At 72.1% G+C, this 57,671-nt stretch carries 42 protein-coding genes and 2 pseudogenes (1 of these 44 only partly in view); 30 read left to right on the top strand and 14 right to left on the bottom strand.

Annotation, left to right across the window (positions count from 1 at the left end; genetic code table 11):
• Positions 1 to 819, bottom strand: partial view of a class I SAM-dependent methyltransferase gene (locus ACZ4QV_RS28865; protein WP_361142637.1) — the 5' portion only. 48 nt of this gene lie to the left of the window's left edge; the window shows 819 of its 867 coding nt (coding positions 1-819); the start codon lies at positions 817 to 819; its stop codon lies beyond the left edge, outside the window.
• Positions 820 to 1,192: 373 nt separating this feature from the next.
• Here ACZ4QV_RS28865 and rpsA point away from each other — a divergent pair, with 373 nt between their 5' ends.
• Positions 1,193 to 2,710 carry a 30S ribosomal protein S1 gene (rpsA, locus tag ACZ4QV_RS28860; RefSeq protein WP_467763581.1) on the top strand — a complete coding sequence of 506 codons (1,518 nt, stop codon included), beginning with the start codon at positions 1,193 to 1,195 and terminating at the stop codon, positions 2,708 to 2,710.
• 258 nt (positions 2,711 to 2,968) lie between these two features.
• Here the strand turns inward: rpsA and ACZ4QV_RS28855 are convergent, their stop codons facing one another.
• Positions 2,969 to 3,973, bottom strand: coding sequence for a right-handed parallel beta-helix repeat-containing protein (locus ACZ4QV_RS28855; protein WP_361636770.1), 1,005 nt, complete (start codon positions 3,971 to 3,973; stop codon positions 2,969 to 2,971).
• 360 nt (positions 3,974 to 4,333) lie between these two features.
• Between ACZ4QV_RS28855 and ACZ4QV_RS28850 the strand changes: the two genes are divergently transcribed.
• From ACZ4QV_RS28850 to ACZ4QV_RS28840, 3 genes are all read left to right on the top strand, one after another.
• On the top strand, positions 4,334 to 5,281 hold the full coding sequence (locus ACZ4QV_RS28850; protein ID WP_467763580.1) for a proteasome assembly chaperone family protein: 948 nt from the start codon (positions 4,334 to 4,336) through the stop codon (positions 5,279 to 5,281).
• A 99-nt stretch (positions 5,282 to 5,380) separates the two neighbouring features.
• Positions 5,381 to 5,977 (top strand): dephospho-CoA kinase, encoded by a 597-nt coding sequence (gene coaE, locus ACZ4QV_RS28845; RefSeq protein ID WP_361636767.1) that lies wholly within the window; start codon positions 5,381 to 5,383, stop codon positions 5,975 to 5,977.
• Between the two features lie 263 nt (positions 5,978 to 6,240).
• Positions 6,241 to 6,624: a tetratricopeptide repeat protein gene (locus tag ACZ4QV_RS28840; protein ID WP_361636764.1), complete on the top strand. Its 384-nt coding sequence runs from the start codon at positions 6,241 to 6,243 to the stop codon at positions 6,622 to 6,624.
• 229 nt (positions 6,625 to 6,853) lie between these two features.
• Here ACZ4QV_RS28840 and ACZ4QV_RS28835 read toward each other — a convergent pair whose 3' ends face one another.
• On the bottom strand, positions 6,854 to 7,237 hold the full coding sequence (locus ACZ4QV_RS28835) for a DUF6343 family protein (protein ID WP_361636817.1): 384 nt from the start codon (positions 7,235 to 7,237) through the stop codon (positions 6,854 to 6,856).
• A gap of 231 nt (positions 7,238 to 7,468) precedes the next feature.
• Positions 7,469 to 9,007: a UvrD-helicase domain-containing protein gene (locus ACZ4QV_RS28830; protein ID WP_361636761.1), complete on the bottom strand. Its 1,539-nt coding sequence runs from the start codon at positions 9,005 to 9,007 to the stop codon at positions 7,469 to 7,471.
• An 827-nt stretch (positions 9,008 to 9,834) separates the two neighbouring features.
• Between ACZ4QV_RS28830 and ACZ4QV_RS28825 the strand changes: the two genes are divergently transcribed.
• The 5 genes from ACZ4QV_RS28825 (at position 9,835) to ACZ4QV_RS28805 (ending at position 19,310) form a co-directional block, all read left to right on the top strand.
• On the top strand, positions 9,835 to 12,498 hold the full coding sequence (locus tag ACZ4QV_RS28825) for a DEAD/DEAH box helicase (RefSeq protein ID WP_467763579.1): 2,664 nt from the start codon (positions 9,835 to 9,837) through the stop codon (positions 12,496 to 12,498).
• Positions 12,495 to 14,222, top strand: coding sequence for an SWIM zinc finger family protein (locus tag ACZ4QV_RS28820; protein WP_467763578.1), 1,728 nt, complete (start codon positions 12,495 to 12,497; stop codon positions 14,220 to 14,222). Before ACZ4QV_RS28825 ends, ACZ4QV_RS28820 begins: the two co-directional genes overlap by 4 nt.
• Positions 14,223 to 14,236: 14 nt before the next feature.
• The gene (locus tag ACZ4QV_RS28815) at positions 14,237 to 16,162 is read left to right on the top strand and encodes a helicase-associated domain-containing protein (protein ID WP_467763577.1); all 1,926 of its coding nucleotides are present in this window, start codon (positions 14,237 to 14,239) and stop codon (positions 16,160 to 16,162) included.
• Between the two features lie 192 nt (positions 16,163 to 16,354).
• Entirely contained in the window at positions 16,355 to 16,813 is a 459-nt protein-coding gene (locus tag ACZ4QV_RS28810) for a hypothetical protein (protein WP_361142612.1), read from the top strand.
• A gap of 148 nt (positions 16,814 to 16,961) precedes the next feature.
• On the top strand, positions 16,962 to 19,310 hold the full coding sequence (locus tag ACZ4QV_RS28805) for a tetratricopeptide repeat protein (RefSeq protein ID WP_467763576.1): 2,349 nt from the start codon (positions 16,962 to 16,964) through the stop codon (positions 19,308 to 19,310).
• Here the strand turns inward: ACZ4QV_RS28805 and ACZ4QV_RS28800 are convergent.
• The gene (locus ACZ4QV_RS28800) at positions 19,294 to 21,282 is read right to left on the bottom strand and encodes a hypothetical protein (RefSeq protein ID WP_467763575.1); all 1,989 of its coding nucleotides are present in this window, start codon (positions 21,280 to 21,282) and stop codon (positions 19,294 to 19,296) included. The genes ACZ4QV_RS28805 and ACZ4QV_RS28800 overlap by 17 nt on opposite strands.
• 82 nt (positions 21,283 to 21,364) lie before the next feature.
• Here ACZ4QV_RS28800 and ACZ4QV_RS28795 point away from each other — a divergent pair, with 82 nt between their 5' ends.
• Both ACZ4QV_RS28795 and ACZ4QV_RS28790 read left to right on the top strand, forming a co-directional pair.
• A complete protein-coding gene (locus tag ACZ4QV_RS28795) occupies positions 21,365 to 22,003 on the top strand; it encodes a nucleoside/nucleotide kinase family protein (RefSeq protein ID WP_467763574.1) in 639 nt (212 codons plus the stop codon).
• A gap of 206 nt (positions 22,004 to 22,209) precedes the next feature.
• Positions 22,210 to 22,809, top strand: a complete 600-nt coding sequence (locus ACZ4QV_RS28790) for a DUF1349 domain-containing protein (RefSeq protein WP_467763573.1) — start codon at positions 22,210 to 22,212, stop codon at positions 22,807 to 22,809.
• Between the two features lie 27 nt (positions 22,810 to 22,836).
• Here ACZ4QV_RS28790 and ACZ4QV_RS28785 read toward each other — a convergent pair whose 3' ends face one another.
• The 3 genes and pseudogenes from ACZ4QV_RS28785 to ACZ4QV_RS28775 form a co-directional block, all read right to left on the bottom strand.
• Positions 22,837 to 23,379, bottom strand: coding sequence for a DUF1697 domain-containing protein (locus tag ACZ4QV_RS28785; protein ID WP_361142597.1), 543 nt, complete (start codon positions 23,377 to 23,379; stop codon positions 22,837 to 22,839).
• A 149-nt stretch (positions 23,380 to 23,528) separates the two neighbouring features.
• A complete protein-coding gene (locus ACZ4QV_RS28780; RefSeq protein WP_467763572.1) occupies positions 23,529 to 24,089 on the bottom strand; it encodes a methylated-DNA--[protein]-cysteine S-methyltransferase in 561 nt (186 codons plus the stop codon).
• A gap of 144 nt (positions 24,090 to 24,233) precedes the next feature.
• Positions 24,234 to 25,114: pseudogene (locus ACZ4QV_RS28775) on the bottom strand (glycerophosphodiester phosphodiesterase).
• A gap of 489 nt (positions 25,115 to 25,603) precedes the next feature.
• On the opposite strand from ACZ4QV_RS28775, the gene uvrB reads away from it, so the two are divergent.
• From uvrB to ACZ4QV_RS28750, 5 genes are all read left to right on the top strand, one after another.
• Positions 25,604 to 27,733: an excinuclease ABC subunit UvrB gene (gene uvrB, locus ACZ4QV_RS28770; RefSeq protein ID WP_361589284.1), complete on the top strand. Its 2,130-nt coding sequence runs from the start codon at positions 25,604 to 25,606 to the stop codon at positions 27,731 to 27,733.
• Positions 27,734 to 28,263: 530 nt separating this feature from the next.
• Positions 28,264 to 28,842: a TerD family protein gene (locus ACZ4QV_RS28765; protein WP_361142586.1), complete on the top strand. Its 579-nt coding sequence runs from the start codon at positions 28,264 to 28,266 to the stop codon at positions 28,840 to 28,842.
• 57 nt (positions 28,843 to 28,899) lie between these two features.
• Complete coding sequence (locus ACZ4QV_RS28760; protein ID WP_361636740.1) at positions 28,900 to 30,999, top strand: TerD family protein; 2,100 nt, start codon at positions 28,900 to 28,902, stop codon at positions 30,997 to 30,999.
• Positions 31,000 to 31,358: 359 nt separating this feature from the next.
• Positions 31,359 to 32,363: a TerC family protein gene (locus ACZ4QV_RS28755; protein ID WP_361636737.1), complete on the top strand. Its 1,005-nt coding sequence runs from the start codon at positions 31,359 to 31,361 to the stop codon at positions 32,361 to 32,363.
• 236 nt (positions 32,364 to 32,599) lie between these two features.
• Complete coding sequence (locus ACZ4QV_RS28750; RefSeq protein ID WP_361142580.1) at positions 32,600 to 33,058, top strand: lamin tail domain-containing protein; 459 nt, start codon at positions 32,600 to 32,602, stop codon at positions 33,056 to 33,058.
• 105 nt (positions 33,059 to 33,163) lie between these two features.
• Here the strand turns inward: ACZ4QV_RS28750 and ACZ4QV_RS28745 are convergent, their stop codons facing one another.
• From ACZ4QV_RS28745 to ACZ4QV_RS28735, 3 genes are all read right to left on the bottom strand, one after another.
• On the bottom strand, positions 33,164 to 33,820 hold the full coding sequence (locus ACZ4QV_RS28745; RefSeq protein ID WP_361636734.1) for an MBL fold metallo-hydrolase: 657 nt from the start codon (positions 33,818 to 33,820) through the stop codon (positions 33,164 to 33,166).
• 9 nt (positions 33,821 to 33,829) lie between these two features.
• A complete protein-coding gene (locus ACZ4QV_RS28740; protein ID WP_361142574.1) occupies positions 33,830 to 34,600 on the bottom strand; it encodes a maleylpyruvate isomerase family mycothiol-dependent enzyme in 771 nt (256 codons plus the stop codon).
• A gap of 157 nt (positions 34,601 to 34,757) precedes the next feature.
• Entirely contained in the window at positions 34,758 to 36,614 is a 1,857-nt protein-coding gene (locus ACZ4QV_RS28735; RefSeq protein WP_361636731.1) for an FAD-dependent monooxygenase, read from the bottom strand.
• 48 nt (positions 36,615 to 36,662) lie between these two features.
• Here ACZ4QV_RS28735 and ACZ4QV_RS28730 point away from each other — a divergent pair, with 48 nt between their 5' ends.
• Both ACZ4QV_RS28730 and uvrA read left to right on the top strand, forming a co-directional pair.
• A complete protein-coding gene (locus ACZ4QV_RS28730) occupies positions 36,663 to 37,364 on the top strand; it encodes a TetR/AcrR family transcriptional regulator (RefSeq protein WP_361589297.1) in 702 nt (233 codons plus the stop codon).
• A gap of 678 nt (positions 37,365 to 38,042) precedes the next feature.
• Positions 38,043 to 41,099 carry an excinuclease ABC subunit UvrA gene (gene uvrA, locus ACZ4QV_RS28725; protein ID WP_361589300.1) on the top strand — a complete coding sequence of 1,019 codons (3,057 nt, stop codon included), beginning with the start codon at positions 38,043 to 38,045 and terminating at the stop codon, positions 41,097 to 41,099.
• Positions 41,100 to 41,319: 220 nt separating this feature from the next.
• Here uvrA and ACZ4QV_RS28720 read toward each other — a convergent pair whose 3' ends face one another.
• On the bottom strand, positions 41,320 to 42,267 hold the full coding sequence (locus ACZ4QV_RS28720; protein WP_361636727.1) for a carbohydrate kinase family protein: 948 nt from the start codon (positions 42,265 to 42,267) through the stop codon (positions 41,320 to 41,322).
• Entirely contained in the window at positions 42,264 to 43,316 is a 1,053-nt protein-coding gene (locus ACZ4QV_RS28715) for a LacI family DNA-binding transcriptional regulator (protein WP_361636724.1), read from the bottom strand. The genes ACZ4QV_RS28720 and ACZ4QV_RS28715 overlap by 4 nt, the downstream gene beginning before the upstream one ends.
• Before the next feature lie 179 nt (positions 43,317 to 43,495).
• Here ACZ4QV_RS28715 and ACZ4QV_RS28710 point away from each other — a divergent pair.
• From ACZ4QV_RS28710 to ACZ4QV_RS28685, 6 genes and pseudogenes are all read left to right on the top strand, one after another.
• A pseudogene (locus tag ACZ4QV_RS28710) lies at positions 43,496 to 44,529 on the top strand (zinc-dependent alcohol dehydrogenase family protein).
• Between the two features lie 6 nt (positions 44,530 to 44,535).
• Positions 44,536 to 45,984: a sugar porter family MFS transporter gene (locus ACZ4QV_RS28705; RefSeq protein ID WP_361636721.1), complete on the top strand. Its 1,449-nt coding sequence runs from the start codon at positions 44,536 to 44,538 to the stop codon at positions 45,982 to 45,984.
• A gap of 34 nt (positions 45,985 to 46,018) precedes the next feature.
• Positions 46,019 to 46,429 (top strand): Rieske (2Fe-2S) protein, encoded by a 411-nt coding sequence (locus ACZ4QV_RS28700; RefSeq protein ID WP_361589312.1) that lies wholly within the window; start codon positions 46,019 to 46,021, stop codon positions 46,427 to 46,429.
• A gap of 274 nt (positions 46,430 to 46,703) precedes the next feature.
• Positions 46,704 to 47,255, top strand: coding sequence for a hypothetical protein (locus ACZ4QV_RS28695; RefSeq protein ID WP_361142547.1), 552 nt, complete (start codon positions 46,704 to 46,706; stop codon positions 47,253 to 47,255).
• Positions 47,240 to 48,397 carry an MAB_1171c family putative transporter gene (locus ACZ4QV_RS28690; protein ID WP_361589315.1) on the top strand — a complete coding sequence of 386 codons (1,158 nt, stop codon included), beginning with the start codon at positions 47,240 to 47,242 and terminating at the stop codon, positions 48,395 to 48,397. Before ACZ4QV_RS28695 ends, ACZ4QV_RS28690 begins: the two co-directional genes overlap by 16 nt.
• Before the next feature lie 61 nt (positions 48,398 to 48,458).
• Positions 48,459 to 48,845, top strand: coding sequence for an MTH1187 family thiamine-binding protein (locus ACZ4QV_RS28685; protein WP_361142541.1), 387 nt, complete (start codon positions 48,459 to 48,461; stop codon positions 48,843 to 48,845).
• A gap of 48 nt (positions 48,846 to 48,893) precedes the next feature.
• On the opposite strand, the gene ACZ4QV_RS28680 is transcribed toward ACZ4QV_RS28685, so the two are convergent.
• Positions 48,894 to 49,814 (bottom strand): hypothetical protein, encoded by a 921-nt coding sequence (locus ACZ4QV_RS28680; protein WP_361142538.1) that lies wholly within the window; start codon positions 49,812 to 49,814, stop codon positions 48,894 to 48,896.
• Between the two features lie 408 nt (positions 49,815 to 50,222).
• On the opposite strand from ACZ4QV_RS28680, the gene ACZ4QV_RS28675 reads away from it, so the two are divergent.
• From ACZ4QV_RS28675 to whiA, 6 genes are all read left to right on the top strand, one after another.
• Positions 50,223 to 50,873: a papain-like cysteine protease family protein gene (locus ACZ4QV_RS28675; RefSeq protein WP_361636717.1), complete on the top strand. Its 651-nt coding sequence runs from the start codon at positions 50,223 to 50,225 to the stop codon at positions 50,871 to 50,873.
• Between the two features lie 4 nt (positions 50,874 to 50,877).
• Positions 50,878 to 51,774: a hypothetical protein gene (locus ACZ4QV_RS28670; RefSeq protein WP_361589322.1), complete on the top strand. Its 897-nt coding sequence runs from the start codon at positions 50,878 to 50,880 to the stop codon at positions 51,772 to 51,774.
• Between the two features lie 238 nt (positions 51,775 to 52,012).
• The gene (uvrC, locus tag ACZ4QV_RS28665) at positions 52,013 to 54,100 is read left to right on the top strand and encodes an excinuclease ABC subunit UvrC (protein WP_361589325.1); all 2,088 of its coding nucleotides are present in this window, start codon (positions 52,013 to 52,015) and stop codon (positions 54,098 to 54,100) included.
• Positions 54,097 to 55,092: an RNase adapter RapZ gene (gene rapZ, locus ACZ4QV_RS28660; protein WP_361142526.1), complete on the top strand. Its 996-nt coding sequence runs from the start codon at positions 54,097 to 54,099 to the stop codon at positions 55,090 to 55,092. The genes uvrC and rapZ overlap by 4 nt, the downstream gene beginning before the upstream one ends.
• Entirely contained in the window at positions 55,089 to 56,153 is a 1,065-nt protein-coding gene (locus tag ACZ4QV_RS28655; protein ID WP_361142523.1) for a gluconeogenesis factor YvcK family protein, read from the top strand. Before rapZ ends, ACZ4QV_RS28655 begins: the two co-directional genes overlap by 4 nt.
• A complete protein-coding gene (gene whiA, locus ACZ4QV_RS28650) occupies positions 56,144 to 57,133 on the top strand; it encodes a DNA-binding protein WhiA (RefSeq protein WP_003987139.1) in 990 nt (329 codons plus the stop codon). The genes ACZ4QV_RS28655 and whiA overlap by 10 nt, the downstream gene beginning before the upstream one ends.
• The last annotated feature ends 538 nt before the right edge of the window (positions 57,134 to 57,671 follow it).

Here is a 57,671-nt window from a genome sequence, read left to right as displayed (position 1 = left end):
GCGCAGCGGCGACCAGCCGCCCCACTCCTGCGTGTTCCACTCCGGCCACTCCGGCTCGACCAGGTCCACCAGCCGGAAGCCCGCGACGGCCACGTCCCGCACCCGGTCGCCCAGCGTCCGGTGGTGCTCCACGTACACCGCGCGGCCCGTCTCGTCCTGCTCGACGTAGGGCGTGCGGTCGAAGTAGGACGCGCCGACGCTCAGGCCCTCCGGGCCCGGCTCGTCGGGGAAGGCCCAGCGGATCGGGTGGGTCACCGAGAACACCCAGCGGCCACCGGGCCGCAGCACCCGCCGTACCTCGCGCAGCACGCGTACCGGGTCGGCCACGAAGGGGATCGCCCCGTACGCGGAGCACGCGAGGTCGAAGGAGGCGTCACGGAAGGGGAGCGCGCCCGCGTCCGCCTCGACGAGTTCGACCTGGGCCGACACGCCCGGAGCCGGGGCCCGGCCGGTGGACCCGTCCGGCCCGGTGGGCTCCGCCCCCGTACCGATGCGCAGGGCGTGCTGGAGCTGCCGGTGCGAGAGGTCGAGCGCGACCGGGTGGGCGCCCTGCGCCGCCAGCCAGCGGGAACACTGGGCCGCGCCCGCCCCGATCTCCAGGACGCGCTGCCCCTTCAGCCCGGTCGCGGGCCCCAGGAGCCCGGCTTCCGCCTCGTCCAGCCCTTCGGGGCCCCAGACGAACCGGTCGTCCCCCAGGAACGCTCCGTGATCGTTCTGGTACTCGTCCGCGTTGCGGTCCCACCAGCCGCGGCTGGCCCGGCTGCTCTCCGCGTCCGAGGCGGCACGTCGTGTTGCCTCCGGCTCGCACTCTTGGTTCATTGCGCCCCGTCGTCGTACTCTTCGTGAGCTTGTGGCTGCCGGTGGCCCAGAGGCCCTGACGGCCTCGCGGAACATGGCGGGTGCCGGTTATGGGGCGTTCCGCCCCGGGTGTGCGTCTTCGCGCATTGACCGTGTCCGGCTGCCCCCGTATGCTACAAGTTGCGCTGCGGGCCTGCGCACCTCAGACGGAGCAGGTCGCGCTCGCATCTGTATGTATGTCCCCTCGGTTTTCGGGACGCTGCCGGTGCTTCGGTTGGTTAGGAGTGCCGTGTTCAGCCGTCCCTGACGCTGTCCGGTCTTATGCAGAGGCGATACAGGCTCTCGGCGTAGCAGTACCTACGACTTCAATGTCCGTACCGGAGCCCTTTCCCACATGACGAGCAGCACCGAGACCACCGCCACCACCCCGCAGGTTGCGGTCAACGACATCGGTAACGAGGAAGCCTTCCTCGCCGCGATCGACGAGACGATCAAGTACTTCAACGACGGCGACATCGTCGACGGCGTCATCGTGAAGGTCGACCGGGACGAGGTCCTGCTCGACATCGGTTACAAGACCGAAGGCGTTATCCCGAGCCGCGAGCTCTCGATCAAGCACGACGTCGACCCCAACGAGGTCGTCGCCGTCGGTGACGAGATCGAAGCCCTTGTTCTCCAGAAGGAGGACAAGGAAGGCCGCCTGATCCTCTCGAAGAAGCGCGCCCAGTACGAGCGTGCCTGGGGCACCATCGAGAAGATCAAGGAAGAGGACGGGATCGTCACCGGTACCGTCATCGAGGTCGTCAAGGGTGGTCTCATCCTCGACATCGGCCTCCGTGGCTTCCTGCCGGCCTCCCTGGTCGAGATGCGCCGCGTGCGCGACCTGCAGCCCTACGTGGGCAAGGAGCTCGAAGCCAAGATCATCGAGCTGGACAAGAACCGCAACAACGTGGTCCTGTCCCGCCGTGCCTGGCTGGAGCAGACCCAGAGCGAGGTCCGTCAGACCTTCCTCACCACCCTCCAGAAGGGTCAGGTGCGCTCCGGCGTCGTCTCCTCCATCGTCAACTTCGGTGCCTTCGTGGACCTGGGTGGCGTGGACGGCCTGGTGCACGTCTCCGAGCTGTCCTGGAAGCACATCGACCACCCCTCCGAGGTCGTCGAGGTCGGCCAGGAGGTCACGGTCGAGGTGCTGGACGTCGACATGGACCGCGAGCGCGTGTCCCTGTCGCTCAAGGCGACCCAGGAAGACCCGTGGCAGCAGTTCGCCCGGACCCACCAGATCGGTCAGGTCGTCCCGGGTAAGGTCACCAAGCTCGTTCCGTTCGGTGCGTTCGTCCGCGTCGACGAGGGCATCGAGGGTCTGGTCCACATCTCCGAGCTGGCCGAGCGCCACGTGGAGATCCCGGAGCAGGTCGTCCAGGTCAACGACGAGATCTTCGTCAAGGTCATCGACATCGACCTGGAGCGTCGCCGGATCTCGCTGTCGCTGAAGCAGGCCAACGAGTCCTTCGGCGCCGACCCGACGGAGGTCGAGTTCGACCCGACCCTGTACGGCATGGCCGCGTCCTACGACGACCAGGGCAACTACATCTACCCCGAGGGCTTCGACCCGGAGACCAACGACTGGCTGGAGGGCTACGAGGCCCAGCGCGAGGCGTGGGAGACCCAGTACGCCGAGGCGCAGCAGCGCTTCGAGCAGCACCAGGCCCAGGTCATCAAGTCGCGCGAGGCCGACGAGCAGGCTGCGGCCGAGGGTGCGGCGGCTCCGGCCGCGGGCGGCTCGGGCAACGCCGGCGGCGGCAACGTCTCGGGTGGCTCGTACTCCTCCGAGTCGAGCGACAACTCCGGCGCCCTGGCGTCGGACGAGGCCCTGGCCGCGCTGCGCGAGAAGCTGGCCGGTGGCCAGAGCTGAACGCGTCCCGGCCGGTGAGTGCCGTCGGTGAAGACCGGTGAGCGCTGACAGGTAGGACATGGAAGGCCCGCTCCCCTTGTGGGGGCGGGCCTTCGTCGTGGTTCGGGGGTCGGGGGGGGCTGAAGGTGTTTGCCGGGCGCCGTGATGTCTTATTGGGGCTGCTGGGGGTGAGGTTCGGGTTGGGGCTGGGACTGGGGCCGGGGTCGGGGTTGAGGTCGGGGTTGAGGTCGGGGTTGAGGTTTGGGCCGGGGTCGGGAGCTAGCCGACCGGAACGCCCGGGGTGGCGATCCCGCGTCCGCCCGTGACCGTGTTGTCGCCGGAAATCGTCACTGGACAGGTGGACGCGTTGTAGTTGGTGATGTGGAACCCGTAGCGGTTCGGGCCCGACGCTCCGCCCAGGTCGGACCGGTTGCCGCGGAAGACCGTGCCGCAGCCCCAGCCCGGCTGCTGGCTGTGCGTCTCGTAACCGTTGTTACGGGTGTGCTTGCCGGTGTTGCCCTCCACCAGCACCTTGTTGCCCTTGATGTCGGCCCACGAGTCGTCGAAGTGGGCGCCGGTCAGCCCGCTGCCGTCGAACGTATTGCCAATGATCTTCGCCCCGGTGGTGCCCTCCTTGATGTCGATGTTCTCGCCGCCGACGCCGGGCCCGATGGTGTTGCGCAGAATCTGCACGTTGTCGCTCTTGTCCCCGGTTCCGCCCGCACTGCCCACGTACACCCCCTCGCCCATACCGCTGCCGTCCCGCCCGGTGTCGTAGATCCGCGAGTTCTTGATGACGCCGTCCCTGCTGGACTTACGGAAGTGCACCCCCTCCATGTCCAGGCCGTGCACGGTGACGGAGTCGAGGACCACGCCGTTCGCCCCGTCCGTCACGATGCCCTTCTGGCCGCCGGTGACGGTGATGCCCCGTACCGTCCAGTACGAGGCGCCGTTCAAGTGGAGCCCGTAACCGCCGCTCGCCGCCAGAACAGCCTTGGCCGAGCCGGTGAGAGTGATCCGCGCGGAAGCGCCGGCCGCGGTGGCGGCCTTGAAGTTGCCCTGGTACGTACCGTCCGCGAGGCGAACGGTGTCACCGGGCTCGGCGGCCGACAGGGCGTCCTTGAGCTGGGCGGCGGTGGAGACGTCGATGGTGCGGGCGGCGGCTGGGGGAGCGGCTGGGGCAGGCCCCGGAGTGCTCCCGTGCGCCGCGCCAGGGGTCGAGAGCAGGGCGCCGACGCTCAGCAGCACGGCGGCGGGAAGCGACAGAAGAGAACGTGTACGCATCGATGCGCCTTCCTGTACGTGAACGCAGAACGTCACCATGAACAGGGAACGGTGGTGAAGGTAGCACTAATCGATGCACGGTCAACCGCGGGAGGTGGATGGGGTGTTGGGGGGGTAGGTGCGATGGTGGCTGCGTGGTGGTGGCGGTTCCACCTTCGGCCCTCGAACTCTGCCGTTCACCAACATGAACATCCGTGTACGCGTCTCCCCATTACCTTCTTGGTGGCCCCGCGATACGCCGGTCGGCGTCGCTGCCACGGACACCTGTCCGCGCAGCATCGGCGGGTGGTGCGTCGCGGCGGGAATGCCGGAGGCACGTACGGCGTTCTGGGGGACGGACATCGAGGAGGAGCGGTCACTGTGTTGGATCCCCAGGGTTTGTACGAATGGGAGCCGAGCGGGCTCGCGGCGGTAGAGGCGATCACCGCGCGGGACTCCGCGGGGTTGGTGCTGCTGTACCACTTCGACGGCTACATCGACGCCGGTGAGACCGGCGACCAGATCGTGGAGCGCCTGCTGGGCAGCCTCACCCACCGGGTCGTCGCCCGCTTCGACCACGACCGCCTCGTCGACTACCGCGCCCGCAGGCCGCTGCTCACCTTCCAGCGCCACCGCTGGACCGCGTTCGAGACCCCGAGCATCGAACTCCGCCTCGTCGAGGACGCCACCGGCGCACCGTTCCTGCTGCTGTCCGGCCCGGAGCCGGACGTGGAGTGGGAGCGTTTCGCCGCCGCGGTGCGGCAGATGGTGGAGCGGCTCGGCGTACGACTGGCGGTCAACTTCCACGGTATCCCGATGGGCGTCCCCCACACCCGTCCCGTGGGCATCACCCCGCACGGCAACCGCACCGACCTCATGCCCGGCCACAGCAGCTTCTTCGACGAGGCCCAGGTGCCGGGCAGCGCCGAGTCGCTCATCGAGTTCCGGCTCGCGGAGGCAGGTCACGACGTGCTGGGCGTGGCCGCGCACGTACCGCACTATGTGGCCCGTTCCCCGTACCCGGACGCGGCCCTGACGGCCCTGGAGGCGGTGACGGCCGCCACCGGACTCGTGCTCCCGACCGCGGCGCACTCGCTGCGTACGGAGGCGCTGCGCACCCAGGAGGAGATCGAACGGCAGATCTCCGAAGGGGACGAGGAACTGGTCGCGCTGGTGAGCGGCCTTGAGCACCAGTACGACGCCGCGGCCGGCGCGGAAAGCCGGGGCAGCCTGGTCGCCGAGCCGATGGAACTGCCGTCCGCGGACGAGATCGGCCGGGAACTGGAGCGCTTCCTCGCGGAACGCGAAGGCGAGAACGGCGGCGCTTGAGGAGCAGGTGCCTGAAGAGCGGGCGCCTGAGGAGCACCGGTCGCCCATCGGGCCGGTGCCCGTGGCCGGGGGCGGACCGAGCCGTATAGCGTGGGCCCCATGGTGAAGGTGGGGCTTACGGGCGGTATCGGCGCAGGCAAGAGCGAGGTGTCGCGGCTGCTGGCGTCGTACGGCGCGGTGATCGTGGACGCCGACAAGATCGCACGTGAGGTGGTCGAGCCCGGCACGCCCGGACTCGCCGCCGTGACCGCGGAGTTCGGCGAGGACGTACTGTCCGCGGACGGCACCCTGGACCGGCCCAGACTGGGCGCGATCGTCTTCGCCGACCCGCAGAAACTCCAGGCCCTGAACGCGATCGTGCACCCCCTGGTGGGCGCACGATCGGCGGAGCTGGAAGCGGCGGCCGGCCCGGACGCGGTGGTCGTGCACGACGTACCTCTGCTCACCGAGAACGGCCTCGCGCCCCTGTACGACCTGGTCGTCGTGGTCGACGCGACGCCGGACACCCAGCTCGACCGGCTGGTACGGCTGCGAGGCATGGCCGAGAGTGAGGCCAGGGCCCGCATGGAGGCACAGGCGACACGCGAGAAGCGCCTCGCGATCGCCGACCTGGTCATCGACAACGACGGCCCACTGGAAGCCCTGGAGCCCCAGGTACGCAAGGTGTGGCACAACCTGCGCGAACAGACCGGCTGAGCGAGAGCGACACACTCCCTAACGACCGGCGGCGCACATCCGCCGACGGCTCCCTGGCCCCCACGCTGCCGGCCCCCGGCATCGAATGGGCCGTGCGGACGCTCGACGCCAGGTTGCGGGACGTCCACGTGGGGAATGCGACGGGCGACGTGCTTGTTGAGCCGCACGTAACGCCTGCCGAGCGGGTGACGCATGGGCTTGCCCGTACCGAAGCGGCGAGCCACGTGCAACTGATGGCCCGTGGCACGGGAAAGGAGACGGCCGTGGCCGAACGCAGCCCCGAGACGAACGTCATCGACTTCCGGGCCGCCGAGCAGTTGCTGGCTGCCCGCGACCCCCGCGGCGCCGTGCAACTCCTGGACCCGGTCATCGCCGCGCACCCGGAGAACACCGCGGCCCGCCTGCTGCGCGCCCGTGCCTTCTTCCTCGCCGCACAACTGCGTCCGGCCGAGTTGGAATTCCAGATCGTTCTGGAACGCGAACCGGACAACGCCTTCGCCCACTTCGCCCTCGCCCGCACCCTCCAGCGCGCCAACCGCCCGGAAGAAGCCCGGCGTCACTTCCGCCTGGCCGCAGCTCTCGACCCCCGCCCCGAATTCATCGAAGCCGCCCGCTTCGAGCCCCCGGAAGGCTCCGAAGAGGCGTAAGGCTCGACTCGCCCTGGCCCGGCTGGCCCGCTTGGTCCGGCTGGTCCGCTTGGGTCCCGCTGGTCCGCTTGGTCCCGGCTGGTCCGCCTGGCGCGGCTTGACCTGTCCCTGTCTCTGTCCCCTTGACCTCCCTTGCCCCGACTCGACTGGTCTGGCCTGACCTGATGTGGTCTGTGGCCTGGTCGGCGCCTCCCCGTTCCGTTCGTGTGGCTTCCACCCGGGGCCGCTCCTAGCGGCCGTCGTCTATTCGTCCTCGGCTGTCCCCTTCCCCGTCGTCGTCCTCGCTCCCGTCCGCACCAGGGCGTCCTCGACCCCGGTTCCCTGTGTCGTGATCACCCGGCGGGCGGCCACTCGGATCGCGGCCAGGCAGGCTGGTGCTCCGTGGTCCGGAGCCGGTGGCGGAGCCGTGGTCCGGTTCGTACGGCGGCACGTCCTTTCCCGGCTGGTAGTGCGGGCCCTGGCGGATGTGCCGTATCACCATGGCCAGATCCGTCGCGGCCAGTGCGGTCACCACGGCGCACGCTGCTGCCCACCCCGGCCTGCCGGCCAGCACGAAAGCCGCCGTGCCTGCCGCGGCCCACAGCATTCCCCACAACGCCAGTCCACGGCGCATCTTCAGCGGGCTGCGCGCCTGAAGAGGCTCATTACCGGTACGCATCACCCATCTCCACTCATCACCCTTCACGACTCATCACTCGTTGCTCTGAGCCAGCTGTTCGTGCGGTGTCGATGTGCCTGTCTCTGGGCCTGTCTCTGTCCCTTCCAGGGTCCTCCTGATCTGGGGGCTGCGTCATGTGGCCCGTGATCGTCCCGACGGGGGCCCGGCACTTGATGCGCCGCGGGCTCACGGTGCTCCCCGGGGCAGGTCAGGGCGAGGGTCGCCGGCCGGATGACTGTTGATCCATGACAGGCCGCCGATGTCCAGCCGGGTCCGGGCCCGCGTGACGGCTACGTAGGCCAGGCGCGCTTCCGCGAGGTCGACGGGCCCGGGTAACGGCTCTCCGTGCTCGTCCCGTTCGTCGAGGTCGTCAGGGCCCGTGAAATCGTCCGCGATCCGGACCGTCGGCCACTCCCGCCCTTTGGCCCGGTGCGCCGTCGATACGGTGACCTCCGCCGCTTCCTCCTCCGACAAGCGGTCCAGCGCTTGCAGTACAGCCTCCGTTCCGTGCTCGTCGACCAGTTCGACCAAGGGCTGGAGATCCCGCCCCGACGGGTCGTACCCCGCGTACTCCCGTAGCTCCTGCCAGGACTCGAAGAGCATCAGCTCGGGGTGGGACGGGCGGCGACCCGATCGGAGGTCGTGCGCGGACTGCGCCAGCGCGGCAAGGGCTCCTCCGCCGCCCGCCAGTGCCACCCGGCGACCCTGTTCGAGCTGGCGTATCACCTCCACCATCGCTCCGACGTTGGTCCGGCACAGGACCGCGTCCGGTCTGGAGACCTTCCCCAGCTCCGTGACCAGCCACGGTGAGCCGTCGAGCCGGATCGGGGCGGCGACGATGGCCAGCCAGCGGTTGGCCTCCGCGGCCAGCGCCGGGCCGAAACGGAAGGACCGGGACAGGGCCAGCTGTCTCCCGTCGAAGCTGCTCATCACGTCACGTGCTCCGCGCCATCCGTAGATGGCCTGCGCTGAGTCCCCGACCATGACCAGCTGGGCGTGTCCGCGCTGAGCGGTGAAGATCTGTTCGACCACGGGGTTGGTGTCCTGGGCCTCGTCGAGGAGAAGGAAGTCCGCCGCGATCTTCGGGCCGCGCAGTGCCCACATCTTCAGATAGTGGTCGTGCTCGAAGCGCACGGTGCCCCGGTCGGGGTGCTGGAGGTCCGCCCATGCCTTGCGGGCGAACGGCAGGACGGCCTCCGACAACTGCCCGTGCAACACGTCCTCCTCGGCTCCGCGCAGCCGGGGCACATGCTGATCCGTGAGATCCGGGTCGGCGGACTGGCAGAACCGGGACACGGTACGCAGGGCCGTGTACGACAGGGCCTTGTTGCCGATCCGGCGGGCGCCGATGCGTACGGTCGTCTCGGCGTCGATGCCCAGTGAGGCGCCGATACGCCAGCTCGCCTGCCGTGGAGCGTTCAGCCGGGCCTGGTAGTCCTTGCCGATGGACGCGTACGCGAGCGCGTGGGCCGTGCTGCAGGTGACGTGGCCGGGAAAGCGCCGGGAGGCGTCCCGCGCGGTCGCTTTGTTGAAAGCGATGTAGCGGCCCTGGCCGCACGGCGGGCGTCCGCGTGGGGGCGGGCAGTGGGCGAGTATCGCGAGCGTCGTGGTTTTTCCCGTCCCCGCCCCGGCCTGGATTACGAGATGGTCGCCCGAGCGGAAGGCGTCCGCGGCGGCGGTCTGCTCGGCTGTCGGGTGGTTGAAGTCGGTGCCCGGACGGTCCATGGCAGGTCCTCACGTCGTGGTTCCGTCGTCACTGTGCGTGACGATGGAATCGACGGTAGCCGATCGCGGGCCGGCCGTGGGATTTCTCTCGCGGCCTGTGGATAACTTCGCTCCGGCGCTCGTCGGCGGGGCCGTTGTCAGTGGCGTCTGCTTCCATCGATCTCACGCGGTCCGAGCGGTTCCGAGGTTCGGTCGCGGTGCTGTCGGCGCGGTTCCGGTTCCGGTCCGTCACTGTCGCCCGTCGGCTGCGGAAAGGAGGGGTGGGCGTGGACGACCGTAAACTCGCAGGTCGGGGTGTGGGGCAACCCCCGGGACAGCCGAGACGTGAGCGGCGACGGGCAGGAGCGGGGGCCAGGGCAGGAAGGGGAGCGGGGGCCAAGGCAGGGAACGGGGCGGGGACGAGTCAGGCGCGATGGGCGCGTGGGGCGCGACGGGAGCCAGGGAAAGGCAGCGGCATGGTGGATCGCGGAGAGGCAGCGGGGCAGTGGGTGCCTGCCGCCGGGCTGCCGTCCGCCGGTACCGCGGGGCACGCGAGGCGGGAGGAGCGGACGAAGCAGGGAAGTCAGGGGAGTGCGGACTCTTCCGCGTGGGTTCGCTGTGCCGCGGTTTTCCTGCCCGCCGAGCCGCCCCGGGCCGGCCGGTTCGCTTTCTGGCGTCCGGACGGTGGCCCGCTTCCGGGCGTTCGCACGGCTGTGGGAGACGGAGCGCGGCCGACCGGCGCAGCCGGGGCGGACAGCGCGGTAGGGACGGCCGGCGCGGCCGAAGCGGTGGAGCTCACGGTCGCGCGGCGGCATGGCAACGGCGCCCGTAGACGTACGGTTCCCGCGGTGCTGCTGCCCGTCGCCGGGGCGGTTCCGCTGCTGGCCCGCGCCCGGCACGACACGTCTGCTCATCCTGCCGCCGCCTGCTGGGGCGCGGCCGTTCTGCACGCCCTGAACCTGGTCGCGCGCGGCCGCCTACTGCCCGGACTGACCGACCGGGACAACGACGCATGGCGTGCCGGACCCCTGGAGCCCGAGGATGTCGCGCACCTGCGGGCGGTCGCCGCCGCCATGCCGTCCGAGGGGTACGCCGTTCCGCTGCCCGACAGCAGCCCGTTGCAGCTCCACGACCCGGAGCTGCTGGTCAGAGCCCTCGTGGACGCAGTGGCCGACGCACTGCCCCGTACGCCGGCGGCGGCACACCTGACCGGCGCCCCCTTTGCCGCAGTGGCGCCGCAGTATCTTCCCGGCGCGCGGGACTGGGCTGCCGAAGTGGCAGCCGGGGTGGATGCCGGGGTGCGGCTGTCGCTGCGGCTCGACCTGGCTGCCCACGGGCTCTTCGACATGCGGGCGGAGCCCGGGGCTGTGGAGGGCGAGGTCTCCACCGAGGCAGTAGCGGATCATGCCGCTGCGGAAGAGCGCAGTGCCGCGGCAGCTGTCCTCCAGGTGCACAGCCTCACCGATCCCACCCTCGTCGCCGACGCCGTACAACTGTGGGAGGGCGAAGGTTCCGACCACTTCGGCCCGCGTGCCCGCGTCGACACCCTCCTGGCGTTGCGCCGGGCCGCCCGCGTCTGGTCCCCGCTGTCCCGCTTTCTGGAGCGGCCGGTTCCCGATGTCCTGCCGCTGGCCGAGGACGAGCTGTACGAGCTGCTGGGTGACGCGGCGCCCCGCCTGACCGCCGCCGGCATCGCCGTCCACTGGCCGAAGGAACTGGCTCGCGGACTGACCGCGGCCGCCGTCATCCGCCCGGCCCCCGGCTCCGCAGCCGACGGGTTCGGCTTCTTCGACACCGAGAAGCTGCTGCAGTTCCGCTGGCAGGTGGCCCTGGACGGCCTGCCGCTCTCCGAGGCGGAGATGGACACCCTCGCGGAGGCCCACCGGCCCGTGGTGCGGCTGCGCGACCAGTGGGTGCTGGTCGATCCGGCGCTCGTCCGCAAGGCCCGCAAGCGCGAACTGGGCTATCTGGACCCGGTCGACGCCCTGGCCGCGACGCTGAACGGCTCCACCGAGGTGGACGGGGAAGAGATCGAGGTGGTGCCCTTGGGCGCCCTCGCCGCCCTGCGCTCCCGCCTGACCGGCGAAGCTCCCGTACCGCCGCAGCCCGCCGGGCTGAACGCCACCCTGCGCGACTACCAGCTCCGTGGCCTGGCCTGGCTGGACCGGATGACCTCCCTCGGCCTCGGCGGCTGCCTCGCCGACGACATGGGCCTCGGCAAGACCATCACGGTCATCGCTCTGCACCTCCACCAACGGCCCGCCGCCCCCGTCCTCGTGGTGTGCCCGGCCTCCCTCCTCGGCAACTGGCAGCGCGAGATCGAACGCTTCGCCCCCGGCGTGCCCGTACGCCGCTTCCACGGCACCGGCCGCAGCCTGGACGACGTGGACGGCGGCTTCGTCCTGACCACGTACGGCACGATGCGTTCGAGCGCCGCCGCCCTGGCCGCCCGCCCCTGGGCCTGGGTCGTCGCGGACGAGGCGCAGCACGTGAAGAACCCGCGCTCCTCCACGGGCAAGGCACTGCGAGGCATCAAGGCTCCGGCCCGCATCGCCCTCACCGGCACCCCCGTCGAGAACAACCTCTCCGAGCTGTGGGCCCTCCTCGACTGGACCACTCCCGGCCTCCTCGGCTCCCTGAAGACCTTCCGCGCCCTGTACGCGCGCGAGGTCGAAGGCGGCGAGGACCCGGAAGCCGCCGAACGCCTCGCCCGGCTGGTCCGCCCGTTCATCCTGCGCCGCAAGAAGTCCGACCCCGGCATCGCCCCCGAGCTGCCCCCCAAGACCGAGACGGACCACCCGGTCGCCCTGGGCCGCGAGCAGGCCGCGCTGTACGAGGCGGTCGTCCGCGAAACTCTGGCCCGTATCGAAGCGGCCGAGGGCATCGCCCGCCGCGGCCTCGTGATGAAGCTGCTGACCGCCCTCAAACAGATCTGCAACCACCCCGCGCAATACCTGAAGGAGGCCGCGCCCGGCCTGACGGCCCGGTCGGGGAAGCTGGAGCTGCTGGACGAACTGCTCGACACGATCCTCGCGGAGGGCGGCGCGACACTGATCTTCACGCAGTACGTGGAGATGGCGCGCCTGCTGGAGAAACACCTGACCGCACGCGGCATCGGCAACGCCCTCCTGCACGGCGGTACCCCCGTGCAGGCCCGCGAGGCGATGGTCGACCGGTTCCAGTCGGGCCGCACACCGGTCTTCCTGCTCTCCCTGAAGGCGGCCGGCACCGGCCTCAACCTCACCCGGGCCGGCCATGTCATCCACTACGACCGGTGGTGGAACCCGGCAGTCGAGGAACAGGCCACCGACCGGGCCTACCGCATCGGCCAGACCCAGCCGGTCCAGGTCCACCGGCTCATCGCCGAGGGGACGGTCGAGGACAACATCGCGGAACTGCTCACCGCCAAGCGGGCCCTCGCGGACGCCGTCCTCTCCGGCGGGGAGACCGCCCTCACCGAACTGACCGACGCCCAGCTCGCCGACCTCGTCTCCCTGAGGAGGGCCGCATGAGCCGCCGCCCACGCCCCTTCCCCGGAGACGGCGCCGACCGCTTCCCGCCATCCGGCGAGGACGCGCCTCCGGCCGCCCGCCCCGGCCGCGGTGCCGGACAGGACCGCCAGGGGCAGGCGGCGGGGCATGCCGCGCGGCACCTGCCGCAACACCTGGACCGCGCCGACCGGTCACGGACGTTCCCGCCCCTGCCACAGCGTTCCGGCGCCCGAGGACTGTTCGCCGAGACCTGGTGGGGAAGCGCCTGGCTGGACGCGCTGGAGACCACGGCCCTGGACAGCGCCCGGCTCGCCCGCGGCCGTACGTACGCGCGTGACGGCAACGTCGACACGATCAACATCACCCCCGGGCGCATCGCCGCCTCCGTACGGGGCAGCAGACCACGCCCGTACAACGTGGTCATCCGGCTCCGGCACCTCACCGCCGACGAATGGACCGTCCTCCTGGACTCGGTCGCCGCCGAGCCGGCCCAGCTCACCGCACTCCTGGCCAAGAAGCTGCCGAAGGCCGTCGCCGAAGCGGGCGTACAACTGCTGCCCGGCCCGGGCGACCTGGTACCGCGCTGCTCCTGTCCCGACCACGGCAACCCCTGCAAGCACGCCGCCGCGGTCTGCTTCCAGGTGGCGCGGCTGCTGGACGCCGACCCGTTCGTCCTGCTCCTCGTGCGCGGCCGCGGCGAACGCGAACTCCTCGACGAGCTGTCCCGCCGTAACGCGACACTCACCGCCCGCGAATCCCGCGGCGCGCAGCTCGCGCCGCCGGGCACGGCCGCCGGGCCGTTGTCCGACGCCCGCAACGGCCCCCGCGCCGACGCACGGGCGGCGGCTGCCGCGGGCAGGGCGGCGAGGACCGCCACCGCGCCGGGGAGTCCCGGGGCCCGGGAGAAGAGCGGGGCGAGCGAGGAAGCGGAGACGGAGTACACGCCGGATTCCGCGCCGTCGGAGCCGGTCCGGCAAGTTCGTGTGCCCCGTGGCGTGCTCGCCCGCGCCGCCCTGGCCGACAGACTGCTGCCGCCCCTCCCGCCCCCCATGCCCCTCCCGCCACAACCCGGGCAGACCCCTGCCCTACCGGACGCTGACGGCCTCCCACTGGACGCGGGCGCCCTCGAATTCCTCGCCACCGACGCCACAGGCCGGGCACACGCCTACCTGAGCCACATACGGGCCACCACCCCGGAGCCGCAGACCGACGGCCCACGATCCGAGCCGGCGCAACCGGCCCGGCCGGGCGTTCCGCCGGCGTACCCGGCCGGGCCGGACCACCCGCAGGCGTCCGACCGGTCCCCGTTCCCCGCCCTCACACCCTGGCAGGACGGCATCAGGCTGGCCGCGGCCGCCCACCCCACCGCCGGCCTGACCTCCACCACCCGCGCCCTCTACCGCGACCTCGCCGCGGCCACCGGCCGTACCGTCACGGACGTGGCACGCGCCGTCGCGGCCTGGCGCCAGGGCGGTCTCGAAGGGCTGGACCTGCTCGACACCACCTGGAACCCGCCGGCCGGTGATTTCGATCGGGCCCGTAGCGCCCTGATCGCCGCCGGCCTCCCGGCCCTCCGACCCCGGTACAACCACCTCACCGACCCCGCCCGCGGCATCCAGCTCCGCTTCGGCCACGACAACCGCTGGTACCCGTACGAATCCGACCCCGGCACCGAGGACTGGTGGCCCACCGGCCGCGCCGACGCCGATCCCGCAGGGGCCCTCACCGCGCTGCTCGGCCGATGACTAACCTCGGGAGCGTGGAAGGTCTCGACACACTCACCCGCTCCCTCGCACAGCGCACCCCCGACGAGCTGGCCGCCCTGCTCACCCGGCACGCGGAACCGCTGTCCCGCAGGCCGGCCCCGACCAGGCTCCGCGAGCTGGCCGGGGCCCTCTGGTCGTACGAAACCCTCCATCACACCGTTCTCCACCTCGACCACCCCCGCCTCCACCTGCTCGCCGCCACCGCCCGCATCAGCCAGGGCCTGGCCCGCAGCGCCGCCCCCGTACCCGCGGCCCCCACCGCCGGAGCCGACTACCAGTCACTGATGGCGCACCGGCTGTCGTTCCCGGACCTGGCCACCGAACCGGTCCCGGCGGACGACGCCTTCCAGGCCCTCGGCGCCGTCGCCCCCGGCCCCGCACGCGATGCCGCCACCACCGCCCTGGAACTCCTCTACGCGGACGGGCTCGCCGCCCCCACCGAGGACGGCGCCATCGTGGTCCCGCCGCGCACGCCGCAACTCCTGGCCGCCCATGACCTGGGGGCCTTCACTCCTGTCGCGCCGTGTTTCCCGGAAACCGCCGCACCGGAATCCGTACCCGTGTCAGCCGCAGCACCGCAAGCGCTCGCTCCTGCCGCGGCCTCCCTCCGGGACGAGTCCCAGGCCGCCGCATCGGCCCTCGCCGCCATCCTGGACCGGCTGCTCGCCGCGCTCGCCGCCCAGCCCGCGGCTCTCCGCAAGACCGGTGGCCTGGCGTTGCGTGAGATCAAGCGGCTGGCCAAGGCGGCGGGGACCTCCGAAGCCCGTACCCGCCTCCTGCTCGACCTCGTGCTCGCCGCCGACCTCGTCGCCCTGAAGCGGACTCCCGCCGGCATCACGGCGGTGCCTACCGGGGCGTACGACGCATGGCTGGCCGAGGCGCCCGCTGACCGGCTGGTGCCGGTCCTCACCGCATGGACCACCCTCTGGGCCATCCCCACCTACACGCCGTTCGGCGAAACCCCCACCGCCTTGGTGCGCGGCGAGGACCGGCACGCTCCGGCGCTGCGCCATGCGCTCCTCAAAGCTCTGGCCAGCGCCCCGGCGGGTGAGCAGCCTCCCCGGTTTCCGGCGGACCCGTCCCTCCCGGCCGGGCCGTCCGGAGCGCCGGACCACCGGCCCGACCTGCCCGCGCTCCTCGACGCCGCGGCCTGGCACCGGCCGCTGGCCGTCGTCGGTGAGCCGCTGGCCGAGGACCGTGCCGCGCACATCCTGGACGAGGCCGCCTTCCTAGCACTCGTCGCACACGGTGCCCTGACCCCTCTGGGCCATGCTCTGCTCGCAGCGTCCCCAGCGGACCCCGAAGTGCTTGGCTCGTACCTCCGGGAGCTGCTTCCGCCGCCCGTCGGGCAGGCCCACTTCCAGGCCGACCTGACGGCCGTCGTGCCGGGAGCCCCGTCCGCGCCCCTCGCGAGCCTGCTGTCCTCGGCCGCCGACCGCGAATCCGAAGGGCACGCCGTGACCTGGCGGTTCAGCCCGGCGTCCGTACGCCGGGCGCTCGACGCCGGACACGGAGCCGCGGATCTGCTCACCGCACTTGCCGAAGTGTCCGCGGCGGGCCCCCTGCCGCAGCCCCTGACCTACCTCGTCCAGGACGCCGCCCGTGCGCACGGCCGGATGCGTGTACTGCCTACCGCATGCTGCGTCCGCTCCGACGACGAGGCCCTGATCCGCGAACTCGCCGCCCACCGCGCCCTCCAGGCCCTCGGCCTGCGCGCCATCGCCCCCACCGTCCTCGCCAGTGCCCGGCCGCCCGCCGAGACGCTCGAAGCGCTCCGCGGTGCCGGTTACGCTCCCGCGCTCGAATCCGAAACCGGCACCGCGTCCGTCGAACGGCCCACCGGCCACCGCACCGGCGTCACCTCGTCCGGCCCCGCCACCGCGCCCCTGACCCTTGCCCGACGACTCCTTTCGGGGTGAGGGAAGCGGCGGAGGACGGTGACTGTCAGTGGTGTCAAGTAGCCTGGGAGAAGAAGGAGTCGGAGGGGCGAGCGGAGGGAACGGGCGAAGCGGGCGGGGGACATTCTCCCCTACCGTGGCAGCGACGCACCGTGACAGCGAGCACGTCCGTACACCTCGTACGGCTCGTACGGCAGGGACAAGGGGGGACCGATGGACGCGGAGTTGACGGCGCTCGCGACGGCGGGGGCGACGGCGCTGGTGCAGCAGATGGCGACCGAGGGCTGGACGCAGGCACGGCAACGGGTGGCGGCGTTCCTCGCGCGGCGCCGGGGCGGCAGTGCGGAAGAAACTCTCGAAGGGGAGCTGGAAGTGTCGCGCACGGAGCTGGTGACCGCGCAGCGCGACGGTGACGAGGACGGCGCGGCCGACGTGGCGGCCGAGTGGCGGGTGCGGCTGCGGCGGGCACTCCGCGACGACCCGGCGGCGGCCGAGGAACTGCGGCGGCTGCTGGCGGAACTCCGGCCGGACGAGGGCACCAGGGTCGAGGTGCGAGAGGTGCACAACTCCATCAGCGGCGGGGTGCATCACGGGACGACCATCCAGGCCGGTGTGGTCACCCGGCTGGACCAGCGTGGCGGTGGGTTCGGCGAAGGACCCGCTCGTGGCTGACCCGGAGCCCGGCGCTCCTGCACCCTCCTCCTCCGTGCCCGGCGCGGCCCCGCCCGATGAGCGCTCCCTCGATACGGCCCCGCCCGATGAGTCCTCACGCGCTGAGGCTCCGCTCGATGCAGCCACGCCCGTTCCGGCGGCCGCCGGTGTGCGGAACGAGATCAGTGGCGGGACGGTGTACGGGGCCGTCGTGCAGGCCCGGACGATCGGCACGGTGACGATCCAGGAGGCCACACCGGCGATCATGCCGGGCGCGCCGGTGCCCCGTACGCTGCCCCCGGGCACCCGCCATTTCGTCGACCGTGACGCCGTACTGGCCGAGGTGACGCGCTTATTGGACGAGGCGTCGCCGAGGGACGGCGCCGGCGGCACGGGGGAGGCCGGAGCGCCCCTTGTGGTCGTCTTGTGGGGGCCGGGCGGGGTGGGCAAATCAGCCACCGCCCTGCGTCTGGCCGCCGCGCTGCGGGGACGCTTCGGGCAGGGCGAGCTGTACGCGGACCTGCGCGGGGCGTCCGCCACGACCGCGGCCGCGCCGTCCGACGTGCTGTCGCGCTTCCTGCGGGACCTCGGGGTCCACCGGGACTGGATACCGGCGGAACCCGACGCCCAGGAGAGCACGTTCCGCAGCGTGACGGCCGATCGGCGCATCCTCACGGTGCTGGACGACGCGCATTCCGCCGCACAGGTACGGCCGTTGCTCGCCGCGTCACCGGGCTCCCTGACGATCGTGACCAGCCGGACCGACCTGGGCCGCCTGGTGATCGAGTACGGCGCGCACACCGTACGGCTCGGACCGCTGCGCACACCCGACGCGGTGGGGCTGCTCGCCCGCCTGGGCGGGACGGGCCCGGGAGTCGAGGCGGTGGCGCGGCGGTGCGGCGGTATGCCGCTCGCGCTGTGCGCGATCGGGGCACGCGCCGCCGGCCGGCAGCAGCCGGACTGGGAACGGCTGGAGCGCGAGATGAGCACGAACGGCGGGAACGAGGCGGCGCCCCCGCCGCACGGCGCGGATACGGCGGCCGCCGCGCCGAACTCCGAACCAGCCGCATCCGGTGCCCCCGTCACCGCACCTGACCCCTCCACCGCAGTCGCCGCACCCGCCGATACGGCGGAAGAGCCGATGCGCGGCGCGATGGACGCCTCGTACGGGCACCTTTCGGAGGCCGCGGCCCGGCTGTTCAGGCTGGCGAGCCTGCGGCCGTGGCGGCATCTGACGCCGGGCGCCGCCGCGGCCGCCGCGGGAATCCCCGAGGACGCGGCGGGCCCCCTGCTCGCCGAACTCGCCGACGCGCGGCTGCTGGAGGACGCGACCGGCGAGGAAGGAGGGGCGGAAGCCGGGCCAGAGGGCCGGGCCGACGCTTCCGGCCAGGTGCGTTACCGGTTTCACGACCTGTGGCGGGAGTACGCGCAACAGCGTGCGCCGGCCCAGGACGGAATCGCGGGGGCCGCGGCAGCCGTCCGCCGCACGCTGCTCTGGTACGTGCGGGCCGCAGCCGCGGCCGATGCGTGCGTGCTGCCGGGCCGCTGGCACCTGGGGCCCGCGTACACACGGTTGGCGGGCCGGCCTGCGGCCTACGAGAACGGCATCAGCGCGCTGGCCTGGCTGCGGGGCGAACGGGAAAATCTGGCGGAGGCGGTACGGGCCGCGGCCGACCACGGACTCGACGACCTGACGTGGCAGTTGTGCGAGGCCATGTGGGGGCTGCACCTGCGGCTCGGCTTCCACCAGCAGTGGGTCTCCACCCACCGGCTCGGCGTCGAGGCCGCCGCCCGCTGCGCGGAGGAGTGCCCCGAGGCCGAAGGGCGGATGCGTGCCCAGCTCGGTTTCGCCCACTTGGGACTGGCGCAGTACGGGCAGGCGGGGGCTCAGTTCGCGGCGGCGGCCGCGGCCGACCGGCGGGCCGGGCACGTACGGGGTGAGGCGACGGCGGTGGAGTCCCTGGGACTGCTGCATCTGAAGCAGGAGCGGTGGAGCGACGCCGCCGAGTGCTTCCGGGCGGCCAGGCGCCTGGCACAGCAGGTCGGCGACCCGCGTGCGCTGGCGCTGCTCGAACATCACCTCGGACGGTCGCTCCAGGGCATGGGCCGCCACGAGGAAGCGGTCGTTCAGCTGCGGCACGCGCAGGAGCTGATACGCGCGCTGCCCGACCCGTACAACGAGGCCCGGGTGTTGATGAGCCTCGGACGGACCCTGCTCGACGCCGGGCGTGCCGAGGAGGCGGACGAGGCGCTCGGCCGGGCCGCGTCGGTCATGGCGACGGAAGGCTCGGTCGTCCAGCAGGCGGACCTGGCGGAGCTGCGCGCCGACCGGGCCGGACTGGCCGGGGACACGGCGGGCGAGAGCCGGTACCTGCGGGCAGCGCTCGGCTTCCACGAGAGGACGGGGTCACCCAGGACCAGTGCCGTTCGGGCACGGCTCGGCCGGCTGGAGGCCGCCGCCCGGTGGAGAGCGGCTCCGAGCGGGGAGGCCGGCGAGGAGGTCAGCGAGGAGGAGTGATCGTCACCGTCAAGTGGTGGCTGGTGCCGCCTGTCACCACGACCAGGCCGTCGAGGAGTTTTTCAACCGGCTTTCCGCGCTCGTACCAGGCGTAGAGGGCCGAGGCGTAGACGGCCGGATCGCACAGGTCGCGATGGCCGTCCGGGCCGGGTGCCGCGGTGAGGGTGACCAGGCGCCCGTCCGGAATGCGTACGAGGCAGGTGTCCGGCGCGGTGACACACGCGGCCATGGCGCAGTGCCGGTGGTGCCGCATCGCCTCCTGGGCCCACGCCGCGGGTTCGGGCCGGGAGCCGTGGAGCACCAGGTCGGCGAGGGCCAGCCGGGTCGCGTCCGGGACATCCTCGTGGACGGCGGTGTGGGCGCCGGGGTGCACAGCGGTGTGGGCAGGGCTGTGGGCAGGGGCCGGTGATGCGGTGGGAACGGCACCCGTGGGTGTGGTGGTTTCCGGGCCCAGGCCCGGTGCCGGGTCCGGAGCCGGGTGTGATGCCGCGCCGAGGCTGTCCGTATGGCGGGTGACGGCTATCTCGGGAGGCGCGGCGGGGCGGTGGTCGCGCAGGCGGGTCAGGACCCGGAGGGGAGCCAGAAGCGGAGGGGCGGGCGGGACGTCGGAGGGCAGGTCACCGAACGTGGGGTCGAGCAGTCGCGGCAGGTAGGCCGGAGTGCCGGGCTCGGCGAGGCCCATGAGCCCGTAGAAAGTGCGCCGGAGCAGCGCGGCCGAACTGCCCGGAGAGGAACTGGCCAGGGCGGTGAGCTGGGCGTAACGGTCGGGGCGGTGGTGGGCCAGCAGCTCGTCGAGCTGGGGGAGGAGCGGTTCGTACGGGCGTAGACGGGGAGCCGTGCGGCCCAGTTCGGCGACGGGCGACGCCGGGTCGAGGTCTGCTTCCGGGAAGGCACCGAGCAGGACGGGCGTGCCGATGGCGGCCGCGTAGTACGTCACGCTGCCGTGATCGCCTATGACGGCGTCGGCGGCGGCCAGGACCTGCCGCCACGGCCCGAGCGGCGGGACCACGGTCAGCCCGGCCTGCTCGGCACGGCGCAGCCAGGCACGCACCTGACCAGGGCCGTGACCGTGCCAGATGTTCGGATGCAGGACGGCGCAGCGGCGGTAGGAGTCGACGGGCAGTTCGCGGGTGAGGCTTTCCAGCAGCCGGGGGAGGACGTCGTCGGCGTCGCCGAACAGGGAACGCGGTCCCCAGGTGGAGTTGACGACGACGAGGCGCTGGCCGGCGGACACGCCGAGTGCGCGGCGGAAGCTGTCACGGTGGGGGAGCGCGGCCAGCAGGCGGTCGAAGCAGGGGTCACCGGCGAGTACGGCGGTACGGGCAGCGGGCGGGCAGGCGTCGCGGAGGCGTGAGAGCTGTTCGGGGTGGGACAGGACGGTCGTCGTCGCGACGGGCGCACCGTCCCGCAGCAGCCACTCCGGCGAGAGCCCGAAAACCGGCGCCCGTCCAGCATCCTGCTCCGGCCCCGGCTCCGGCTCCGGCTCCGGTCCCGGTGTCCGGCCCCGGCCCCGGTGTCCGGCCCCGGCCCCGGTGTCCGGTGTCCGGTGTCCGGTGTCCGGTGTCCGGTGTCCGGTGTCCGGTGTAGGCAGCCTCTTATTGTAGCCAATGCCGTGCGACAGGACAGCCAACTTCCCTTTAATCAGATGAAGTTCGCCGCCATAGCTGGCACTGACCGCCAGGTCCACCGGGGTCTCCACGGCCTGCTCCCAGGGCAGGACGGGCAGCCCGGCGTCCGCCAGCAGTTCCGGTACGCCGTGCAGGTACGGCGAGGAACCCGTACACGTCGCCAGGCACTGGACGCGCGGATCGGCGTCGAACAGGGGCAGCACGTCCAGGAGCCGGGTGGCGGAGGTGACGTTGTGCACGACGAACAGGACGCGTGCGACCCCGGTCCGGGTGGACCACTGCGACGCCTCCGGGCCGACCGGAACCCGCAGCCACTTCTGCCCGTCCGTGACCGCTTCCCCCACATGCCTCACCCTTCACCCCTGGTTCGACCGGCCACCCTAGCCGCTGTGCTCGGTCATCCGGCGCGCCCGGCACAATGTAGAGGTGCGGCTCGAAGCGATCACCTGGGACCGGCTGACGGACGCGCTCGCCGAGCGCATCGGTGCGACGACGTCGGCGGACGGCGGCCCGTGGCTGCGTGTGGCCGTCGACGGAGCGCCGGCGGCCCGCCCGGCCGACGTCGCCGGACGGCTCGCCGAAGCGCTGCGGCTGCGCGGCAGGCCCGTACACGTCGTCGCGGCCGAGGGCTTCCTGCGTCCCGCGTCCCTGCGCCTGGAGTACGGGAAGGAGGACCCCGACGCGTATTACGACACGTGGTTCGACCGGCAGGCGCTCTGGCGGGAGGTGTTCACGCCACTCGACCCGGGCGGTACGGGACGGGTGCTGCCGGACCTGTGGGACCCCCGGACGGACCGGGCCACGCGCAGCCCGTATGCCGAACTGCCGCCGGGCGGCGTGCTGCTCCTGCACGGTCCGCTGCTGTTCGGGCACTGGTTCCCCTTCGACCTGTCGGTCCACCTGAAACTGTCGTCCGCCGCGCTGGCCCGCCGCACTCCGCAAGACGAGCGGTGGACGCTGCCCGCCTTCGCGCGGTACGAGGACGAGGTACGGCCCGAGGAGGCCGCCGATGTCGTCGTGAAGGCGGACGATCCCGACCGCCCGGCCTGGAACGGACACGGCTGACCCGCCGATCACGGTCACCCGCCTCCCGAGAACCGGCACACGCCGCCGCGAAAGCCGCCCCACCAGAAAGCCGCCCCCTTTCCGAAAAGTCGTCCCGCTCCCGAAAACCGTACGCCCCACCACTGACAAGCCGTCACCGCCGAGTGCGGTGCCGGTTAGCGTGAGCCGACGACCACGGCGTGCGGAAATCCGGGAGGGCGCTGCGCATGGAGGACATCGGCTGGGACACGGACGCGGCGCAGTGGCTGAACCCACCGCCGGAAGCGGTGCGCGAGCCGGCGGCGCCGGGCGGTGGCACGCTGGTCGTCACAGCCGCCGAGGGGAGTGACTTCTGGCGGCGGACCAGTTACGGCTTCGACCGGGACACCGGCCACGCGCTGCTGACGCCCTTCCCCGCGGACTCGGCCGTGGAAGTCTCCTTCATCGCCGCTTTCGACGCGCTGTACGACCAGGCCGGGGTGCTGGTGCGGGTGGACGACCGCACCTGGGTCAAGGCCGGGGTGGAAATGAGCGACGGCGTGCCGCAGTTGGGCGCGGTGGTCACCCGTGAGTGGTCGGACTGGTCGCTGGCGCCCGTGCCGTCCTGGGCGGGACGCGAGGTCACCGTGCGCGTGAGCCGCAGCGGTGACGCGCTGACCGTGCGGGCGCGGCGCGAACAGGAACCGTGGCGCATGGTGCGGCTGGCGCCCCTCGCCCCGGACGCGACGGCGGCCGCGGGGCCGTTCTGCTGCGCGCCGCAGCGGGCCGGGCTGCGGGTACGGTTCACCCGCTTCGTCACGGGCCCGGCCGATACGTCCCTCCACTGAGCGCCCGCCGGGCCGCCCCGGACCGTGTCAGGCGTCGGCCAAGGCCAGCAGCTTGGTCACCGTGTTCCAGTTGCGGGCGGTGGCCGTCACGCCGAGCCGGGCGCGGGACACGGCTTCGGCGAGCTTGGAGCGGCCGACTCCGCCCGGGCACCACAGGTACAGTTCGCGGCCGGTCAGCCGCAGCCGGTCCGGGGCGTAAGCGTCGGAATGCAGCGCCGCCAGCGGGGCCACGTCGGCGGGAATGTCGGACAGGAACGTCACATGCAGGGTCTTCGGCTCCGCCTCCGCCTGCGGGAAGGGATTGGCCGCGACGGTGGCGGCCAGCTCGTCGCGCGTGCGGACCATCACCGGAACGGGGAAGCCCAGGTCGTCGGCGATCCGCGCCTCGATGCGGCGCGCGGTCTCCGCGGGTGGCGTGCCCGGGTCGGCGAAGACGATGTTGCCGGTCTGCAGGAGGACCGTCACGTCCGTGTGGCCCAGCGACGCGAACAGCTCACGCTGCCGTGCCATGGGGAACTTCTTGTTGCCTCCGACGTTGATGCCGCGGAGCAGGGCCACCTGGCGGGACATGGCGTATACGCGTCTTTCGTTCGGGCGGAGCGAGAGGACGGTGGGCGCGGGGAAGCCGAGGGAACCGGAGTGCGAGGCCGTCGGCGTAACCGGGAGGACAGCGGTACGGGGACGAGGGCAGCGGTACGAGGACGAAGCCCCGGGGGCCGTCAGAAGAGAGGCTGCGGGAGGACACCCTCCAGAGCCAGCAGCCGGCGCTTGGTCTCCAGACCGCCGCCGAAACCCCCGATGCCGCCGTCGCTGGCCACCACCCGGTGGCAGGGCACGACGACCGGGAGCGGGTTGGAGCCCATGGCCGCTCCCACCGCACGGGCGGCTCCTGGTTCACCGAACCGGTCGGCGAGATCCTGGTAGCCGACCACGGTGCCGTACGCGACGTCGGTGGCCAGCACCCGCAGCACCCGCTCGTTGAAGCCCGAGGACCCCGAGGACAGGGACCAGTCCAGAGGGACGGTGAAGGTGTGCAGACCGCCGTCGAAATACCGGGTCAGCTCGTCGGCCGCCGTGGCCAGGTGGGGTATCTCCGGCAGTGGCTCCCGGCCGAACGCCTGCCGGAGGCGGCCCAGCGCCCGGTGGGTGGTGCGCTCGTCGGCGTGGAAGCCCACCAGCGCGAGCCCCTCGCGGGTCGCCGCGAGCAGCAGCGGGCCGATGGGCGTGTCCAGCACGCGCCAGGCCCAGTCGGCCTGCTGATCACGCTCTGCGTTCGTCACGGCATCAGCCTATGGCCTGCCACTGACAACGCCCCCGGGGCCAGGTCCGGGGGCGTTGCCGACAGCGACAGCGACAGCGACGCCGGGGCCGGTCGCCGTCCTGGCGTTCTCCGTCCCAGCGCCCTCGTCCCAGCGGTTTTCGCCTTAGCGGTCCTCGCCCTCCAGGGCATCACGGACGATGTCCGGCTTGTTGCTGATGATGCCGTTCACGCCCTGACCGGCGGCTTTGACGGCGCTTGCGGCGTCGTCAACGGTCCAGGTGAAGACCTCCAACGGCCGTCCGTGCGGTCCCTTCACCTTGTGCACGGCCGCGACGTAACCGGCGTCGATGGACTTGTACTGGGGGTTGATCTGGTCGGCGAAGGCCGCGTACTTGGGCAGCTCGGCGACGGCGGGCGTACCGAGGAAGCCCGTCTTGACGTCGGAGCGCAGGCTGTGGACCTTCTTGACCGAGCCGGCGTTGAAGCTCTGCACGATCAGCCGGTGCTTGACGTGCTGGCGGTCCAGCCAGCCGTCCTCGCGCAGCTCCTTGAGGATCTGCCGTTCGATGCCGGGGTAGAGCTCGGGTGCCTTGATCTCCATCAGCAGCTTCTGGCCGTTGTCCTCCACCGCGTCCATGTAGTCCTCCAGCGTCGGTACCCGCTCGCCGGCGAACTTCGGGCCGAACCAACTGCCGGCGTCCAACTGCTCGATCTCCGCGAGCGTGAAGTCGGCGACGTTCCACGGCGCACGGTCCGGGAAGACCTGTTCGGCGTCGGTCGTCCGGGCGAGCGACGTGTCGTGCACGATGACCAGCTCGCCGTCCTTGGTGCGCTGGACGTCGTTCTCCACCCAGGTGACCCCGAGGTCGGCGGCCGCGTCGACGGCGGCGAGGGTGTTCTCGGGCGCGTAGGCGGAAGCTCCCCGGTGGGCGACGATCTCCACTCTGTGGCGGCCGTCGCGGCCTGCGCGCCGGTGGCGGGGAGCAGGGAGGCGGTCAGGCCCACGAGCGCGCCGGCGACAGTGGCGACAGGACGGATACGCATGCGAACTCCTAGTGACGACGTGGAGGCTGGCGCGTGCCGGGACCGGGCGGGCCGGTCCGGAGCCGGGTACGCGGCCGCCGGCCCGGCTTCGGACGGCCGGGGACGGAGCCGGAACCCCTACGGGGAACGCGGTGGATCCGAGGTGGGACGCGCCGAGAGTCGCAGTCGCGATGTACCGGAAGACAGGCGTCTGATGGACAGAAATTGAACGAGAAGTGTCCTGTGCTCCGTGTTTGAACGCCTCCGTCCCGTGATCTCCGCACACAGCACGCAACGTCTGTACGTGCCGGACCCGGCCCGGGGTGCGAAGCCCCGGCCGGCCCGCCCGCAGGCCGGGGAAAGCCCGCCCGGCCCTGCTGGCCGGTTCTGGGCTTGTGCCCGCCGCGGCCCGGCTGCGCGGCCCGGCGCCGTGCACCGCCGCCGTCGGCGGAACCGCTGGTCGGAGCGTTTTCCGGCCGGTTGTCAGTGGGGAGTCGTACGGTTGGTTCCATGCGGCCCGTATCCAAGATCGAACGCACGGTGGCGCCCTTCGAGGTCGTCAGCCCCTATCAGCCCAGCGGCGACCAGCCGGCGGCCATCGCCGAGCTGGCGCAGCGCGTCAGCGGTGGTGAGAAGGACGTCGTCCTGCTCGGCGCGACCGGTACCGGCAAGTCGGCGACCACCGCGTGGATGATCGAGAAGCTGCAGCGGCCCACCCTCGTCATGGCGCCCAACAAGACCCTCGCGGCGCAGCTCGCCAACGAGTTCCGCGAGCTGCTGCCCAACAACGCCGTCGAGTACTTCGTCTCGTACTACGACTACTACCAGCCCGAGGCGTACGTCCCGCAGTCGGACACCTACATCGAGAAGGACTCCTCGATCAACGAGGAGGTCGAGCGGCTGCGCCACTCCGCGACGAACTCCCTGCTCACCCGGCGTGACGTGATCGTGGTCGCCTCGGTCTCCTGCATCTACGGCCTGGGCACGCCCCAGGAGTACGTGGACCGCATGGTGCCGCTCAAGGTCGGCGACGAGATCGACCGCGACCAGCTGCTGCGCCGCTTCGTCGACATCCAGTACACCCGCAACGACATGGCCTTCACCCGTGGCACGTTCCGCGTCCGCGGCGACACCATCGAGATCTTCCCGGTCTACGAGGAGCTGGCCGTCCGCATCGAGATGTTCGGCGACGAGATCGAGGCGCTGTCCACGCTCCACCCGCTGACCGGCGAGGTCATCAGCGAGGACGAGCATCTGTACGTCTTCCCCGCCAGCCACTACGTCGCGGGCCCCGAGCGCATGGAGAAGGCCATCGCCGGGATCGAGGCGGAGCTGGCCGAGAGCCTCGCGACGATGGAGAAGCAGGGCAAGCACCTGGAGGCCCAGCGGCTGCGGATGCGGACGACCTACGACATCGAGATGATGCGCCAGGTCGGCTCCTGCTCCGGCATCGAGAACTACTCGATGCACATGGACGACCGCGCCCCCGGCACCGCGCCGAACACCCTCCTGGACTACTTCCCGGACGACTTCCTCCTGGTAATCGACGAGTCGCACGTCACCGTGCCACAGATCGGCGCGATGTACGAGGGCGACGCCTCCCGCAAGCGGACCCTGGTCGAGCACGGCTTCCGGCTGCCGTCCGCCCTCGACAACCGGCCGCTGAAGTGGGAGGAGTTCCTGGGGCGCGTCGGCCAGACCGTCTACCTGTCGGCGACCCCCGGCTCGTACGAGCTCTCGCGCTCCGACGGCTATGTGGAACAGATCATCCGCCCGACCGGCCTGGTCGACCCCGAGGTGATCGTCAAGTCCACCGAGGGTCAGATCGACGACCTGGTGCACGAGATCCGTACGCGTACGGAGAAGGACGAGCGGGTCCTGGTCACCACCCTCACCAAGAAGATGGCCGAGGACCTCACGGACTACTTCGTCGAACTGGGCATCCAGGTCCGCTACCTGCACAGCGACGTGGACACCCTGCGGCGTGTGGAGCTGCTGCGGGAGCTGCGGGCCGGCGAGTACGACGTCCTGGTCGGCATCAACCTGCTGCGGGAGGGCCTCGACCTGCCCGAGGTGTCGCTCGTGGCGATCCTGGACGCCGACAAGGAGGGCTTCCTCCGCTCAGGCACCTCCCTCATCCAGACCATCGGCCGGGCCGCCCGAAACGTCTCCGGCCAGGTCCACATGTACGCGGACAAGATCACCCCGGCGATGCGGAGGGCCATCGACGAGACCAACCGCCGCCGGGAGAAGCAGCTCGCGTACAACAAGGAGAAGGGCATCGACCCGCAGCCCCTCCGCAAGAAGATCGGCGACATCGTCGCGACCCTCGCGCGCGAGGAGATCGACACCCAGGAGCTGCTGGGCACCGGCTACCGCAAGGGGGCCGAGAGCAAGGACGCCAAGGGCAAGGCACCGGTGCCCGCGCTGGGCGGCAAGGCTGCCAAGGGCAAGGCCGCCAAGGGCGGTACGCCCACCGACCGGCCGGCCGCGGAACTGGCCGAACTCATCGAGGAGATGACCGACCGGATGCGGGCCGCCGCCGCCGAGCTCCAGTTCGAGGTGGCCGCCCGGTTGCGCGACGAGGTGGGAGAACTGAAGAAGGAACTGCGGCAGATGAAGGAGGCGGGGCTGCGCTGAGGGGGGCGATGGCGGGGAGGAGCCGATAGCGCCGCGGGAGCGATGGGGGAGGGGATGATTGAGGATTGCCTCGCGGGGTGGCTTCGGTGAGGGTCGGCTGCGGTGAGGCGGCCTGTGCTGGCAGGTCGACTGCGGTGGCTGGGTGGCCGGGGACTGGGGGGGCCGAGCGACCGATGGCCGGACGGCTGAGTGGACGGGGGCCGGGTGGCCGGTCTGCGGGTGACGGGGCCGTACTGACCGGGTGATCAGGGGGCGGGCTGAGGCTGTGCCAGCCCTGGTCTCGCCCCGGCCCGGTCCGGGCCCCGTCCTGGCCCCGCCTCGGCCTCGCCCTGCCTCTCCTCCGGCGTACAGGCCCGGGGCCGCCCTGCACCGCTGGAGGGGCCGGCCGGGCTTCCCGAGCGGGGCGGGCTGTGTTGCAGGAACGCCACAAAGCGCGGGGCAGCGGCGTGCCGGGGACGGGCCGTGCATAGGGTCGGGGGAGGCCGTCGGGGAGGCGGCGACGGGGAGAACAGAGCGAGAGGGGACGGCACGTGTCGGTCAACTTGTCCAAGGGGCAGGGCATCAGCCTGGCGAAGTCCGACGGGGGGACGCTGACCGCGGTACGGATGGGGCTGGGCTGGCGTTCGGCGCCCCGTCGCGGCCTGTTCGGATCGCGCACCCGGGAGATCGACCTCGACGCCTCGGCGGTGCTCTTCGCCGACAAGCAGCCGATGGACGTCGTCTTCTTCCAGCACCTGATCAGCGACGACGGGTCGGTGCGGCACACCGGCGACAACGTGGTCGGCGGCGCGGGCCAGGGCGGGGACGACGAGGCGATCCTCGTCGACCTGTCGCGGGTGCCGGTGCACATCGACCAGATCGTCTTCACCGTGAACTCCTTCACCGGGCAGACCTTCGCCGAGGTGCAGGACGCGTTCTGCCGCCTGGTCGACGAGACCACCGGCCAGGAACTCGCCCGCTACACCCTCACCGGCGGCGGTGACTACACCGCGCAGATCATGAGCAAGGTGCACCGTTCCGGCGACGGCTGGCAGATGACCGCGATCGGCGAACCGTCCGACGGCCGTACGTTCAAGGACGTCGTCCCGGCGATCCTGCCGTACCTGTAAGCACGCACCAGGCCCCGTCGGCGAGCACGGGGCGCACGACATTTCGGGGGAACGACGATGACGGCCGAGCTTGTCCGCGGGCAGAACCACCCACTGGACCGGACGCGTGTGGAGATCAGGATCGCGGCGGGCGGGCCCGTCGTCGCGGCGGTGACGCTCGCCGACGAGCGGGGCGACCTCGCGGGCGCCGAAGCGGTCGCTCATCCGGGTGCGCCGCGCCGCGACGGCGTCGAGGTGCCCCGGCAGGCCGCCGCCGAGCACCGGATCGCGGTGGACCTGGACGCCCTGCCCGCCGCCGTGCACCGGGCGAGCGTGCTGCTCGCGCTGCCCGTCGGCATCGGCGGCCCGGCGGTCTTCGGCGCGACGGCGGCACCGTTCGTCGCCGTCACGGGCCTGGACGGTACGGAGCTCGCCAGCTACACGCTCGTCGACCTCGACGCCGAGACCGCCGTCGTGGCGGTGGAGCTGTACCGCAGGCAGGGCGCCTGGAAGGTGCGGGCCGTGGGGCAGGGGTACGCGGGCGGGCTCGCCGCACTGCTCCAGGACCAGGGCCTGCCGCAGGCCACGGGCGCGGGGCTGGCCTCGGAGATCCAGGAAGCGGTACGCAGCGGCCACGCGCGTTCCGTACCGGTCCCCACAGCATCGCCCGGCCCCGCCGCCGCGCCGCCCGGCCCCACCGTCGCGTCACCCCACCCCACCGCAGCGTCCGCCCCCGCCGAATCGCGCGGCCCCGTCGACTACCGGCATCCAAAACGGCACACCTCGACCCCGCCCCCGCCCCGACAGCCGCACGAGGGCACCCCCACGACACCGTCGCCCACACCCGCCACACCCGTGTCCACCCCTACATCCGCATCCACACCCACATCCGCGCCCCCCGCGCCCCCCTCCAGCAACGCACAGCCCGCCGGCCCGGTAGCCGGTGACGCCGCCGGCCGGACGCCGGAAGAGCGGCTCTACAACCAGGTCTGGGGCATGTTCGAGGACCTGGCGCGGACGGTCGCCGCCTACCGCAGCGCCATGGACTTCGCCCAGTCCCGCCTGGCGAAGGAACTGGACGCCGTCAACGCCGACCCCCGCAACCGCATGGGAGCGGCCGCCGAAGCGGCGCGTGCCGCAGCGCACGACAAGCACGCCCGCCTCGCGGCACAGGCCCGTGAGGTGCTCGACCGTGATCTCGCCCAGCTCACCGCCGAGGCGGAAGCCGTCGAACCAGCCCTGCCCCCGGCCTTCGCCTCCTGGAGCAGCCCGGTCTGGCAGGGCTACCGGCCGCCGGAGGAGTACCCGACGGCGGTGCGGCTCGGTGACCTGCGCCTGCCGGAGTGCCCCGACCTGCGGATCCCCATGCTCGTACGACTGCCGATGGACCGCGGCCTGTGGATCGACAGCGGACGGCCGGAGACGTTCGCCGGCGCGGAACCGGCCGACGGCGCGTTCGGGAGCAGCTTCGACCTCGACGGTCTCGAAGGACTCGACGGCCTGGACGCAATGGCCGGGGGCCCGCACGGGACCGCGCCGCTCGACGCGGCCGAGGTGCGGCGCCGGGCGGTCGACACGGCCGTCACGCTCGCCGCCCGCCTGCTGGCCGCCCACCCGGTCGGCGAACTCACCGTCCACGTCATCGACCCGGCCGGCTCGGCGGCGTCCGCTCTGGCGCCGCTGCTGGAGACGGGTGCGCTCCGTGAGCCCCCGGCCGCCGGCGCGCAGGGCGTGACCGCGGTGCTCGGCGAACTGACCCGGCGCGTGGACCTGGTACAGATGGCGGTCCGCAACCAGGCCGCGGAAGCCCTGCCGCCGGACCTGGACACCGCCGAACAACTGCTGATCGTCCACGACTTCCCGCACGGTTTCGACGACCGCGCCGTCAACCAGCTCCGCTACCTGGCGGACGAGGGCCCGTCGGTCGGCGTGCACCTGCTGATGGTCGCCGACCGGGCCGCGGCCCGGGAGTACGGGCCGGTACTGGACCCGCTGTGGCGTTCCCTGCTGCGCGTGACGCCGGTGCCGGACGCCCACCTCGCCGACCCCTGGGTCGGGCACGCCTGGACGTACGAGCCGTCGCGCGTACCGGACGGCAGCCGGGTGCTGCGCAAGGTCCTGGGCGACCTGGCGGAGGCCCGCCGGTCGCAGGGCAACAGCCGCACCCGCGAGCGCTGACCACCGGCCGCCGGGGCGGCGGAACCCGCGGGACCAGCCCGACCCGTCACACCCGCGCCCCACCCACGGCCAGACCCTCACCGCCACCCGCCATCTGTCACCCACCACCCTTCGCCCTCCCGCACCCGCCATCTGACCAGCGCATTTACCCAATTCTTTACTATTCCTTGCCCTTCCTTTACTCTTGTGGTGCGGAGGGGAGTATTCCTGCGCGACGTCCCCGTCATCACGGATCGCACCACTGACGAGATCCCGGGGCGTCGGCCCGTCTCGGGGAGCGCGGCACCAGCGCTCCCGGGTGGAAGAGACCTCCGGCAGCGACGACGCTGTTAGTGCCGTACGACTCTGCCGGAGGAGCAGTGGACGTTTCCCTGACCCTGTGGGTGCTGACCATCATCGGTCTGTGCGCCCTGATCACCGCCGATTTCTTCATCGGCGGCCGTAAACCGCACGAGGTCTCCATCAAGGAAGCCGGCATCTGGACCGCCGTGTGGATCTCGCTCGCCGGCCTCTTCGGCCTCGGTCTGCTCATCTTCGGCGGCGGGCAGCCGGCCGGCGAGTTCTTCGCGGGCTTCATCACCGAGAAGTCGCTGAGCGTCGACAACCTCTTCGTCTTCGTCCTGATCATGGCCAAGTTCGCGGTACCGACGATCTACCAGCAGCGGGTGCTGATGGTCGGTGTGCTGATCGCCCTCGTGCTGCGTGCCGGATTCATCGGCGCGGGCGCCGCGATCATCGCCAACTTCTCGTGGGTCTTCTACATCTTCGGCGCGTTCCTCATCTGGACGGCCTGGAAGCTCATCAAGGAGGCCCGGGCGGAGGAGCAGGACGAGGAGTTCGAGGAGAACCGCTTCCTGAAGATGGTCGAGAAGCGGTTCCCGTCGACCGACAGGTACCACGGCACCAAGCTGTTCGTCGTCGAGAACGGCAAGCGCCTGATGACGCCGATGCTGATCGTCATGCTGGCGATCGGCACCACCGACGTGCTGTTCGCGCTGGACTCGATCCCCGCGATCTTCGGCCTCACCCAGGACCCGTACATCGTCTTCACCGCCAACGCCTTCGCCCTGATGGGCCTGCGGCAGCTGTACTTCCTCATCGGCGGTCTGCTGAAGAAGCTGGTGCACCTCTCCTACGGCCTGTCGATCATCCTCGGGTTCATCGGCGTGAAGCTGGTGCTGCACGCCCTGCACGAGTCGGGTGTGAGCGTCCCGGAGATCAGCATCCCGGTCTCGCTCGGCGTGATCTGCGCCGTCCTCGTCGTCACGACGCTCACGAGTCTGCGGGCCTCGAAGAAGCAGGCCCGTGCGGAGGCGGCGGCCGCCGGGGCGGAGGAAGATGCCAAAGACGCCGTGGACGTCTGACCGGCTGTCCTGAGGGGCGGACACACCGCCCCGGCGTGTTCGAGGAGGTCCCGCGGGTGCACCGCGGGGCCTCCTGCGCGCGGTGCGGGCATATGCGTACGTCACATAGGCACCCTGCGTACGCCCGCGACCCCACAACCCCGTACAGTGCGCGCATCGTTGGTCGCGCGCCCGGAGGGAGACCGACGCCCCACCGGCCACGGCCCGCCCGGCGCGCACTGTCCCGAGGGGGGACCATGCGTCATCACACCAAGGCGGCCGCCGCAGCCGCACTCGCGATAGCCACCGCGGTCGGAGGACTCGTCACGGCGGCCCCGGCGTCCGCCGCCGGGTCCGTGCACCTGACGAAGATCTACTACAACAGCCCCGGCAGCGACAACGGCTCCAACGCCAGCCTCAACGCCGAGTGGGTGCAGATCAAGAACTCCACCTCGCGAGCCGTCAGTCTCAAGGGCTGGAAGCTGACCGACGCCTCCCGGCACACGTACACCTTCGGTACGTACAGCCTGGGCGCGGGGAAGACCGTGACGGTGCACACCGGCAAGGGGCGCGACACGGCGGCCCACCGCTACCAGAACAGCCGCGCCTACGTGTGGAACAACACCAAGGACACGGCGACCCTCAAGAAGCCGTCCGGCGCGCGCGTCGACAGCTGCGGCTACAACAACGCACGCCGGGCCTTCGTGAACTGCTGACGGAGCGGCCGTCCGCCCCGGTCTGCGGACCGGGCGGGCGGCCCGCACCGCAGACCGGCGCGGACCGGACAACCGCTCGCCGGTCGCCCACCACCGCCTACCCCGTCACCAGCCGCGTGCGCGCCACTCGGCGAGGTGCGGACGCTCCGCGCCCAGTGTGGTGTCCGAGCCGTGCCCCGGGTAGACCCAGGTCTCGTCGGGCAACTGGTCGAAGAGCTTGGCCGAGACGTCGTCGAGAAGGCTGGTGAACTGCTCCGGGTCGCCCCAGGTGTTGCCGATGCCGCCGGGGAAGAGGCAGTCGCCGGTGAAGACGTGCGGGGGCCCGTGCGGGTCGTCGTAGACCAGGGCGATGCTGCCCGGCGTGTGTCCCGCCAGGTGGCGGGCGGTCAGCCGCACCTCGCCGACCGTGAGGGTGTCGCCGTCCTCGACGGGCACGTCCGTCGGTACGGGGATGCCCTCGGCGTCGTACCGGCCCGCGTACGTGCGGGCCCCCGTCGCGTCCACGACCTCGCGCAGCGCGCCCCAGTGGTCGCCGTGCTGATGGGTGGTCACCACGGAGGCGATGCCGCTGTCGCCGATCAGGCTGAGCAGGGTGTGCGGATCGGCGGCGGCGTCGATCAGCAACTGCTCGCCGGTCGCCCGGCAGCGCAGCAGGTAGGCGTTGTTGTCCATGGGGCCGACCGCGACCTTGGAGATCATCAGGTCGGCCAGTTCGTGCACGTCGGCCGGTCCGCCGACCTTCACTGCTCCCGTGTAACTCATGGCTCCACCCTAGAGCGGCGGAAGCGCCGGAAGGGGGCCGCCCCGGGTGTCGAGGCCGGTGCCTTTGGCCCGGCCGGTGAGCCAGCCGACCAGTTCGGCGGGGGACCCGGACACCACCAGGTACGGGACGTTCCCGGTGTCCTCGGCGACCCTGCCCGTGCGCTCCGTACGGCCGGTCCGCCACCGCCGCCCGTCGGGGGTACGCAGTTCCACGGCCGGTACGTCGACGTGCCCCGCGAACTTCTTCCCCGTCAGGAACGCCAGCGCGGCGTCGACGAAGGCCGTCGGCAACTGCTCGATGCCGTAACCGACCCCGAGGTCGATACGGTGCAGCTCGACCTCGGTCAGCCGGCGGAGCGGCAGCCGGGCGGCGCGTTCCAGGACCCCGTTGCGCATCTCCAGCTCGTACTGCCGACGGGCGGGCGGCAGCGCCGCCGCTGCCGCGTCGAAACGCTCGGCGCTGGACCGCAGGTCGTCCAGGTGGACGGCGAGCGGCCGGTCGGCGCCTTCGGCGATGTCGGCGTCTCGGGCCTCGGCACTTGCGTACATGGGGGTACGGACGCCGGTACGTGCCCAGGTCAGCAGGTTGACCAGGGCGTCGGCGTTGCGTGCCACGTGGGCCAGCAGATGCCCGCGGGTCCAGTCGGGCAGCAGTGACGGTTCTCCGATCGCCTCGTCGTCCAACTTGCCCACGTCGACGAGCAGTCGGTCGGTCGCCTCACGGACGGAGGTGGTGTCCTGTTCGAAACCCGGCGCGGAGTCGGGCACGTTGTCGGTCATGGTCCGAAGCTAGCGCCGCGGCGGCGTCTGCGGGAGGCGGCCTGCACGGATCCGGGCGTACGCGGGAGGGCGTACGCGGGTGGCGCGCGAGGCGTGTGGGCCGTTCGGCGGGCTCGGCCGGACCGGTGCGGAGCCGGACCGGCCGAGCCCGCGTCCGTCATCCGGCCGCAGCGTCAGGAGTACCGAACCACCGCCGCACCGCGTCGTCGAGGGCGCCCGGTTCGTCTGCCGTGCGGATTTCCGCAGCCGACGGCCGGGGGACGGTTGCCACACCAGCCGCACCGAACACGTCGGCCACACCAGCCGCACCGCTCGTACGGCCCGAAGCGGTACCCACGCCTGCGGACACCTCAGCCTCCCCGCCCCCGGCATCCGCTCCTTCCCCGTCCTGCCACGCGTCCGTACCGGCGGCCCAAGCCGTGATCCCGTCCGGCCGTACCAGCAGCCCGGTCAGCTCCGGACGGCTCGGGCAGCGGCCCGTCACCACGCGCAGCCGTCCCGCGTACCCGGAGGCGTACTCCGCGGCCTGCCCGGCCGTCTCCGGGTCGTCGGTGAGGACGAGCAGCAGCCCCTGCCCGTCCCGGAGGTGGCCGGCGAGCCTGCTGCCGTCGGCCAGTTCCAGGTCGGGGGCGCTGCGGCCGGTCAGCGGGTGGTCGCCGGGCAGGTCGTAGCCCTGCCACACACCGGAGATCCTCTTGACGAAGTAGGTGGTGCCGGTGACGGTGCCGATCAGGTCGCGGACCACCTTGCGCAGCGCGCGGGCGTGCGGATCCGGCCGCATCACCGCGACCTGGGCGCGGGTCCACTCCAGCACCCACGCGCCGATCGGGTGCCGCTCGGCGGTGTAGGTGTCCAGCAGCCCTTCCGGGGCGTGGCCATGGATCGTCGCGGCCAGCTTCCAGCCCAGGTTCATCGCGTCCCCGATGCCCAGGTTCAGCCCTTGGCCGCCGAACGGCGAGTGCACGTGCGCCGCGTCGCCGGCCAGCAGGACGCGCCCGGAGCGGTAGTCGGGGACCTGACGGGCGTGGTCGGTGAAGCGGGTGGCGGTGAGCACCTTGGTGATCGTGACGTCGGTTCCCGAGGTCCTGCGCAGGCTGGACTGCAACTCCTCCAGGGTGATGGGGGCGTCGCGGTCCGCGGGCGGGCCGTCGAACTCGACGGTGAGGATGCGGCCGGGCAGCGGGCCGTGGGCGTAGATGCCGGTCGCCGTCTCGTTCCAGCCCGCGCCGAGCTTCTCGGACCCGGACAGCTCCACCATCGCCTGGCGGCCGGTGATCTCCGGGGCGGTGCCGGGGAACGGGAAGCCCGCGAGCCTGCGGACCGTACTGCGCCCGCCGTCGCAGCCGACCAGCCAGTCGGCCCGGAGCGTCTCTCCCGCTGCCTCCCCGGCCGCCTCTCCCGCTGTCTCTCCGTCGGCCTCCCCGCCACCCGTGCGGCCGTCCTGGCGGGTGCTCGCGCCGGCGGCCCCCGCGACCGGGCGCAGACGCACCGTCACGCCGTCGTCCGCCGCGTCGAAGCCGGTCAGTTCCACTCCGCGGCGCACCACGACGCCGAGTTCGGCGGCGCGTTCGGCGAGCAGCCGTTCAAGTGCCAGTTGCGGCACCAGCCCGATGTCACCGGCCGGTCCGACGTCGTCGAAGCCGGGGTCGGACGCGTCCAGGAGTTCGGCGGGCAGCATGATGCCCGCGAAGTGCCCGGCGAACTTCGGCGCCGCGCGGACCGGCGTCGCCCCGGCCGCCTGCCGCTGCCGCATGAAGGAGCCGAAGCGGCCGAACGCCTCCTGCTGCACCTCGGCGAGCGCGGGCAGCAGCCCGCGGCGGTAAAAGGCTTCCGCGCTGGGCGTGTTGATGGCCCCCGCCTTGATCGTCTCGTCCGGCGCGGTCAGCCGCTCCAGGACGACGACGCGCACCCGGCGCAGGGCGAGTTCGCAGGCGAGCAGCAGTCCTACGGGCCCGGCGCCCGCGATCACCACGTTCGGGCGGGGGTCCGTGCAGCGGGTTGTCTCTGTGTCCATGCGGCGAAGTGTAGTCACTAAAAATTTGTTTCGGCTAAAATTTTGGTTATGGCTGACGGTACGGAGAAGAGCGGGCGGCGCGGCGGATCGCCGGCGGGCGCGGACGGCGGCGGGCTCTCGCTGCGCGAACTCAAGAAGATCCGGACCCGCGAACGGATCTCCGGCGAAGCGACCCGGCTGTTCGTCGAGCGCGGCTTCGACCACGTCACGGTCGCCGAGGTCGCCCGCGCCGCCGAGGTCTCGACGATGACGGTCTTCAACTACTTCCCCCGCAAGGAGGACCTCTTCCTCGACCGCGTCCCCGAGATCGTGGAGCTGGTGACGCGCGCCGTACGGGAGCGGGGCGAGGGACGCTCGCCACTGGAGGCGCTGCAGGGCCTCGCGCTCGACCTGCTGGAGCGGCGGCACCCGCTCGCCGGGGTGGGGGAGGGGGTCGGTTACTGGTGGCGGGTGCTGGTGGAGTCGCCGGCGTTGATGGCGCGCGGGCGTGAGGCGCTGGACGAGTTCCAGGGCACGCTCGCCGGACTGTTCGCGGAGGCCGAAGGGGCCGGGCCGGACGCGTACGGGCCGAGACTGGCCGCGGCGCTGACCGTGGCCGGGTACCGCTCCGTGTACGCGACGGTGGTCCGGCGGCAGCTCGCGGGTGCCCCGGTCGAGGAGATCGCCGCGGAAGAGGGGGAGCTGTTGCGGCACACGTTCGAGGTGCTGTCACGGGTGGTGCGGACGGGGTCGCCGGTGCACGAGTCCTGAAGTGCCGGACCGATCGCACGGCGCCCGGAGCGCCGGACCGGCTGCACGCGCCCCGGGGCGCCAGGCCGACCGCACACGCCCCGGGGCGCCGGACCGGCCGTACGCACTCCGAAGCATCGGACCGGCCGTACGTACCCCGAAGCACCCGACCGGCCGCGGGTACCCCGAAGCGCCGGTCCGGCCGCGGGTATCCCAAAGCACCGGACCGGCCGCGGGTACCCAGGAGCGCCGCACGGCCCCAGAAATCGAACAGCGTCCACCCGGCGCCCACCCCGGCCGTGACTTCGGACACCTTCGCCCCGATGCCGGTTTCCCGCCGCCGCGGCCCCGGTACCGGAGGGAACCGGGACCACCGGACGCGCGTGGGTGAAGGGGGGTACGGCCTGTGGGTGATCGCCAGGAAGAGACGCGAGCCGCCGTGCGTTGACATCAGCGACCACACGTTCGGGTGAAGCGGTGCGACAGAGCCCGTAATTCGAATGCGCGTGCTATAGGCTCGTGTGTGGCATCAATAAGACATCGCCGCGGCAGCCCCCATACCCTGGGGCGGGGGCTCGCCCAGCTTCCGTGCCCACCGGGCTCGGCGCCCGGACGACCGGGTCGCCCGACCGCCGCCGTCAGGGCCGCACGCAGCTGGGCCGCGGCCTCCCGCCCCTCTCCAGAAAGGTGCCGACCGGCGTGGCCGACCGTCTCATCGTTCGTGGCGCTCGCGAGCACAACCTCCGGAACGTCTCGCTCGACCTGCCCCGAGACTCCCTGATCGTCTTCACGGGGCTCTCCGGCTCGGGCAAGTCCTCGCTCGCCTTCGACACGATCTTCGCCGAGGGGCAGCGCCGCTATGTCGAGTCGCTCTCCTCCTACGCCCGGCAGTTCCTCGGGCAGATGGACAAGCCCGATGTGGACTTCATCGAGGGCCTGTCCCCCGCGGTCTCGATCGATCAGAAGTCGACCTCGCGCAACCCGCGCTCCACGGTCGGCACGATCACCGAGGTCTACGACTACCTCCGCCTGCTGTTCGCCCGGATCGGCAAGCCGCACTGTCCCGAGTGCGGCGACCCGATCGCCCGGCAGTCGCCGCAGGCCATCGTCGACAAGGTCCTGGAACTGCCCGAGGGCAGCCGCTTCCAGGTGCTGGCCCCGCTGGCGCGCGAGCGCAAGGGCGAGTTCGTCGACCTCTTCTCCGACCTCCAGACCAAGGGCTACAGCCGTGCCCGCGTGGACGGGGAGACGATCCAGCTCTCCGACCCGCCGAAGCTCAAGAAGCAGGAGAAGCACACGATCGAGGTGGTCGTCGACCGCCTGACCGTCAAGGACAGCGCCAAGCGGCGGCTGACCGACTCCGTCGAGACCGCGCTCGGTCTGTCCGGCGGCATGGTCATCCTCGACTTCGTCGACCTGGACGAGGACGACCCGCAGCGCGAGCGGATGTATTCGGAGCACCTGTACTGCCCGCGCGACGACCTGTCGTTCGAGGAGCTGGAGCCCCGCTCGTTCTCCTTCAACTCGCCCTTCGGCGCCTGCCCCGACTGCACCGGCATCGGTACGCGCATGGAGGTCGACCCCGAGCTGATCATCCCGGACGAGGAGAAGTCCCTCGACGAGGGCGCCGTCCACCCCTGGTCGCACGGCCACACCAAGGAGTACTTCGGCCGGCTGGTCGGCGCGCTCGCCGACGCCCTCGGCTTCCGTACGGACATTCCGTGGGCCGGACTGCCGCAGCGCGCCAAGAAGGCCGTCCTCAACGGCCACCGCACCCAGATCGACGTGCGCTACCGCAACCGCTACGGCCGCGAGCGCTCGTACACCACAGCGTTCGAGGGCGCCGTGCCGTTCGTCAAGCGGCGCCACCAGGAGGCGGAGAGCGACAGCAGCCGCGAGCGCTTCGAGGGCTACATGCGCGAGGTGCCCTGCCCGACCTGTGAGGGCACACGGCTGAAGCCGATCGTCCTCGCCGTCACGGTCAAGGGCCGCTCGATCGCCGAGGTCTCGGCCATGTCGATCAGCGACTGTGCCGACTTCCTGCGGGAGATGAAGCTCGACGCCCGCGAGAAGAAGATCGCCGAGCGGGTCCTCAAGGAGGTCAACGAGCGGCTGAAGTTCCTGGTCGACGTCGGCCTGGACTACCTCTCGCTGAACCGCGCCGCGGGCACCCTCTCCGGCGGCGAGGCCCAGCGCATCCGGCTCGCCACCCAGATCGGCTCCGGCCTGGTCGGCGTGCTGTACGTGCTCGACGAGCCGTCCATCGGCCTGCACCAGCGCGACAACCACCGGCTCATCGAGACGCTGGTGCGCCTGCGCGACATGGGCAACACCCTGATCGTCGTGGAGCACGACGAGGACACGATCAAGGTCGCCGACTGGGTCGTGGACATCGGCCCGGGCGCCGGCGAGCACGGCGGGAAGGTCGTGCACAGCGGCACGATGAAGGAACTCCTGGCGAACAAGGAGTCGGTCACCGGGCAGTACCTGTCCGGCAAGAAGGCCATCGTGACGCCCGAGGTGCGGCGGCCCGCCGACCCCGAGCGGCAGCTCACGGTGCACGGCGCGAAGGAGAACAACCTCCGCGACATCACCGTCTCCTTCCCGCTCGGCGTGCTCACCGCGGTCACCGGCGTCTCCGGCTCCGGCAAGTCCACGCTCGTCAACGACATCCTCTACACCCACCTGGCGCGTGAGCTGAACGGCGCCAAGTCGGTGCCGGGCCGCCATGTCCGGGTCGCGGGCGACGACCTGGTGGACAAGGTCGTGCACGTCGACCAGTCGCCGATCGGCCGTACGCCGCGCTCCAACCCGGCGACGTACACCGGCGTCTTCGACAACATCCGCAAGCTGTTCGCGGAGACGATGGAGGCCAAGGTCCGCGGCTACCTCCCCGGGCGCTTCTCCTTCAACGTCAAGGGCGGCCGCTGCGAGAACTGCGCGGGCGACGGCACGATCAAGATCGAGATGAACTTCCTGCCGGACGTGTACGTGCCGTGCGAGGTCTGCCACGGCGCGCGCTACAACCGGGAGACGCTGGAGGTCCACTACAAGGGCAAGTCCATCGCCGAGGTGCTGGACATGCCGATCGAGGAGGCGCTGAGCTTCTTCGAGGCCGTACCGACCATCGCCCGGCACCTGAAGACGCTCGACGAGGTGGGCCTGGGCTACGTCCGGCTCGGGCAGTCCGCGCCGACGCTGTCCGGCGGTGAGGCGCAGCGCGTCAAGCTCGCCTCCGAGCTGCAGAAGCGCTCCACCGGCCGTACGGTCTACGTCCTGGACGAGCCGACCACCGGTCTGCACTTCGACGACATCAGCAAGCTGATCAAGGTGCTGTCCGGCCTGGTCGACAAGGGCAACTCGGTCATCGTCATCGAGCACAACCTCGACGTGATCAAGACCGCCGACTGGATCGTGGACATGGGTCCCGAGGGCGGCAACGGCGGCGGCCTGGTCGTCGCCGAGGGCACGCCGGAGGAGGTCGCGGCGGTCCCCGCCAGCCACACCGGCAAGTTCCTGCGCGACATCCTGGGCGACCGGGTCAGCGACGCGGGGCCGGCCACGGCCGGCGGGGCGAAGAAGCGCGCGGCGAAGAAGACCGTCGCCGCGACGAAGGCCCCGGCGAAGAAGACTGTCTCGGCGAAGACCGGCACCAAGGCAGTCGCCGCGAAGCCGACGGCGAAGAAGGCGGCCGCCAAGAAGACGGCGGTCAAGAAGACGGCGGCCGAGAAGGCGACGAGGGCCCGCCGGGCCTGACCGCCGCCGGACGAGCCGACGGGCCGCCGTCCCACCCGTAAGGGGAGGGGCGGCGGCCCGTCGTCGTCATGAGGCGGGTGATCCGCCCGGCCGCCGTGGGCAGCGCGGTCCGCCCGCCGCCGCACAGGCCCCCGGGCGGCCGGGCCCGCCCGTGTCACCGTTTCGGATGCGGAGCCCGCCGTCCGGTACCACTGTTCCGGCTGCGAGGCCCGCCGCCCCGTCACTCCGGCCCCACCAGCTCCGTCGCGTACGGCGGCTGCGCGCCCGGCCGGGAGCAGGTCACCGCGGCCGCGCGGGCCGCGAAGCCGAGGGTGTCGCGCCAGGCGTCGGGGGCGAGCGCGGCGAGCGCGTCGGGGGACAGGGCGCCGTGCGCGTCGAGACGGTGCAGCAGGGCCGCGTTGACGGTGTCGCCCGCGCCGATCGTGTCGGCGACCGCCACCCGCTCACCGGGCACCGCGATCTCCGCACCGCCCGGCGTCAGCACGGACAGCCCGTCGCCGCCGCGCGTGAGCACGACCGCCGCGGGACCGGCCGCCAGCCAGTCCTTCACCGCGGCCGCGACACCCCCGGGACCGGCCAGCCACTCCGCGTCCTCCTCCGAGAGCTTCAGCAGCGTGACGTGCGGCAGCCAGGCGCGGAACCGGGCGCGGTAGGCGTCCGGGTCCGCGATCAGCCCGGCGCGGATGTTGGGGTCCAGCGCCGTGAAGAGCCCCTGCTCCGCCGAGCGGCGCAGCAGCGCCTCGTACGCGCTCGCGCCCGGCTCCAGCACCAGTGAGCAGGTGCCGAACGACACCGCCCGTGCCGCGGCGGGCAGTTCGGCCGGAAGGGTGAACAGCCGGTCGGCGGTACCGTCGGCGTAGAAGCCGTAACCGGCCGAGCCGTCCGGGCTGATGTCCGCGACGGCCAGGGTGGTGGGCTCGGTGCCGCGCTGGACGAGCGAGGTGTCCACGCCGTCCGCCCGCAGCCCGCGCAGCAGTTCCTCACCGAACGTGTCGGTGGAGATCCGCGAGCAGAACGCGGCGGGCGAGCCGAGCCGCCCGAGGGCGAGCGCGGTGTTGTACGGGCCGCCGCCCCGGCGCGGCAGCAGCGCGGGCAACGGCCCGTCCCCGGACGGCGACGACATGCTGGGGACGAGGTCGATCAGGGCCTCGCCGGCGACGACGATCACGACAGTCCTGGCCTTTCTGGGGGAGGAACGGGGTGAGGGGGTCGGTGTCCGGCGCCGGTGCAGCCGCAGGAGTCGCGGTGCACGTACGTACAGGGCAGCCGGAGAGTGCGTGGCGGGCGGTCCGGTTCCTCCAGCCGCTCCAGCAGCAGCCGGACCGCGGCGGCCCCGATCTCCTTGCTGGGCTGGGAGATCGCGGTCAGGCGCGGTGCGAAGAGATCGGCCCAGGAGAAGTCGTCGAAGCAGACCAGGGCGATGTCACGGGGGACGTCGCGGCCCAGGTCGCGCAGCGCGCGCAGGGTACCGATGGTCATCGCGTTGTTGGCGGTGATGATCGCGGTGGGCGGTTCGGGGGCGGCCAGCAAATGGCGGGTGGCGTCCTGGGCGCCCTCCGCCTCGGAGTTGCCGCCGGCCAGGAGTTCGGGGGCGAAGGGCAGACCGCGGGCGCGCAGGCCCTCGCGGTAGCCCTGGACGCGTTCGGTGGTGGTGCTCAGGCCGGGCAGCCCGGCCACCAGTCCGATACGGGTATGGCCGAGGCCGGCGAGGTGCTCGACGAGCTGCCGTACGGGGGCGGTGTTCTCGGCGCAGACCTGGTCGTACGCGTCGCCGACGAGCCGGTCGAGGAAGACGGCCGGAACCTTGCGCCGGGTCAGGTAGTCGACCATGCCCGCCGGTTCGGCGGACGGCGCGACGATCATGCCGTCCACCCGGCGTTCGTGCAGCAGCCGGACGACCTTCTGCTCGTGCGCGGGGTCGTCGTGGGGATCGGCGATCAAGAGGCTGTAGCCGGCTTCCAGGGCGCCTGCCTCGACGCCCTGGAGGATCTCGGTGAAGTACGGGTTGCTGATCGCGGAGACCGCGAGACCTATGGAGCGGGTGCGCGCGGTGACCAGGGAACGGGCCAGCGTGTTGTGGGTGTAGCCCAGCTCGTCGATGGCCTTCAGGACGGCGGCGCGGGTGTCGGGGCGTACCGGCCGGGTCTCGTTGAGCACGTGCGAGACCGTGGCCACGGAGACTCCCGCCTGCCGCGCCACATCGACCATCGTCGTCATCCGGTCCGTCTCCCCGAGTCCGTCGCCCTGTTCCGTCGGCCGGAGGAGGTCCGGCTGCCGGTACGTAGTCCATCACAGCCTAGACGTAAACGCTTGCGCAAACGTTTACCCCCGGGTTACGTTCACGCCGCTCCATCCCGCAACACCCGCAACACCGCACGAAGACGTGAGGAGGCGCCATGCGCGCTGTCGTGGTCACCGAGCCGGGCCGTACCGCCCTGACCGAGGTTCCCGATCCCCGGCCGGAACCCGCGGAGGTCGTCGTGCGCGTCTCCTCCTGCGGGCTGTGCGGGACCGACATGCACATCCTGGGCGGCGAGCTGCCCGCCGTGCCCTACCCGCTGGTCCCCGGCCACGAGCTGACCGGTGACGTGGTGGCCGTCGGCGAGGGCGTCACCAGCCCGGCCGTCGGCGACCGGGTCGCGGTCAACCCGAACATGCCGTGCGGCGCCTGTCACTACTGCCGCATCGGCCGCGCCAATCTCTGCGAGGACTACCGGGCGATCGGCGTCACCCAGGCGGGTGGTTTCGCCGAGCTGGTCGCCGTCCCCGCACGCTGCTGCCACCTCGTCCCGGAGTCCTTCTCCGAGGCCGCAGCGGGCCTGATCGAGCCGCTGTCCTGCGCGGTGCACGGCCTGAACCGGCTGCCCCGCCGCCCCGGCGAGCACTACCTGATCTACGGCGCCGGAACGATGGGCCTGATGATGGCCGCGCTGGTCCGCACCGCCGGCGCCGCCTCGGTGTCCGTCGTGGACCTCAACAAGGACCGGCTGGCCTTCGCCGAGAGCTTCGGTCTGGACGCCGCCGTCACCAGCGCCGACCAGTTGGGCCGTGAGCCCGGCTTCGAGGTGGTCATCGACGCGACCGGCGCGATCCCGGCCATCGAGGACGGCCTCGGCCGGGTCCGCAAGGGCGGTACGTTCCTCCAGTTCGGCGTCACCGACCCGGCCCGCTCCGCGAAGTTCTCGCCGTACCTGGTCTACCACCACGAGATCGACATCATCGGCTCATGGCCGTTCACAACAGCTTCCAGCCCGCCATCGACGTACTGGAAGCCGGTCTCGACCTCGACCCGCTGGTCAGCGACGTGTACGGGCTGGAGGACTTCGACGAGGCGGTGGCCCGCTTCCGGGCCGGCACCGGCCGCAAGATCCACATCGCGCCGCAGCGGGGCTCCCGTACGGCGGGCCCGCAGTCCGCGCGAAAGGGGTGACCGGCCGTGCCCGCACGCATCAAGAACGCCCTGATCTGGGTCTTCGGCGCCCTCGGCGGCATTCTGTGGGGCTATGACACCGGCGTCATCTCCGGCGCCATGCTCTTCATCAAGAACGACATCGCGCTGACGCCGCTCCTGGAGGGCATGGTCGTCTCCGGCCTGCTGGTCGGCGCGATGCTGGGCGCCGGCCTGTCCGGACGGCTGTCCGACTCCTGGGGCCGGCGCCGGCTGATCCTCGCCGCCTCCGCCGTCTTCATCCTCGGCACCCTCGGCGCCTCCCTGGCCACCACCCCCTGGACGCTGATCGCCTTCCGCTTCGTGATCGGCACCGGCGTGGGCATCGCCTCCGTCGTCGTACCGCTCTACCTGACGGAGCTGGCGCCCAAGCACCTGCGCGGCGGGCTGACCTCGCTGATGCAACTGCTGGTCACGGTCGGCATCTTCCTCGCGTACGTCACCGACTACCTGCTCGCCGGCGCCGAGGCGTGGCGCTGGATGATCGGCCTGGGCGTGGTGCCCGCCGCGATCCTCGCGCTCGGCATCGTCACCCAGCCGGAGAGCCCCCGCTGGCTGGTCGGCAAGGGCCGCAACGACGAGGCGCGGCACGTGCTGACGCGGCTGCGCGGTACGGACGGCGCGGCCGACGCCGAACTGGCCGAGATCGAGGAGACCGAGCGCACCGAACGCGCCGAGAGCCGCTCGCTGACCCTCCGGGACCTCGCGGCGCCGCGGCTGCGGCCGGTCCTCCTCGCCGGGATGCTGCTGGTCTTCTTCCAGAACTTCGTCGGCATCAACACGATCATCTACTACGCCCCGACGCTGCTCACCGACATCGGCTTCGGCTCCGACGGCGCGATCCTCGCCAACGTCGGCATAGGGCTGCTGAACATGCTGATGACGCTGCCCGCCATGCGGCTGATCGACCGCAAGGGACGCAAGCCGCTGCTCCTGTACGGCGCGCTCGGGATGTGCGCCGCGATGCTCGTGCTGGCCGTCACCAACCTGTCCGGCCTCGGGTACGGGGCGGCGCTGTCCACCCTCACCCTGTTCGGCATCGCCCTGTACATCGCGTCCTTCGCCGTCTCCTGGGGACCGGTGCAGTGGGTGATGCTGCCGGAGCTGTTCCCGATGCGCATCCGGGCCGCCGCGGTGAGCCTGTGTGTCATGTTCAACTGGCTGTTCAACATGGTCGTCTCGCTGGTCTTCCCGACCCTGCTGCGCGCCTGGGGCGCCGGCGTGAACTTCCTGTTCTTCGCCGTGACGACGTGCGCCGCCTTCCTCTTCGTACGGAAGCTGCTGCCGGAGACCAAGGGCCGCAGCCTGGAGGAGATCGAACGGGACCTGCTCAAGGGCCGTCCGGGGCATCCGGAGGACCGCGACGGGGGCCGGTCGGGTCACCCCGAAGCGGACGGATCGGTACCGGTATCGTCGGGAGCCGACGCCGCAGGGTGACGCCGCGCCCTGACCGAAAACCCGGGAGTACGACATGAGCCAGCCCCCCGCCCGCCGGACCGTGCTGCGAGGGGCCGCGCTCGTCGGCGCGGCGGGCTTCGGCGTCGCCGCCTGCTCCGGCGGTGGCTCGGACGAGTCGTCCGCGACGCCCGCTGAGCCCGTCGCCCTGGGCGCCGCCGCCGAGGTACCGGTCGGCGGCGCCAAGCTGTACCGCGAGAGCCGCCTGCTCGTCTCGCAGCCCGAGAAGGGCCGGTTCAAGTGCTTCAGCGCCAAGTGCACCCACGCGGGATGCGTACTGGACAAGATCGAGCGGAACCAGGGCAACTGCCCCTGCCACGGCAGCCGGTTCGACGTGGCGACCGGCAAGGTCATCCAGGGGCCGGCCTCCAAGCCGCTGCCGGAGGTCCCCGTCAAGGCCGAGGGCGGGAAGCTGATCGCGGGCTGACGGGCTGACGGGCTGACGGGCCGGCGGGTGACCGTGTGGACGCCGGGCGCCGTCACACAGCGCAGTTGGCCGGAAACGGACTGCTCGGCGGCGGGGGACTGACAGGGGGCCGGGTGACGATCTACGATCGCACGACGCGTGGCACGGATGGCGCGCGAGGGGGTGTCGTCGTGCTGGTTTCCTCGTGTCTCCACCCGGCGGCGGCAGCATGACCGGGCGTCGCTACCGGGTCGGCTGCCCTCCTGTCCCCACAAGCCATGGAGAGCCACCCGCGATGCACTGGAGGCGACTGCGCCGCCGCTGCCGGCGCGTGATCGACGGGATACCGCTGCCCGAGCCGTTCTCCGCCCAGGAACTGTGCGTCCGGCTCGCCGCCGACCGGGACCGCCCGTTGCGGCTGCTGACCCTGCCCACCCCGACCGGGCTGGGCATGCCGACCGGCATGTGGCTGGCGACCGAGGAGGGCGACTACGTCTTCTACGACGCGCAGACCAGCCCGCTCCACCAGGAGCACATCATCCTCCACGAGATCGGCCACCTGGTCTGCGACCACCGCATGGCCGTCGAGGACCCCCGGCTCTTCCGGCACATCGACATCGGGGACCCGGCGTCCATCCGGCGGGCCCTGGGCCGCACCCGCTACTCCGACCGGCAGGAGCAGGAGGCGGAGATGATCGCCAGCCTGATCCTGGAGGGCGCCGGCCGGGTGCCCGCGCCGACGCTGCTGTCCGGCACGCTCGGCGGACTGGCGTCCGGCATGGGCCTGCGGTCCGGTACGGGCCCGCGGGGCACCCGTCACCCGGGGGCACCGTGCTCACGTGGCTGACGGACCTCGCCTGGCTGGAGAACGCCGGCATCGTGGCCCTGTGGGCCGTGGTGCTCGCCCGGGCGCCGCAGGGCCTCAAGGACCGGGCGCAACGGCCTCTGTGGTTCGCCATCGTGATGATCGCGCTGGCCATGTCGATGCACCTGGAGCCGGTCACCGCCGTCCTGGCCCGCCTCGTGCCGGGCGCCCACTGGGTGGACCTGACCACGCACCTGTTCAGCATCGTCGACGCGGCCGCCGTGCTGTGGTTCATCTTCCAGGCGGCGGGGCGGCAGCGCCGTACCGTCCTGGTGTTCGGCGCCGCACTCGCCGTCATGCTGGCGCTCGTCGCGCTCGACCTGACCGGGCCGCCGCACGCGCGCAACCAGATCACGCCGTCGCCGGACATCCCGAGCGTGCCGGACGCCTACTGGTACGTCTTCTTCGCCTTCCACCTGACGGCCGACACCACCTGCGGGTTCGTCTGCTGGGCCCAGGGCCGTACCGGCGCGCCCCGGCTGCTGCGGTACGGGCTGCGGCTGTTCGGCACCGGCATCCTGCTGGCGTCGCTGCTGTGGGTGCTCAAACTGGCCTACCTTCGGACCCGTTCACCGGTGTTCGGCCCGCTGTTCTCGCCGGTCACCGGCGTCGAAGCGCTGTTCATCGCGGCAGGCGTGGCGCTGCCCGTGGTGGCCGGGGCCCGGCAACTGTGGCGGGACCGCGCGTCCTACCGGGGGCTGGCCGTGCTGTGGCGGGAGCTGACGGCGGTCACCCCCGATGTGGTCCTGGGGCCGGGCAGCCGGCTGCGCAACGCCGTGCTGCCGCTCCAGCTACGCCTGTACCGGCGCGTCATCGAGATCCGCGACGCGATGATCGTGCTGCGGGACTACGTCACCCCGGACACGCTGGACGGGGTCCGACGGCACGTGGGGGAGCGGGACGTTCCCGAGCACCTGACCGACGCGCACGTCACCGCCTGCTGGCTGACCGCCGCCCTGCACGCGCGGCGCACCGGGGAGGCGCCGCGGGCCCAGACGGCCAACCTCGCGGGCCCCGGCGCGGGCGATCTCGGCGAGGAGGTCCGCCACCTGCTGCGGATCGCGGATGCCTACCGGTCTCCCGTGGTACGCGAGTACCGGGCGGTACACGTCGGCAGCGGGTGACGGTGCCGTACCGCGGCCCGCCGCCGACGGGCCGCCGTTTCCCTACGAGGAGAGGAAGACCGTGCTCATTGCCTTCGCCCTGACGCCCATGGGCGTGGAGGAGAACGGCGCGGCGTACGTCGCCGACGCGATCAAGATCATTCGGGAGTCCGGGCTGCCGAACCGCTCGGACTCCATGTACACGATGATCGAGGGGGACTGGGACGAGGTCATGGACGTCGTCAAGCGCGCCACCGAGGCCGTCGCCGACCGGGTGCCGCGCGTCCAGGCCAGCATCAGGATCGACGTGTGGCCGGGGATGGACCGCCCGCTGGACGGCAAGATCTCGATGCTGGAACGGCGCGTCGCGGACAACGCGGCGGTCGCGGGCGCCCTGGACGGCCGTACGGCGGCCGCGGACGCCGACGCGTCGGGCGTCCCGGCCACCGGGACGGGGCCGGTCTCCTAGAGCGCCTCCCCGCTACTCGGGGGCGCCCCCGGGGGCGCCCCGCCCGGATCACCCCCAGTCCCACCCGATCCCCACGATCCCGGGCCGTACGCCTTGCTCCACCAGGTGTACGGCCCGGTGCTGCCCGCTCAGCGTCAGCTCCTGCTGGCCCGAGCGGGGCGCGCCCGCCTTGGTCTGCGTGAAGCGGCGGCAGCGCACCGGCAGCGCCGCTTCGTCGAAGCACACCTGGAGGACGTACTGGCCGCCGGCGAAGCGGAAGCCGCGTACGTACTCCGCGCTCTGGCCGCCGCTGCCGTCCTCGAAGCCGTGGCCGAAGACGTGGGTGTCGCCGGTGCGCAGCCGTACGTCGAAGAGCAGCTCGGCGACCACCATCGCGGTGGCCGCGTTCCGGCGCACCCGCCCCAGGCGGCAGTTCTCGCCGGCCGTGACGGTCACCCGTGACGGGTCGCAGCCCGCGTCACCCTGGTGGATGGCGATGTAGCGGTCCACGCCGTCCCGGTGGGCGCGTACCACCTGGAGGGAGCGCCGCCCGCTCAGTTCGCGGCCGGCTCCGATGTGCACCCATTCGTGGTGGCCGACCGTGTGCAGCCCACCGTCCGCCGGCGCCTCCAGCTCGGCGAGGAGGGCGTGCAGGGCGTCGGAGGGGTCGAAGAGCGAGCGGTAGGAGCGGGCGGCGGGTCGCTCCGTCGTCTCGGCCCGCGCCCCGCCCTCGGGGACCAGCAGCCGGTGCAGGGAGCGTGCGGGCAGGTCGAGGACTTCCTCCAGGGCCCGTACGGCGCGCAGCGACTCGGGGCGTTGCGGGCGCCGCGCCCCCTGCTGCCAGTAACTCAGACTTGTCACACCGACCTTGATGCCGCGCTGTGCCAGCTTGTGCTGGACGCGGTGCAGGGCGAGACCGCGCGCGGCCAGAGCGGCCCGCAGGGCCAGGTGGAACGGGCCGGTCCGCAAAATCTGTGTCAGTTCGGCCAAGTGGGGGGAGACCGGGCCGCTTTCCGGGTGGGCCCGATGCGCCTGGTGCGGGGTCCGTTCGTGTGCTTCCCGATATGCGTGAGGAGTTTCCTGAGACGCCCCATGGGGTGTTTCCTGAGGCGTTCCATGAGGTGTATGTGGTGCCTGCTGTGTCATGTGCTGATTCATCGCCCAACCCTCCGGCGCGCGCGGTGAACGTTCACAACCGGACTTCACACCGTGCGCTGTCCCTGCCTGTCCGCTGCAGTACGCCGGGCACGAGCCGTTCACACCCGGCACCGGACGTCCACACCCCCATGTCACCCCGCATTGAAGCGTGTTGACCTGCTCCCGACAACACCCGATGCTCCTGACCAGCATCCGGATGCGCTCCTCCATCCCCACCCCCCTCATCGGGAGAGGAACGCCATGACCTGTGCACCACGCACCCGCGGCGCACGCCGCAGATGGCTGTCGGCCGCGGCACTGTCGGCCGCCGCGCTGACCGCCGTACCCGCCACACCCGCCACCGCCGCGCCCGCCCCCACCGGCACGGCGGCCCGGACGGCAGTCACCGCGTCCGCCCCCCAGGGTGTGACGGCCGCCAACCGGCTCAACATACCCATGCAGGCCCAGGAGCAGACCAACTGGTGCTGGGCCGCGTCCGGCAACACCATCGCCACCTTCTACGGCAAGAGATACAGCCAGAACCAGTTCTGCAACGCCGCCTTCAACCGTCAGCAGGGCAGCAACTGCCCCAACAACCAGGCCACACTCGGCAATGTGCAGAACGCCTTCGACTGGATGGGCGTCAACCCGGGCTCGTACGTCACGGGCTACCTGCGCTACGGCACCGTCCAGAGCGAGATCAACGCGGGGCGCCCCGTGGAGACCCGCATCCAGTGGTCCTCGGGCGGCGGACACATGCACGTGATCTACGGTTTCGACACCGCCAGGAACTGGGTGTACTGGGGAGACCCGTGGGGCTCCAACAGCCGCTACAACTGGGGCGACTACAACTACTACGTCAACGGCAACTCCTTCTCCTGGACCCACTCCCTCTACCGGATCGGAGCCTGAGGCCATGACCGAGCACAGAGCTCCGGCCGTATCCGGCACCGCCGCCGGGCGCTGCACCCCGGCCCTTCGCGCCGCCATAAGGGCCGCCGCCACCGGCGCGCTCACCGCCGCCTTCCTCGGCCTCGCGCCGCAGGGCGCGCTGGCCGCCACCCCCGCGCCGCCGCCCGCGCCCGCCGCGTCGACCGTCACCGCCGCCCGCACGGCGGCCACCGCGCCGGACACCCTCGCGACGCTCTCCCGCTTCTTCGCCCGCGACGGTGCGGTCGCCCCGGCGAAGGCGCGGCCGCGGATCGAGGGGCGGACCGTGCCCGTGTACGTCCTCTCGGCCGACTTCGTCCGCGGCAAGGCGGGGGCGCCCGTCTCCCGGCTGGAGTTCCTGGCCAGCACGGCGGTCTCCGCCGACGGGCAGAAGGCGTCCGTGTGGACCGCCGAGTCCGGCGGCGCCTGGAAGGTCGTCAACATCGCGACCGGCGACGACGAGGCCCGCTACAGCGCGGCCGGCGACGGCGGCACGGTCTTCCAGGAGCCGCAGATCAACGCCTGGTACGAGCAGCGCGGCGACCGCGTCCGGCCGCTGGACGCCGAGGCGCGCAAGGCGATCGGCGCGGGCGGCACCACCGTGGCCGCGTACCAGAAACGCGTGGCGAAGGCGTACGGCGACAAGCTGCCCGGCTCCGCGTACGACCGGCGCGGCGCCGCCGGCGGGTACGGCCCGCAGGCGTCCGGCGCGGGTGACGGGGCCGCCCGGCAGGGTACGGCCGGGCAGCCCGTCGCGGCCGGCGCCACGGCGGGCGACAGCAGCGGCCCGGTGACCGCCGCCTCGGCCGTCGCGGGCACCGCCGCCCTGCTCGCCCTCGGGCTCTCCGGCGCCGCGGCGCTGCGCCGGCGCCACAGCCGCTGAGACCCGCCCGGGGAGCCGCACCGGGGCCGCCGCCCCGGCTCCCCGGGCCCGCGGCCGGAAGGCCACCACCGCATCACCGCCCCCGGCACCCGGCCCGGACGAACCCCACCGCCCGGGCCGGGCGCGCCCCGCGCCCGCGCGTACGGCAGCGCCTCTTCCCGCGCCGTATGCCCGGCGTGCATGCCCTCCGCCGCCCACGGTCCGCCCGCTGTCACCGCCCCCAAGTAGGGTGGGCGGCATGGCAGACCCCAGCAGTTACCGACCCAAGCCGGGACAGATCCCCGACTCGCCCGGGGTCTACAGATTCCGTGACGAGTACCGCCGCGTCATCTACGTCGGCAAGGCCAAGAGCCTGCGCCAGCGCCTGTCCAGCTACTTCCAGGACCTGGCCAACCTCCACCCGCGTACGCGCACGATGGTCACCACAGCGGCCTCCGTCGAGTGGACGGTCGTCAACACCGAGGTCGAGGCGCTCCAGCTCGAATACACCTGGATCAAGGAGTACGACCCGCGGTTCAACGTCAAGTACCGCGACGACAAGAGCTATCCGTACCTGGCCGTCACCCTCGACGAGGAATACCCCAGGGTTCGGGTCATGCGCGGCGCCAAGAAGAAGGGCGTGCGCTACTTCGGCCCGTACGGCCAGGCCTGGGCCATCCGCGAGACCGTCGACCTGATGCTGCGCGTCTTCCCCGTACGGACCTGCTCCGCCGGTGTCTTCAAGCGCTCCGCCCAGATCGGCCGCCCCTGCCTGCTCGGCTACATCGGCAAGTGCTCGGCCCCCTGCGTCGGCCGCGTCTCCCCCGAGGAGCACCGCGAACTGGCCGAGGAGTTCTGCGACTTCATGGCCGGCCGTACGGGTGCGTACATCCGCCGCCTGGAGAAGTCCATGCAGGAGGCGGCCGAGGAGATGGAGTACGAGCGGGCCGCCCGGCTGCGCGACGACGTGGACGCGCTCCGGCGGGCCATGGAGAAGAGCGCCGTGGTGCTCGCCGACGCCACCGACGCCGACCTGATCGCCCTCGCCGAGGACGAGCTGGAAGCGGCCGTGCAGATCTTCCACGTCCGCGGCGGCCGGGTGCGCGGCCAGCGCGGCTGGGTCACCGACAAGGTCGAGAACGTGGACAGCGCCGCCCTCGTCGAGCACGCCCTCCAGCAGCTTTACGGCGAGGAGAGCGGTGACGCCGTGCCCAAGGAAGTGCTGGTCCCGGCGCTGCCCGACCCCGTCGAACCGGTCCAGCAGTGGCTCACGGACCGCCGCGGGTCCAACGTCTCGCTGCGCATCCCGCAGCGCGGCGACAAGAAGGACCTGATGGCCACCGTCCAGCGCAACGCCCAGCAGGCGCTGGCCCTGCACAAGACCAAGCGCGCCTCCGACCTGACCACCCGCTCCCGCGCCCTGGAGGAGATCGCCCAGGCCCTCGGCCTGGACTCGGTGCCGCTGCGCATCGAGTGCTTCGACATCTCCCACCTCCAGGGCGACGACGTGGTGGCCTCGATGGTGGTCTTCGAGGACGGCCTGGCCCGCAAGAGCGAGTACCGCCGCTTCCAGATCAAGACCTTCGAGGGCCAGGACGACGTCCGGGCCATGCACGAGGTCATCGGCCGCCGCTTCCGGCGCTACCTCCAGGAGAAGCAGCAGACGGGGGAGTGGGACGAGGAGACGCCCGCCGGCGGGGACGCGCCGCCGGCCGCCGGACCCGTCGGCGGGCCCGTCACCGCCTCCGCCGACGAGGACGCTCCCGTGGCCACCGGCCCCACCGACGAGGAGGGCCGCCCCAAGCGCTTCGCGTACCCGCCGCAGCTCGTCGTCGTGGACGGCGGCCAGCCGCAGGTCGCCGCCGCCCAGCGGGCCCTGTCCGAGCTGGGCATCGACGACGTCGCCGTCTGCGGCCTGGCCAAGCGCCTCGAAGAGGTCTGGGTGCCCGACGAGGACGACCCCGTCGTCCTGCCCCGCAGCAGCGAAGGCCTCTACCTCCTCCAGCGCGTCCGTGACGAGGCCCACCGCTTCGCCATCGCCTACCAGCGCAACAAGCGCGGCAAGCGTCTCAAGGCCGGGCCGCTGGACAGCGTCCCCGGCCTCGGCGAGAGTCGCCGACAGGCCCTGCTGAAGCACTTCGGCTCGGTCAAGCGGCTGCGCGCCGCGCGGATCGAGGACATCTGCGAGGTGCCGGGGATCGGCCGCAAGACGGCCGAGACGATCGCGGCGGCGCTGGCCGGAGCGGCTCCGGCCGCCCCGGCGGTGAACACCGCCACAGGAGAGATCATTGAGGATGACGCGACCCCGCCGGCCGCGTTGTCATCAGAACGGGGGCAGGAACGATGAGCAGCAGTACCGAGCAGCACAGGCACGACACGCGGGAAGCCCAGGACACCCGGCCTTCCCGCACGACCGAGAGAGACGGTGCACAGGTGAGTACGGGCACGATGCGCGATGCCGACGCGGGCGAGAGCGCCGCCATCCCCGAGCTGGTGATCATCTCCGGGATGTCCGGGGCCGGCCGCAGCACGGCCGCCAAGTGCCTGGAGGACCTCGGCTGGTTCGTCGTCGACAACATCCCGCCCGAGCTGATCCCGCCCATGGTCGAGCTGGGCGCCCGCTCGCAGGGCAACGTCGCCCGCATCGCCGTCGTCGTCGACGTCCGCGGCCGGCGCTTCTTCGACAACCTCAAGGAGTCCCTGGCCACCCTCGACGCGCAGAGCGTCAAGCGCCGCATCGTCTTCCTGGAGTCCTCCGACGAGGCCCTGGTGCGCCGCTTCGAGTCCGTCCGCCGCCCGCACCCCCTCCAGGGTGACGGGCGCATCGTGGACGGCATCGCCGCCGAGCGCGACCTGCTGCGCGAGCTGCGCGGCGACGCCGACCTGGTCATCGACACCTCCAGCCTGAACGTCCACGAGCTGCGCGCCAAGATGGACGCCCAGTTCGCCGGCGAGGAGGTGCCCGAGCTGCGCGCGACGGTCATGTCCTTCGGCTTCAAGTACGGCCTGCCCGTCGACGCCGACATGGTCATCGACTGCCGCTTCATCCCCAACCCGCACTGGGTCCCCGAGCTGCGCCCGTACACCGGCCTGAACGACGAGGTCTCCGGCTACGTCTTCGGCCAGCCCGGCGCCAAGGAGTTCCTGGACGGCTACGCGGAGCTGCTGCGCATCGTCGCCGAAGGTTACCGCCGCGAGGGCAAGCGGTACGTGACCATCGCCGTCGGCTGTACGGGTGGCAAGCACCGCAGCGTCGCCATGTCCGAGAAGCTCGCCCACCGCCTGGTCTCCGAAGGCGTCGAGACCGTTGTCGTCCACCGGGACATGGGGCGCGAATGACCGCCCGTCCCCTGCGGCTGCGCCGGGTCCGCAAGCTGGTCCCGGGCAGCCGCTCCGGCAGGGGCGCCACGCCCAAGGTCGTGGCGCTCGGCGGCGGCATGGGTCTGTCCGCCTCGCTCGCCGCGCTGCGCCGCATCACCGGCGACCTGACCGCCGTGGTCACCGTCGCCGACGACGGCGGCTCCAGCGGGCGGCTGCGCGACGAACTGGGCGTCCTGCCGCCCGGCGACCTGCGCAAGGCACTCGCCGCGCTGTGCGGGGACGACGACTGGGGCCAGACCTGGTCCCGGGTGATCCAGCACCGCTTCACCAGCGAGGGCGAACTGCACGACCACGCCGTCGGCAACCTCCTCATCGTCGCCCTGTGGGAACAGCTCGGCGACCACGTCCAGGCCCTCGACCTGGTCGGCAAGCTGCTCGGCGCGCACGGCCGGGTGCTGCCCATGTCCGCCGTACCCCTGGAGCTCCAGGCCCTGGTCAAGGGCCACGACGAGACCCGCCCGGACGAGATCTCCACGGTCCGCGGCCAGGCCACGGTCGCGCTGACCCCCGGCGAGGTGCAGTCCGTGCACCTCGTCCCGGAGGACCCGCCCGCGGTACCCGAGGTCGTCGCCGCGGTCCGGGACGCGGACTGGGTGGTGCTCGGCCCCGGCTCCTGGTTCTCCTCCGTCATCCCGCACCTGCTCGTGCCCGAACTGCGCGAGGCACTGGAGGAGACCAAGGCCCGTAAGGTCCTCTCGCTGAACCTGGCACCCCAGCCCGGCGAAACCGATGGCTTTTCCCCGCAGCGTCATTTGGAGGTTTTGGCCCGACACGCCCCTAAACTCGCCTTCGACGTGGTGCTGGCCGACCGGGCCGCCGTGCCCGACACCGAGAGCCTGACCGTCGCTGCCAAACAGCTCGTGGGCAGCGAGGTCGAGCTGGCGGAGGTCGCCGCGCCCGGCAGCCCCTGCGGCACGGCGGAGACCCACAAGGGTGCCGCCCGGCACGACCCGGAGCTGCTGGCCGCCGCGTACGACCGTATTTTTCGGATGCATGGAAGGATCGGCCCATGGCGATGACGGCAGCGGTGAAGGACGAAATCTCCCGGCTTCCCGTCACCCGGACCTGCTGCCGGAAGTCGGAGGTCTCGTCGATCCTGCGGTTCGCGGGTGGTCTGCACCTGGTCAGCGGGCGGATCGTGATCGAGGCGGAGCTGGACACGGGCATCGCCGCCCGGCGGCTGCGCAAGGACATCCTGGAGATCTTCGGCCACTCCTCCGACCTGGTGGTGATGGCCCCCGGCGGCCTGCGGCGCGGCAGCCGCTACGTCGTACGGGTCGTCGCCGGCGGCGACCAGCTCGCCCGTCAGACCGGCCTGGTCGACGGCCGCGGAAGGCCCATCCGCGGCCTGCCCCCGCAGGTCGTCTCCGGAGCCACCTGTGACGCCGAGGCGGCCTGGCGCGGGGCCTTCCTCGCCCACGGCTCGCTCACCGAGCCGGGCCGCTCCTCCTCCCTGGAGGTCACCTGCCCCGGGCCCGAGGCCGCCCTCGCCCTGGTCGGCGCCGCCCGCCGGCTCGGCATCGGCGCCAAGGCCCGCGAGGTGCGCGGCGTGGACCGCGTCGTCGTCCGTGACGGTGATGCGATTGGCGCACTGTTGACGCGCCTGGGTGCCCATGAGTCCGTACTGGCCTGGGAGGAGCGGCGGATGCGCCGCGAGGTCCGCGCCACGGCCAACCGCCTCGCCAACTTCGACGACGCGAATTTGCGCCGTTCGGCGCGTGCGGCGGTTGCGGCGGGGGCCCGGGTTCAGCGCGCCCTGGAAATTCTCGGCGAGGAGGTCCCCGAACACCTCGCCGCGGCCGGCCGCCTGCGCATGGACCACAAGCAGGCGTCCCTGGAAGAACTGGGCGCCCTCGCCGACCCGCCCCTGACCAAGGACGCCGTCGCCGGCCGCATCCGCCGCCTCCTGGCGATGGCCGACAAGCGCGCCCAGGACCTGGGCATCCCCGGCACGGAGTCCAACCTGTCGGAGGAGATGGCGGACGGCATGGTCGGCTGAGATGGCGCGGGTCTCGCGCCGGGAAGCCGTGTAGGGGTTTCGCCGTCCGGCGGCGGGCCGTCCACCATGGCCGACTCCCCGCCCGTACCGGGCCACGCTCTCCCCGGCCCGACCACGGGCCCGGCCCTCCAGACTCCGTCCTACGGCCCGCCCCCTCCCGCCGTACGGCAACTGTCGGCCGGTTGGGGCAGGCGTCCTCCCACCTGCGCCGTGATAGCCGAACGTGTACGGGAGGGTGCGGGGCCGGAGGACGAAGTCTGGAGGGCCCGGGTCCGCGTCACGGTCGAGCTGCCCGCAGTCGGGACGGGGTTTCGGTGCCCGATGGCGGGTCGGGCGTCGTGGCCGACTGGCTGTCTGTGCCGGGTGGCGCTCTCTTCGGTCCGGTCACGGGAGCGGTCCTCCGGACTCCGTCCTACGGCCCGCCCCCTCCTGTTGTACGGCGACTGTCGGCCGGTTGGGGCAGGCGTCCTCCCACCTGCGCCGTGATAGCCGAACGTGTACGGGAGGGTGCGGGGCCGGAGGACGAAGTCTGGAGGGC

Source organism: Streptomyces sp. NPDC026394, assembly GCF_055567735.1.
Note: the sequence above shows the minus strand (reverse complement) of the source record. Positions and strands in the feature narration are given on the sequence as shown.

What these genes read in the sequence shown, in the direction of transcription:
- rpsA (WP_467763581.1), top strand. Translation starts at nt 1,193, where the DNA reads ATGACGAGCAGCACCGAGACCACCGCCACCACCCCGCAGGTTGCGGTC.
- ACZ4QV_RS28855 (WP_361636770.1), bottom strand. Translation starts at nt 3,973, where the DNA reads ATGCGTACACGTTCTCTTCTGTCGCTTCCCGCCGCCGTGCTGCTGAGC.
- coaE (WP_361636767.1), top strand. Translation starts at nt 5,381, where the DNA reads ATGGTGAAGGTGGGGCTTACGGGCGGTATCGGCGCAGGCAAGAGCGAG.
- ACZ4QV_RS28835 (WP_361636817.1), bottom strand. Translation starts at nt 7,237, where the DNA reads ATGCGCCGTGGACTGGCGTTGTGGGGAATGCTGTGGGCCGCGGCAGGC.
- ACZ4QV_RS28830 (WP_361636761.1), bottom strand. Translation starts at nt 9,007, where the DNA reads ATGGACCGTCCGGGCACCGACTTCAACCACCCGACAGCCGAGCAGACC.
- ACZ4QV_RS28820 (WP_467763578.1), top strand. Translation starts at nt 12,495, where the DNA reads ATGAGCCGCCGCCCACGCCCCTTCCCCGGAGACGGCGCCGACCGCTTC.
- ACZ4QV_RS28810 (WP_361142612.1), top strand. Translation starts at nt 16,355, where the DNA reads ATGGACGCGGAGTTGACGGCGCTCGCGACGGCGGGGGCGACGGCGCTG.
- ACZ4QV_RS28790 (WP_467763573.1), top strand. Translation starts at nt 22,210, where the DNA reads ATGGAGGACATCGGCTGGGACACGGACGCGGCGCAGTGGCTGAACCCA.
- ACZ4QV_RS28785 (WP_361142597.1), bottom strand. Translation starts at nt 23,379, where the DNA reads ATGTCCCGCCAGGTGGCCCTGCTCCGCGGCATCAACGTCGGAGGCAAC.
- uvrB (WP_361589284.1), top strand. Translation starts at nt 25,604, where the DNA reads ATGCGGCCCGTATCCAAGATCGAACGCACGGTGGCGCCCTTCGAGGTC.
- ACZ4QV_RS28760 (WP_361636740.1), top strand. Translation starts at nt 28,900, where the DNA reads ATGACGGCCGAGCTTGTCCGCGGGCAGAACCACCCACTGGACCGGACG.
- ACZ4QV_RS28750 (WP_361142580.1), top strand. Translation starts at nt 32,600, where the DNA reads ATGCGTCATCACACCAAGGCGGCCGCCGCAGCCGCACTCGCGATAGCC.
- ACZ4QV_RS28745 (WP_361636734.1), bottom strand. Translation starts at nt 33,820, where the DNA reads ATGAGTTACACGGGAGCAGTGAAGGTCGGCGGACCGGCCGACGTGCAC.
- ACZ4QV_RS28740 (WP_361142574.1), bottom strand. Translation starts at nt 34,600, where the DNA reads ATGACCGACAACGTGCCCGACTCCGCGCCGGGTTTCGAACAGGACACC.
- ACZ4QV_RS28735 (WP_361636731.1), bottom strand. Translation starts at nt 36,614, where the DNA reads ATGGACACAGAGACAACCCGCTGCACGGACCCCCGCCCGAACGTGGTG.
- ACZ4QV_RS28730 (WP_361589297.1), top strand. Translation starts at nt 36,663, where the DNA reads ATGGCTGACGGTACGGAGAAGAGCGGGCGGCGCGGCGGATCGCCGGCG.
- ACZ4QV_RS28715 (WP_361636724.1), bottom strand. Translation starts at nt 43,316, where the DNA reads ATGACGACGATGGTCGATGTGGCGCGGCAGGCGGGAGTCTCCGTGGCC.
- ACZ4QV_RS28700 (WP_361589312.1), top strand. Translation starts at nt 46,019, where the DNA reads ATGAGCCAGCCCCCCGCCCGCCGGACCGTGCTGCGAGGGGCCGCGCTC.
- ACZ4QV_RS28695 (WP_361142547.1), top strand. Translation starts at nt 46,704, where the DNA reads ATGCACTGGAGGCGACTGCGCCGCCGCTGCCGGCGCGTGATCGACGGG.
- ACZ4QV_RS28675 (WP_361636717.1), top strand. Translation starts at nt 50,223, where the DNA reads ATGACCTGTGCACCACGCACCCGCGGCGCACGCCGCAGATGGCTGTCG.
- ACZ4QV_RS28670 (WP_361589322.1), top strand. Translation starts at nt 50,878, where the DNA reads ATGACCGAGCACAGAGCTCCGGCCGTATCCGGCACCGCCGCCGGGCGC.
- uvrC (WP_361589325.1), top strand. Translation starts at nt 52,013, where the DNA reads ATGGCAGACCCCAGCAGTTACCGACCCAAGCCGGGACAGATCCCCGAC.
- rapZ (WP_361142526.1), top strand. Translation starts at nt 54,097, where the DNA reads ATGAGCAGCAGTACCGAGCAGCACAGGCACGACACGCGGGAAGCCCAG.
- ACZ4QV_RS28655 (WP_361142523.1), top strand. Translation starts at nt 55,089, where the DNA reads ATGACCGCCCGTCCCCTGCGGCTGCGCCGGGTCCGCAAGCTGGTCCCG.
- whiA (WP_003987139.1), top strand. Translation starts at nt 56,144, where the DNA reads ATGGCGATGACGGCAGCGGTGAAGGACGAAATCTCCCGGCTTCCCGTC.